Here is a 55,700-nt window from a genome sequence, read left to right as displayed (position 1 = left end):
CGTCTGGGGTGGCGGGCGTGACCGCCCTTGCGTCCATAAGCGTCGCTGCTTTCGGGGCAGCCCTCAGCCTGGGACGGCCGTAACTTTCTACCGTTCGAAAACGCGGCCACGGGCGTTGAACTGCTATTTGTCCGCCGTGGGATCGATGAACGGCGTCATGATGCCGGTCATGATCCTGTCGTTCGGCTACCTGTTTCTTCGCCAGGCACTGCAGTTGATCATCCTGTTCGGCCGTGAGCACGCCGGACCTGGACCAGGCGTTTGTCCAGGGCGGCGGCGCGGCGGCCGGCGGGGGTCTTGGGCGCGCCCTCGACGATCCGGTAGCCGGAGGTGAGCTGGTTCCGCTCCACGGTGAGGGCCCCTTGGTCGAGGTCCGGTTCACCGGAGTCCGCGCATCTCCCCCGGCTGGAGTGAGGAACTGCGCGACCGCAAGGAGCCCTTCGACGGGCGTGACGACCTGCGCGCCTGGCTCGCGGACCGGGCTTTGCCCCACAGGGGTCGATGCCGGCGCCGTCCTCGCCCTCGCCGACTTGGACGACCTGCACACCACGATCGAGCGGCTGGGTGTCTCCCTGGCGGCGGTGAACGCCGGCTTCCGTACTCTGGGCCTGCCGCCGTTACACCACCGCGACGGGCACGTCCGGCAGTTCGCGGCCCACCTTCAGCAGCATCGCGCCGAGATCCAGGACCGCCTCCGCGACCGGTTCGTCGCCGTTGTTCGGCGTGGCGAGCCGCTGACCGAATACCTGCGGCTGCGCGATCTGCCCGGCCTCGACCCAGACCCGGACTGGCTGGACCGCCACTGGGATCTTCCCGAGCCCGTACTCAACAAGCGGATCGGGGATTGGCTCAATGCCGTCTGCCCGGCGGCCTCACCGATTGGACCCGCATCGACCGCGCTGCTGCCCCAGTGAAAGATCTGAGAGAAGGCGGCCATCGTACCGCCGTACGCGCCGCAACGGCCGCCCGAATCGCCGTAGAGGCGTGGCTGCACCGCTTTACCGGCACCAGCACCCGCCGCCCCGGCCAACCCGACGCTGTCGCCGCAGCCGGAGGTGACCGCGAGGGTCGGCCTCGCCGGCGAACTGCTGGTCGGCGAGTGGGTCCACCACCAATTCGGCTACCCACCCGAGACCACGTGGCGATCCGCCTACCGCCGCACACGCTTCCCGGAAGACGGCGACGACCGCCTCGGCTACGACTTCCTGGTCACCACACCGGACAAGCGCCTGCTTATCGAGGTCAAGGCGACGACAGACGCCGTACCCGAAATCGCCCTCGGCGAGTCGGAGGTCCGCCGCGCCCAGGCCCTCGCCGAGGACGAGGAGTACCTGATCGCATTCGTCGTCCACGCCCACGCCCTCGACCCAGCCCGGCGCCGCCTGCACATCCTTCCGAATCCGCTAGCAGCGGGCGGCTTCGAGTACTACCGAGTAGCCGGCTCCAGCATGCGAATACAGTTCCAGCTCACCGCCGGATGACCCATTGACCTTCTGGTACAAGATCAGGCGGTCGTGGTGATCAGGCCAGGTCAGTCGCGCCGGGGGAACCGTGACGTGGCAGCCGAGTTAGTGAAGCTGGCCGATCAGCTTGTACATTCGAGCTCCCTTCGACCATCGAGATCACTTCGGTAGCTGAAAAGTAGGTGGCGAGAGCACGTGCCGTAGCGTCGATGATCGTCGGAACTTCGATTCGGGCGATCATGAGAAGGGTGTCGCCGCAATCTCTGCACGATCTCCGCGACAGCTCTTGCGCAACTAAACGACGGACGCAGTGTGCGGGCCACAAAAATGTCGGGGGTGGAGTGTCTACTGATGCTGCTCCCAGCCGGGAGCACCGATCAAACTCTTACTGCGAGGAACGGCTCCCATGGACGTCCAAGATCAGGCGCCAGTCCCTGACCTACGACATGAAAGGGCGCGGACACCGGACGACGACTACCTGACGGTCATGATGTTGTCCGCCGGCCTGGCCAGCATCATCCAGAGAAGGAGATCGGCAGCAGGAGGATCGGCGAAGGAGACCGGCCTGTTGCCGGCCCCATGGCGGGTGGGGTTCTCACGCCTGTGGTGGCGTTATACCGACCAGGACCTCGATCCGCTCGACAGCGACCTCACGCTGTTGGAGCTGTGTACACAGCCGCTGGCGGCGTGGCCTGTGCGGCTCGACTTGTCGATCACTGACCTTCAGAACAGCCTGCTGGTCGACGGTGATCTGACCGAGTTCGCGGTACAGGGTTCTCGGCTTGCCCGGCACGACGTAGAGGCCGAGTGGATCGAGAACCAGGTGCACGCGGCGCTGCGGGACGCCGCGTCGGCGAACGGCTCCTCGGACGAGGAGATCGAGCATGCATACGCGGCGCTGCGCCGCTATCTGATCGACCACGCTGTGGTCGCTGACCGGGAGGTTCGCAACCTTGAGCGGCGCTTCCCGGAGAAAGACACCAACGCCCAGACGTACGTCCTTCGCCTAATCAATCTTGCCTACCACGCGCGGCCGGCCCGGGAGCCGCAGGAGTACCTGCTGTGCCCTCAGTGCGGGAATGTGCGCTCTGACACCCTAGCCAGCTGCGCGACCGCGGGGTGCCCCAGCGGTACGCCACAACCGTGGACGGCCAAGCCCCTAGCGGTGATCTACGAGCAGCACCGTGCGACACGCAAGTACATCCACGACCCGGGCCTGGTCGAGGCGCGGATCATCGACGCGCTGTCGGTCGACTCGCTGGCGTGGATGGTCAGGGTCACACCGTACCCCCGAGTCGACGCACTGGACGTGCTGATCGAGTTCCTGCTACCGGGCGCCAACGGCGTGCCGCAGGTCGTCGAGACCTGGGGTGTGGACGCAAAGGACCAGGTCAGCGCGCGGCTGCTGGGTCGGGGCTTCACCTGGCCGCAGACACCAGCATGCGACCGGCGGTACCTGGCGCTTCCAGCTCACCGGGCGGTGCAGCCGGGCTACATCAGCGACCTGGAGGCCGAACTCGACGGGCGGGTCGCGGGCGTGCACGCGATCGACGAGAACCAGCTGGTGGCTCGGGTCAAGGAGCGGGTGAAGGAGTTGGCCGCGTGAGAGAGACCTCGTCGTGGCGCGACAGCTTGATGAAGCAGATGCGCCGGGAGCAGTTCCCGGAAGCGGTGATGGCTCGTGACTCGTTCTGCCGGGTCGAGCTGGGGCTGCACTTCCTGACGAAGCACTTCCCGGGCGAGCCGGTGGGGGCACTGCAGCCGCTGCTGTCTGGGTACGTCGACCTGCCGCCCGAGCTGGTGGCGGCCTGCCGGCGGGTGCGACACCGCATGGGTGACGTGGCCCGGCGCGGCTACTGGCGCAGGCTGCTCAACCACTACCTGCGGGTGCCGCAGGAATGGCGGCGCTTCGCCCGCACGGACGCCGCGGACGGGCAGGTCAACGACAACACGGTGTTCACCGTCGCGGGCTCGGCGCTGTGCCAGGACCGCGTGGCGACGTACGACGCGGCGCTGGCTGACCCGCTGCAGTACACGCTGACCCCGCCACGGCCGCCGGCGCCGGCCGGGCGGCGGTACGAGTTCCGCGTCGGAGACGGCGTCGAGGTGGTGCACCTGCCGTCGACGCTGCCGCCGGCCCCGCCCGTCGCGCGGCTTCCCCTCGTGCCCCGCCGCTCCCGGGAGCGCTGGACGGTGTCGTTCGAGAAGGAACTGCTGGAGACGGCTAAGGAGATCGACCGAAGGCTCGTCGGCAAGCCCCACATCACGAACCGGAACTGGCACAAGCGCCTGACGGAGAACATGCGCTTCAGCTCCGTCGACCGCAACGGTCCCGGCCTGGTCGACAGGCCCAAGACTTTCGTCCTCGACGGCGTGTCTCACATCGTCGGGCTCATGAACTCGGGAAAGACCACCCTCACCGACGTGTTGGCGGTCAACCGGGTACTGGAGCACGGCAACCGGGTCGGCATGGTCCTAGGCTCGGTCGGTGACGTCTACGCCAAGGTGTCGTTCCTCCGGTCGATCGGCATCGACGCCGTGCCCCTGATCGGGCGCAGCAACCGAGCCGAGCACGCCGCACGGTACTGGCGTAGCGCGATCGAGGAATCTCCCGTCCTCGTGCCCGACGACGACAACCCTGCCGACCCGGCTGCCGCCTACGCGAACGCCTCCTGCCTGCTGGAACCCTTCCGGCGCTCGGCCAACCCCGACTGGAAGCCGCTGGAGCCAAACGAGTTCCCGTGCCACGGCAAGCTCCGCGACGCCGAGGCAGGCGAACCGGCCACCTACGACTGCCCGCTGCTGTCGATCTGCCCGGCGCAGAAGGCTCACCGCGAGATCGCCAACGCGCAGGTCTGGGTCACCACCGCGCAGTGCCTCGTCGCCAGCCGCGCGGAACCGGCTGACGCGTCCATGCGCTGGTTCGAGGCCTTCCAGCCGCACACCGACCTGCTCGTCATCGACGAGGCGGACGCGGTCCAACAGGTGCTGGACTCCCGGTTCGTGCAGACCGAGCCCTTGGTGGCCGCGGGCAAGGGCTGGACGCACCGGATGGTCCAGTACACCAATGCCGCCTTGGACAACCAGAGCATGGCGCCGGCGGCCGATGACGAGGTCGACCGCTGGCACACGCAGCTACAGATCCACCAGAACGCGGTCTTCGTCCTGAACCGGCTGGCCCTATCGCCGCCTGGACAGCGGCTGAAGGAGTTGCTCGGCGACGCGCCGTTCACAGCGCACTCGCTGTTGCGCCGCGTCGCCCGGACCCTGTTCGGGCTGCCCTCGCGCGGCGAGGGGGACAAGCGCGTCGAGGACCTCGCCGACGACTTCTACCGCCACGAGCTGCAGGAATTCGCGGAGAGCCCCCTGAGCGAACAGCCGCACAGCCTCGACGAGGTCGTCGCCCAGGTGACCCGCCAGCCACGGACAGAGGCCGCGGTAGCGCTGGCCATCGACGACTGGCTCGACCGGTGGCTGGAACCAAACATCAAGGCAGAGCACGTGTGCCGCGAATGGTTCGACCAGCGTCGCGGCCTGCTGCGCTTAGTCGTCGAGGCAGCCATCTGCGCCGGCCGCATCACCACGACGTTCTTCACAATGACGACGATGTACCCATCGGTGCGGGAGCACCTGCAACTGCCCGACGAAGAGACCTTCTGGGCCGACCAGCCGCCGCGCGATTACCGGCCGATCGTCCCAGAGGCTCCGATGGGCAACATCCTCGCCCTGCGGTGGGCCGACAGCCGCAACGGCGGAGCGTCGCTGCAACTGCTGTGGGTCCACGGTGTCGGCCGGTGGCTGCTGCACCACGCGCACGACCTCCTCGCCTGCGAAGGCGTGCAGGGTCCCCACGTGGTGCTCACCTCCGCCACCAGCTGGGCGCCCGGATCGTCGTTCTACCACATCCCCATCGAGCCCACCGCCGTGCTGCGTCCACCCTCCGAGGACGAGACCGCCCTGCGAAAGTCACACATGGCAGTCAAGGCGCAGAGGACCGGCGCCGATCCGATCTTCGTGTCGGGCAAGACCGGCAGCCGGCGCCACGACGCCCTGCGGCTGTTGGTCACCGCGCTGTGCCAGCCCGTCGACGGCCGGCCGCGCAGCGTTGTCGACGAGCTGCGGGCGAAGCTGCCCGAAGACCGGCGCAAGATCCTGTTCGTGGTCCTGTCCGGCGATGAGGCGCGTACCGTCGGCGACCACATCAACGCCCGAGTGCCCCAGTTGAGCGCGCGGATCGTCGTACCCGACGCCGCCGACCCCGGCGTCGGCGGGATCCAACGCCGTCTCGTCGGGCGCTTCGGCACGGGCGAGGAGGACATCCTCGTCGCCGCCGAGATGTCGATCCAGCGCGGCTACAACATCCTCAACGCCAACGACACCGCCGCCCTCGGCGCCGTCATCTACCTGACCCGCTCCCACCCGCCGCCCTTCGACCTGGCCTTCCCCCTGTCACTGGTGAGCCAACTGGCCATGGACCACCTCCAACGGCCGCCCGCCGCCGCCCCCGGCGAAGTCGGCAGCCTCGTGAAGCAACTCCGCTCCACCGCCCGCAAGGTCTGGTTCGACGCCATCGGCCGCCCGATCCAGTTCCGCGCCCTCGACCCCCAGGACCGGCGCGTCTTCGTCGCCAACAACCTCGTCCCCATGAGCCAGACCATCGGACGCAGCATCCGGGGCAACCAGCCGACCACCGTGCTGCTGTGCGACGCGGCCTTCGCCGAACGACTCGCCGACCCCGATGAGAAAACCGCGGACACGGCGCGTACCAGCATCGTCGTGGCCACCGACCAGTACCTTGGACAACTACTGGCCACGCCCGCCGAAGGCGCAAGCCAGCACCGCCTACGAGAGCACGCCGTCAACACCGCCGTGTGGGGCCTGATGGGCCACCTGGTCCGCACCAACGACCCCCTGGGATCGAGGAGGACCCCCCGGTGACCGACACCGAGACCAGCGAGAACACGGCCAAACCGCCCCGCAGGACGACCGGCGACCACCTGCGCCTGCTCGCGTTCGACATCGAGCCAGGCACCCGCTGGGACGTAGAGTGCGACGTCGCAGCGATGCCCGCCACCTGGTTCACCGAACTCGACAAGCAATGGCGCACCCGGCCGTTCGGCCGCCCCGGGCACTCGCTGCCCACCAGCAGCCTCAAAGAGCTCCTCTGCGGCATCGACCCGGCGATCATGTACGTCAACTGGGACCTGAGGTCGGACGACTTCATCGTCGCGTTCCCCGGCATCGACACGTACGTGGTCACCGACGCGATCGCCAGCTGGGCCACCACCGAGATCACGGACCAGGTTGACTGGTACCAGATGCTCAAACCAGCCGACCTCGTCTTCGAACGCCGCTGCTTCAATCTCCTCGAATTCGCCGTCCGCGCCAACGGCACCGCCGCGGTGGCTCCGCACGTCTACCAGATGCTGCCCTCGTTCCTCGCCAAAGAGGTCGTCGACAAGAAACTCGACCTGCTCGGCAAGGCCCGGCGCGACTTCATCCTCGGGCCACCCAGAAGCGACGGCCGGCGCAGCGCCGTCCTCTGGCCGCCCCAGCGAACCGACGACGACCGCGCCGGCCCCGGACTCGTCACCGCCAAGATCGACTTCCACGTGGAGACGGCACCCAACCTGCCCGTACCGCGCATCCACGCCGACGTCAGCATCAGCCGCTTCCCCCTCATGCCCGTGGCCTACGTGCCGTCGCGTGGCAAAGGCCCCACCTCAGCCACCATCTGGCTCCACGGACCACAAGGCTTCCTCGGCCGCGACGACGAACCCCACACCCTGCTGGCCGCGCCGGCACGCCAGATGCGGATCCCCGGCGGCGGCTGGCAGTGGCAGTGGAGCCCCGGCCTGGCCCGCGCCCTCGCGAAGCTCACCCAGCTGTCGTTCCCCGACCCGCACAAGACCCTCGCCGACCCGGCAGCAGCCGCCGACCTGCTCGACGAACGGGCCATCCGCGCCTACGTGCTGTACAGCGAAGGCACCAAGAGTCAAACTGCGGACGCCGACGCCGCACCCAGCGTGGACGCCGACGGCAAGGAAACCAGACGAGCCAAGACACTTGTTCACGCCGCCAACACCGGCCTGGTGCCAGGAGACCACGTCGACGTCCACTACAGGCTGCGTGACCTCCTCGCCACCCGCGGGATCCGGCCGCTGCCCGACCTCGAGCGTGTCGGCTCCCGTGCCACCCGCAAGATCAAGGCCGCGTTCGACCCGAACGCCACGTACACCGTCGAGCTGTGGATGCAGAGCGACATCACTCGCGAGGCCGTACTTGCGACCCTGGAGCACCACTTCGGCCTCGCACGCGAGCCTGACCCGGCCGACATCAGCGTGGTCCGCTTCCACGGCGACCTCAACATCGCCGTCCGCCTGCGCAACGGTGCCGAGGTCGGCGTCGGCGTCCAACCCGACCCGGACAAGAAGAAGACCGACGACGCCATGCTCCAGCTGCACACCAACCGGCTTGCAAGGGAGGCCCTCGGCGGGAGCACCGAACGCCTGGGGGCCATCGTCGAACTGCAGGACGCTGCCTTCTTCCAACGAGCCAGGCTCATCGACCCGAAGCCCGGCCTGAAAAAGGCCTTCGCCCGCACCAACCGGCGCCTGCAGTGCCTGAGGCCAGCCCAGCTGTTCACCGAGCCGAAGACCTGGCCCGAGAACGCCAAACGGAAGAAGCCCGAGCCCTACCCCGGCACACGGTTCGGTGCCGGCACCATCCTGCGCGTGGCGTCCGCGATCAACGACTGCCTGCGCCAGCTCGGCCGTTTCGGTCCCTACCAGATGCCCGTCGGACTGCCCGACATCGAGCAGGTCGGGATCTGGTTACACCACGACGGTCCCACCTGCATCCCGATTGTCATCCGCCAACAACCCGACGGCACCGCAACCGCCTACCTCCCCGGCGCGGACGGCAGCCCCTCTCACACGGTCCCCTACGCCGACCTACCCGCCCTCCTCGCCGACGGCAAAGGACGCATCGGCCCCGGCCGACAACAGAAGCAGATCCTCGCCGGCTTCCTCGTCAACGTCCTCGGCATCGGCGGCGCCGCCGATTCGGCAACCCACGACCGCATCATCATGGTCCGAGCCGCCGGATTCCGGAACTGGGGCTGGGACTGGATGCAGGACAAGCACCTGCGCCCCGACCAGCTGATCCTGCCCGGCGTCGACATCGAAGACGCTGCCGATCTGCCCGAGACCATCAACCCGGACAAGACACCGGGCCTGCGCATCATCCGCGTCCGAGACCGCTCCAGCACCATGGAAGTCCCCCGCGGCTTCGCCAACGACCTCGACAAGCACCACCCCAGGGTCAGCGGACTGTTCCGCGCCAGCGAACGCGTCTACTACTCCGTCAACCCCAAGTCCGACCAAATGCAAACTCCGCACGGCCGCACGAAGCTCGACCCCGACATCCACACAAACTTCTCCGTGCAGGCGTCCAACCCAGTGCCCCTGGAGATCTGCGTCGCCCACCAACAGCCCAACGACGATCCGGCAGCCCTCGCCACTCTGGTGTCACTGCTGCGTAGATCACATGCCCACACCGAGCAGGCCACCAAATATCCGAGCGTTCTACACCTCTGCTCGCTAGCAGACGAGTACCTGTGAGGCGCCCGACCGATCGGCGGATTGCTGGAGCTACGGCTTCTTCATTCGGCATTGGGTGCGGCTCCAGAGTTGGTGCACCGCGCTGCAGCTGAAGGAACCGCCATGGATCAACTGTCGCGGCTCGTATAAGGCGGGCTCGTCCCGCTACGGCAAGTCCATCCCGGTGAGGCACCCATGTTGCACCGACCTCGCCACGCCCACACTCAGGGGTCTGTGGATTTAAGGGTGTTTCCGGCCTGACCTGCCGGGCGTTGTGCCTGGTGAGGAGGGTGCCGTGATGACTGCGACACTGAACGATGTGACCCCGAGGAAGGTCAAGGCCGAGTTGTCGGCGGAGGCGAAGGCCGCCGCCGATCTGGTCCGGTTGGCCAAGGAACAGGGCCTGTCCTTGACCGGCCCGGACGGGCTGCTCAAGCAGTTGACGAAGACGGTCCTGGAGACCGCGCTGAACGAGGAGATGACCGGGCACCTCGGCTACGAGAAACACGAGACCGCCGGCGATGGGCGGTCGGGCAACGTCCGTAACGGGACCCGGTCGAAGACGGTCATGACCGATACCACCGGACCGGTCCAGATCGACGTGCCCAGGGACCGGGCGGGCACGTTCGAGCCACAGATCGTGCGCAAGCGGCAGCGCAGGTTGTCCGGGGTCGACGAGGTCGTGCTGTCGCTGTATGCGAAAGGCCTCACGACCGGGGAGATCTCGGCGCATTTCGCTGAGATTCTTCGCCGGCGGGTTCCCTACCCCGGCTACCCCGGGACACGCGCACTTTCGCAGCCTCCATACGGCCACCCAGGCCGAGCGTGACCAGGCGGAGGCGTTTGGCGAGGTTGCCTGGCGGGTGGTCGAGGTGATCGAACGGCACTTGCGGCTGCCAGAGCTGCGGCTGCCGCACCTGGACCTGGCCGACCCCGCCGGGCCGGACGACGTACGGGCCGCCGCCACCACCGCCCGGGAAGCGTTCAGCCTCGCGCAGGCCCCAGTGCCGCACATGGTGCGGCTGCTGGAGTCGTACGGGGTGATCGTCCTTGCCCTGCCCGACGTCTCCGAACGGGTCGACGCCTTTTCCCACTGGTATGGCCAGCGCCCGTTCGTGTTCCTCAGCCCGGCCAAGGACGACAAGGCCCGCTCCCGCATGGACACCGCGCACGAACTCGGCCACCTACTCATGCACCACGACGCCGAACCCGGCAGCCAGATTCTTGAACGGGAAGCCACCGCGTTCGCCTCCGAGTTCCTCGCACCCACCGTCGTGCTGCGCGACGAACTACCGGCCCGGCTCGACTTCGATCGGCTTCACGAACTCAAACGCCGTTGGGGCATCAGCCTCAAAGCGCTCGTTTCCCGGGCACACGAACTTGGCGTCTACCGGGACCACACCTACCGCCGAGGCATGAGTCTCCTCGCCCAGTGGGGCTACCCCGAACCCGGCGACCTCGGCCCTCGTGAAGCGCCATCCCTGCTCGGCAAGGCCGTTGAACTACTCGACGAACGACAGGTCACGGCCGCGACACTGGCTACTCAGGCGGCGCTACCTGCGACGCTCGCTCTTGCCGTCATCGACGCCGCCACCGAACATGTCCCCGAGTTGCAACTCGCCGCTCTCTGAAGTCTCCACCGCGAGCCGCAGCGGTCTGGGCATCCGAATTAGGAGGCTGGATGATCGCGTTCGCTGCCGGGTCTTAGTTTCACTTTCGCGAAGTAGCTGGCTGGATGAGCCTCTGGGGCCTCCATGATCACGCGCTGTGGGAACTCGTGCCGTACGCCAAAGTCGCCGCAGATCATGTCTCCTGCCTTGACCAAGATATTGAAACCAACGATCCTGCGCGGCCCGGTAGGCTGCTCTCCGTGACGAGCTCCAGCATCCGCGTGCGCTTCGCGCCCTCCCCGACGGGAATGTTTCACGTCGGTAACGCCCGGTCTGTCCTGTTCAACTGGGTGTTGGCCCGACAGTCGGGCGGGACGATGGTGCTGCGGATCGAGGACACGGATGCGGCGCGGAGCCGCCCGGAGTGGGTCCAGGGCATCCTCGACGCGATGGAGTGGCTTGGTATCGGCCCGGACGAGTACGAGGGGCCGCTGTTCCAGTCCGACTACGCCCAGCATCACCGCGAGGCGATCGATCGGCTCCTCGCCGCCGGCCTCGCCTACTACTGCGACTGCACGCGGGATCAGGTCGTCGCCCGCACGGGCAGTGAGCACAAGGGCTACGACGGCTTCTGTCGGGACCGAGGCCTGCCCGCTGGGGAAGGTCGGGCTGTTCGGTTCCGTACGCCGGACGAGGGTTCGACCGTGATCGTCGACCTGGTACGCGGCAAGCCGACCTTCGACAACGCGCTGATCGAGGACTTCGTGATCGCCCGCGGCGACGGGTCGCCGGTGTTCCTGCTGGCGAACGTGGTCGACGACATGGTCATGGGCATCAGCCACGTGATCCGGGCGGAGGAACACCTGCCGAACGCGCCAAAGCAGCAGCTGCTGTGGGAGGCGCTGGGCGCTGAGCCGCCGGTGTGGGTGCACGCGCCGATCCTGGTTAACGAGAAGCGGCAGAAGCTGTCCAAGCGTCGGGACCGGGTGGCCCTGGAGGACTTCCGTGCCGAGGGGTATCTCGCCGAGGCGATGCGTAACTATCTGATGTTGCTCGGATGGGCGCCGTCGGGTGATCGGGAGATCCTGCCCTGGGACGACATCGTGGCGGAGTTTCGGCTGGAGGATGTGAATCCCTCGCCGGCGTTCTTCGACGTGAAGAAGCTTCGAGCCTTCAACGGGGACTACATCCGGGCGATGTCGGTCGAGGCGTTCACCGAGGCGTGCCAGCCGTGGTTGAGCGCTGAGACCGTGCCGTGGCGGCCGGAGGCGTACGACGCTGACGCCTTCGCCGCTGTCGCCGAACTGGCTCAGACCCGGATCGCGGTGCTTTCCGAGATCGTGCCGATGGTCGATTTTCTGTTCCTTGATGAGCCGGCCGCTGACGAGGCAGCGTGGGCAAAGGCCATGAACGTCGACGCCCCAGCCCTACTGGCTGCCGTGGTCGAGGTATACGGGACGTGCGAGTGGCGGGCCGAGGTGCTCAAGGCGGCGCTGGAGGCGATCGGCGCTGAGCGGGGCCTCAAGCTAGGCAAGGCGCAGGCTCCGGTACGGGTCGCGGTGACCGGTCGCACCGTCGGGCTGCCGCTGTTCGAGTCGATCGAGATCCTCGGACGTGAGCGAACCTTGGCTCGCCTGCGAGCCGCACTTGACCGCCTGAGCTGACCACCTTTGCGACCGGCGGATCGATCCGCCGGTCAACCCTGGACGTCGATCGATCCGCTCCCTGATCATTTCCGGAAGATCCGCCTCCCACCCGGGACGGATCGGAGCGAGATTGGCGTACCTGTCATGAATCTTGAGAAGTTGCTGGCCGACCGGCTGGCCCAGGCGTTCTCGGCCGTGGCCGGGGGACCGGTGGATCCGGTCGTGCGGCGGTCGCAGCACGCGGACTTCCAGTCCGACGCCGCGCTGTCCCTGGCGCGTCGGCTCGGCCGCCCGCCACGGGACATTGCCACCGAGGTACTCGACCAGGCGGCGTTGGCGGACCTCTGCTCGGCCGTGGAGGTGTCCGGCCCCGGGTTCATCAACCTGACGGTCGCCGACCCGGCTCTCAGCTCGTTGTTGTCCGACATGGCCGAAGACGCCCGGCTCGGTGTCCCGGCGAGTGCCGCCCCCGAGACGGTGGTCATCGACTACTCGGCGCCGAACGTGGCCAAGGAGATGCACGTCGGGCACCTCCGGTCGACCGTGATCGGCGACGCCGCCGTACGGCTGCTCGAATGGCTCGGGCACAGGGTGACCAAGGCCAATCACCTGGGCGACTGGGGTACACCGTTCGGGATGCTCATCGAGCACCTGCTCGACCTGGGCGAGTCGGAGGCCGCTCACGAACTGTCCGTCGGCGACCTGGACTCGTTCTACAAGGCGGCCAGGGTCAAGTTCGACGCCGACGACGCGTTCAAGGAGCGGGCCAGACGGCGGGTGGTCGCCCTGCAGAGCGGCGACGAGCTGACCCTCCGGCTGTGGCGGCTGCTGGTCGCCGAGTCGGAGAAGTACTTCCTGACCGTCTACGACCAGCTCGGTGTCCTGCTCACGGAGAAGGACTTCTACGGCGAGAGCTACTACAACGACATGCTCACCCCGGTCACCGACGAACTGGACCGGCTCGGGCTGCTGTCCGACAGCGGCGACGCCGCCTGCGTCTTCCCGGAGGGATTCACGGGACGGGACGGGCAGCCGCTGCCGATCATCGTGCGTAAGCGCGACGGCGGCTACGGCTACGGCGCCACCGACCTCGCGGCGATCCGCCACCGGACCCGGGATCTCGGCGCCACCCGGCTGCTCTACGTCGTCGGCCTGCCGCAACGCCAGCACTTCGAGATGGTCTACGCGGTCGCCCGGCAGGCCGGCTGGCTACCGGCACCCGCCCGTGCCGAACACGTCGGCTTCGGCTCGATCCTCGGCTCGGACGGCAAGATGCTGCGCAGCCGGGCCGGTGGGTCGATCAAACTCGTCGGACTGCTCGACGAGGCCGTGACCAGGGCCGCCGAACTGGCCCGGCAGAAGAACCCCGACCTCAGCGAAGCGGACATCGCCGAGGTGGCACGGGCGGTCGGCATCGGCGCGATCAAGTACGCCGACCTGTCCACCGACCGGATCAAGGACTACGTCTTCGACTGGCAACGGATGCTCTCCCTCGACGGCAACACCGCCCCGTATCTGCAGTACGCCCATGCCCGGATCCGGTCCATCTTCCGGCGAGCCGGGATCGACCAGTTCACCGTCACCCCGATCACGATCGGGCACCCGGCCGAACACGCCCTCGCCCTCGAACTGGCCAACTTCGGCGCCGTCGTCACGACCGTCGAGCAGACCCTCGAATTCCACCGGCTCGCCGGCTACCTGCACACCCTCGCCGCCACCTTCAGCGGCTTCTACGAACACTGCCCCGTCCTACGCGCCGAAGGCGAGGTACGGAACAGTCGGTTGGCCCTGTGCGACCTCACCGCCCGCGTCCTGCGCCACGGCCTGTACCTGCTCGGCATCGCCACCCCGGAGCGCATGTAGCCATTGGCGCCCTCAACCACGCCCACTCGCCTGGCTGGTATCAACTGCAGGAACATCCCGTACGGCCTCCACCAACTGCCCGAGCGCCTTCGTGGAATCTCCGTCGTCAGGCTCCTTGGAGCCATCCGCCAACCTACGGCGGACCTCCGGAAGCATTTTCTCCCATTCCTCCACATGCCACCGGATCGAGTTGATCAGAAAGTGCAACGCCCGTTTGGAGGGGCTTGTAGCAAGGGTCCGTCGGCCAATGTCAATGCGCTCGAAGCACCACAACAACGTGAAGTAGGCCGTCATGGCCTGCCGCTTTTGGTCGGGATCGAGGGACCCCTTGCTGCGCACCAGGTTGCCTAGCCGATCGCGGGCCTGCGCCACCTCACCGCTCGTTAGGTCTTCATGCAGGGAACGGGCAAGCTCAAAGTCCTCACGCCTACGTTGCCCTCGAAAGGCCGCGATCGACACGGTTAGTGCCCCAGCCGCCAGCAGCGTCGATACAATCGTGGCAACATCCCGGAACATGCTTCCTCCCCGCGCGCCTTACGCCTTTAGCCTGTTTGTAGTCCATGCGTACCAACCTCGGGCGGCCACGTTTGCAGGCGCTGACGAACGCGGCCGCCCCTGTCGGCAGGTCTACTCCTTTGCGGACTCGGAGCTGAGCCGGGCTACCGGCAGGCGGATGGTGGACCGTGTGTCGAATGGCGGTGCGAGGTTGCCGAAGTTGGTGCCGAGGACCTCGTCGCTGAACCGGAAGACCTCGGGCGCCACGGGTCCGACCCGGCCACCGCTCGGAAGCCGGTCGGTGGCAAGGGTCGCGGTTAGCAGCCAACCACGAGGGGACGGTGTGACAACGAGACCTCCGTCGGATCCCCTCGGATCCAGGACCAGTCGGTCGCCGTCCCAGTGGACCGACGCCTCACGAGGGGCCTTCTCGTCGGCGTGCGTAGCAGCGCCGAAGATCGTGCAGGTGGCGCCAGCGGTAAAGGTCTCCTCCGCTAACTGCTCGACGGCGCTGGTGTCAGGTTCGATTCCGTTGCGCACGAGCAGGTTCACCGTGTGTAGCAAGACTCGCAGGTCAGGGGGCGCGGCTTCCATTGCGGAGGTGAGCCGGGCGTTGAAGTCGGTGGGGAGAAACCCGCGGGCGGTGAGGATGCCATCGACGGAGAAGCCGCCGCGGTAACCGAGGCGTTCGCGTAGACAAGAGCCGAGGCGTTCGGTCTGGGTGACGAGGTTGGCGGCGTGGCCGAGGGTGGGAACAGCGCCAGCGCAGAGAAAGGTCCCTTGCTCAGTGCGGGGAAGTGTCACGAGTTCCATGGGCGGAAACGGGATGACGCCCCTGGTGAGGGCCAGCCCGTGAAGGCGTACCGGGACGCCTTCCAGGAGCGGCATGAGCCGGACTCGCCAGGTCCCGGGTTCGGCGGTCGGGATCGTTGTCGGTGGTAGGCCGTTGCGCCACCACCAGATGCCGTCGCCGCCGGCCGACGGGCCGGCACCAAGTGGCTGGCAAGAGCAGACGACTCCGGTGCCTTGGTCGACGATCGCCCCGAGCATCGCGAGGTCAGCCGTGCCATCGCTGACGATCGACTGTGCTCGGGGCACACTGGCGGCGTCCCAGAGCGCGTCGACCACGGTCTTGTCCTCGAAGAGCCGCCAAGCAGGCTGTCTGACGCCGATTCGTCTCCGGCTGCCGGCGTGTGGCGGATCGAGCGGGTCGGGTAGAACGAGCGTCGCGCTGTTGTCCGGGTCGAAGGCGTCCGCCGGACGGGCGAGCCAGCCGGAGCCGTCGAGCCCGCCGATGGCGTGGTGTTGCCATGCGAGGTGGTCGGACGCGCCGCGCAGCGTCCGGCGGCGGGTCTCGGGCGGGGCATCGTCCAGGGCGAGAGCGAGGCATCGGGCCGGGCCGAGCAGGTCTCTCCAGGCTCGCGCGTCGTCAGCGCGACCGCAGACAACGATCACCCTGCCGGCGGGCAGTAGCTGGTTGATCGGCAGACCGGGCCTGGTCATCGGCGTCGCCGCCACGGCCGGTCGGTTCGGCTCAGAATCAGGTTTGCTGGTGTCTCGTGGACCACTTCATAGGCGCCCGCGCCGAGATGGCGTTGGATGATGTGGCGGTGGCGGTCGGGGTGGTCGTCGTCGAATTCGATGATGACGATGGCTGGCCGGTGCCGGGTGTGGTCGAAGGAGTCCCACACGTCGAGTTCGTTGCCTTCGACATCGATGCTCAGCAGGTCGATCTGGTCGATGCGCCGCTGGTCGAGGAGGTCTTCCAGGGTCCGGCAGGCGACCATGATCTGCCGATAGTCCTTGCCGGTTAGGCCCAAGCCGGACCAGGACGGTTTGTGGGCGTACATGCCGAATGGCCAGAGGCCGGGTATGGCGGATACGGCACAGGTGTCCACGGCGCAGCAGCGGTGGCGGAGTCGCTGGTGGTTACGGGGGTCGGCATCTACGCAGAGTCCGCGCCAGCCGAGGTTTTCGAAGTAGAGGCTGTTGCTGCCGCGTACGCCGTCGCCGGCCCCGATGTCGACGAATACCCCGTGCGTCGGGAGATGGTAGTTCTCTGCGAGCCAGCGGTCCTCGCCCCACTGCGAGTGGTAAGGCGCGGGTTGGGTGTAGGGCAGCACCGCCGTCACCCCCGCCAGCGCTGGAGCAGATCCCGCTCGCGGGCATGATCGAGCCAGCGTTGTGACCAGCCGCGTCGTAGCGTCTGCCAGCCCAGTGCATCGGTGATGCTGTCGCCGAGTGGTCGGAGGGTCAGGCCAGCGCTGGTGGCGCGGCTGTTGATGACCGACATGAGTGCCAGTTCGGGGCTGGTGGCGGGCAACCACAGCGGGATTTCGGTCCACGGTTGTACGCGGTGGGTGAGGGCGAATTCTTCGCCGACCCGGCAGGGAGTGACGGCTCGGCCAGCGCGGGTCAGGACCGTGTCTACCAGGGTTCGGGCGGTCGTTTGAGGGCCAGCGACGTTGACGACGCCGGTCAGTTGCCGGTCGGCGGCGTTGTGCAGAAATTGGGCGACGTCCGTGGCATCGATGAGCTGGATGGACTGACGGTCGTTCATGGGGACCAGTACGTCGCCGCCGCGCAGTGCACGTTCGAGCCAGTAGGCCAGGCGTTCGCTGTCGTCGTACCGGCCGATGACCAGGCCGAGTCGGGCGATGAGCAGGGGCACGTGGATCCGGTCGAGGCGACGCCGGAGGTACCGCTCGCAACGGAGTTTGCGGGTGGCGGAGGCGCGTACCGGGTGGGAGGCGTCGGCCGCGATCGTGGGCGCCCGTTCGGTCAGCCCATAACGGCCGGGTGCTCTTCGGTATACGCCACAAGTGGAGATAAACAGGTATCGGCCGACGCTGCTGAGTAGGGGCAGGACGGGGCGCAGGTCGTCGACGTCGCGGGCGCTGGTGTCGATGACCGCGTCCCATGGTTCGGCGAGAACGGCGGCGGCTTCGACGGTCGGTGCGCGCCGGTCGGTCAGGACGTGTCGGGCGATCCCGGCGAACGGCGATGGTGAGCGGCCCCGGTAGAGCACGGTGACGTCGTCGCCGCGGGTCAGGCATTCCTCGACGATGTGCCGCCCGACGAATCGAGTGCCGCCGAGCATGAGGATCTTCATCGCGGCTCCCCGTTGTCCTGGTGGGCGGGGCTGTAGCCGAGCACGAGCAGTCGACGTGGGTGGCCGGAGGTGTTCGGTCCGCTGGCATGAACCAGGGCCGCGTCCCAGATCAGTACCGCGCCGGGCTCGGCGACCAGGGTCACGGCCGTCGCGTCGGGTGCCGCGGCATCGGGTACGACGGGTCCCTGGTTGTCGGTCGGGATCATCTCGATGGTGTGGCGGTGGCTGCCGGGCCAGACCCGCAGCGCGCCGGCCGTTTCGGTACAGGGGTCGAGGCAGACGGCGACGGTGAGTACGCGTGGGTAGCCGCGGGCGGCGTAGTAGGCGTCGTCGGTGTGCTTGCGGACCTCTTCGCCGAGCACCGGTAGTGCTGCCCATCCGGCGGTGATGTCGACGGTCTGCTTGTACATGAGCTTGTTGTCCATCAGCTTCGGTGGCGCACCGAGCAGGTCGGCGACGACGGCGCGCACCTCGGGACTGTCGGCCACCGCCGTAGCAGTCGAGGACAGGTCGACGACCGGTTTGACCTTGAGGACGTATGGTTCGCCGCTGCTGAGGCGCCACCAGGTGACACGCGGGTCGAGTGTTCTGGTGGCGACCATCCGGGCGAGCCGGTGACCGAGGAGCGTGTCGGCCTCGACGCGGAGTTCCTGGATGGTGGCGGGCGGGATCAGGTCCGGCAGGACGAGGTACCCGTGCGAGGCGAACCGGTCGATCTGCTGCGCGGATACCGCCGGCGCGATCGGTGGGGTCATCAGGCGCCGCCTTTCGTGGCGATCGGGATCAGGAAATCGCGGCTGGGTTTGGTCCAATGCGGCGGGGTTTGTTCGGCCGGCATGGTGTGCGGGTGGGCGGTCCATTCCGCGAAGTGCCGATCGAGGACCTTTCGGCGGGCCGGGCCGATCGAGGTGCCACTGTGGAAGAAACTGAACCGGCCGCCGGGGCGCAGGCAGGGCATCGCGACGCGGGCGACGAACTCGGCGAAGTCGGGATCGGCGTGCCCGTCGGGAGGCCAGGTGTCATACATGATCGCGTCGAAGGCGCCGGCCGGCAGTGTCACGAGCTGCCACGGGTCGGCGTACACCCGTACCGGGACGTCGAAGGTTTCGATCACCCGGGCGCGGGCCATCAGGGCCACACCCGGGTGCGGTTCGATCGCTGTGTACGAGCCGACGTCGCAGCCCGACAGTTGGGTGGCGAACACACCCAAGCCGAGTCCGACCTCCAGCACGTTCGGACGGGCGAAGCCCTCCGTGAGCCGGGCGGCGTGCTCACGCATCAGGTCGGCCTCGGCGAAGAACATCACGTACTGCGAGCCGATGCGCAGGCCTTCGGCGTCGATGACCGCAGACTGGTTGCGCAGGGCGGCGATGTGCCGCTGATGCACCTCGGAGAGCGTCTTCGTCGTCATAGCGGGACTCCGTCACGGAACCGGGCGAGCGGGTCGGCGGCGAGGAAGCGGGCGGCGAAGGTCCGAGCCCCGGCAACGGCGCACCGCACCACCTCTTCGATCTCGGCCACGGTGGCAGCATTGACCTCGCGGTCCACCGAGACGAGGACGTGTGCCGGGTCGTCGAGCTGGCTGCCGTTGCGGGCTGCGATGGTGACCTCGGCGTAGACCGAGGTTTCGGCCAGCACCCGCTCGGCCGCTTCTGCGGCGACAGCGGTGTAGATCTTGCCGGCGTGGTGGACCGGGTTCTTACCTGCAGGCGCCTCGCCGCTCGCCGGGCGCAGCGGCTCGATGGCCCCGCTGTACCGGTTGCCACGCCCGACCGCACCGCAGTCGCCCCTTGCCGAGCGATGTGCCGAACGGCGCCAGGTAGCCGCGACCCGGCACATCCTTCGTGTTGAGATGCAGGGACAGGCCGGTGACCGCGCGCGCTCGGGGATCCTGGTCAAGCAGAGACTTCAGCTCGGCGGATACGGTGCTTTGCGCCTCGGCGAGTGCGGCCCGGTACGCCTGCCATGACTCCACGAGTTCGGGATGGAATGGCACGGCGGCCGTGACTTCCAGCGCTGAGCCGATCCGGACCACCATGACCTTCACGTCGGTCCCGGCAGCGGGAACGATCTGCCGGAATCCCTCGTTGGTGAGCCGGCGTTCCAGGCGAATCGCGAGGTCGGCGGCGAGCCCTTGGCGGGCGGTGCCGACGCAGACCACGGTGTCGTTGGCGACCGACTCGGCCGCGAGTACGGCACTGATGTCCCGCGCCGCGTCCGGACGGTAGAACCTCGGGTCGTGGTCGACAGCGGTGCCCCGCGTGTTGTTGATGTGCAGGCGCAGGTGTTCGAGGATGCGGCTGTCACCGAGCGCGGCCGGGAGGACTTCGAGGACGACTTCCCGGAAGATCTCCTCGATCGGAACCTGCGTCTCGCCGACCTGGTCGGTGATTTTTCCGAAGAGGTAGCAGTCGGCGGGCTTGAGGATGTCGAAGCCACCGAAGCGGACGTCGGCGGCGGCGCCGACGAGGTTGACCTTGTCGACCCAGTGGTTGGGGATGGCGCCGAACTCACGTAGACACCAGGACGAGTAGCGCTGGGAGAACGCGTCGGCGACGAGGTCGGCGAGGCTGTCCGGGTGGCCGATGCCTTTGCGTTCGGCGACGTCGAATGGCTGGTCGTCTGGGTCGATGCAGGCGTGACGGATCGAGATCTGCATGGGGGTGTGCCCTTCGGGGGTCAGATGTCGTCCGGGTCGACGCCCTGTTCGGGGCGGACCGGCGGGTCGACGAGGTAGGAGAGGCACTGCGACAGGACCAGAACCCGTTTGGCGGGGCACGGCTCGTTGACGTCGGCGGGCCGGAAGGTGCCGTCGTAGAGGTTGCCGTAACCGGTCGGTACGGAGGCGCATCGGCGTACATCGCCGGTGACGGTGACCTTGAACGAGGTGACTCCGGCGGTGCACGCCTGGCCGCGGAAGGAGAGCATCCCGTCGAGGTACGGCCGGTTGAAGACGTACTCGCCGGAGTTGGCTAGGACGACTGCCTTCTCCTCGTCGGTGTAGCCCTCTGGGTAGCGCACGCCTTCGTAGACGCCCTTGAACACTTTGGCTCGTACGTGGTCCACGCCCAGTTCGCGCAGCCGGTCAAGGTCGGCGGCGAGCCGGGGCAGCAGCGGCGGGTACAGCACGTACAGGGCGGTCACGTCGAACCCGGCACGCCGCAGGATCAGGTAGTTGCGGGCGTACGCGTCGAGTTCCAGCCCGCGCAGTTCGCGTTCGGGCTGATGGATCGCGGCCACGATCTTCGCCACCCGGTCGGCAGGGACACGCTCGGCGAACTCTTCCATGCCGTCGGAGGCGAGGTTGGTGTTGATGCTGATGAAGTGGTTGCCGGTCAGGCCCTGGCACAACTCGACGAAGCCGGGGAACATGAACGGCTCGCCGCCGGACATGTGGACCAGGCAGACCTTGCCCAGCTCGTCGAAGCGCTGGACCACCAGCTCCGGGGCCGGCTCGTCGAGGTGCTTGCGGTTGAGCACGTAGCGGATCTGCGGGTGGCAGTACTCGCAGAAGAAGTTGCAGCGGTTCGTCAGGTGCCAGTCGAACTCCCAGTCCCATGGAGGCTTGGTCTGGGTCATCGCCGAAGTACGCATCAGGTTCTCCTCTCGGCCGTCGGGGTTTCAGCGACGAAATTCAGCCGAACGATTGCCGTGGCGAGTCGCGGCTGAGGTCCGCACGCCGGGAGGTAGCGGCGCCAGCAGCGCGTCGACAGGTGCGAGCCTGTGAAGCCGGCAGGCCCAGCCACCAGGACCTTGGCGATCACACGTGACCGCCTTTACCGGTCGCTTGCGCGAATAGGCGGCGCCAGGCATGGGTGAGCAGAGGGGGATCAGCCCACACGACCCCCGCCCGCCCGATCGCCGATGATTCTGTGTGAGTGGGCACCACCGGGCGCGGCCTGGAGGCCGTGCCGGCGGTGGCATTTCGGGAGACGTAGAGGGTCATGACCACATCGCCGCCCGCTGAACCCCGCTCAGATCATTTCGAAGCGGGGCCGGTAGAACATTGGTCCATATGTATTCCAACTGGCCACGGCGGATCCACCGGCGTCCCGGTGGATCCGCCGCCATCGTGAGGCGGCGGCAGTGAGCGCCCCGCCGGTCACCCGCCCCCGCAGCCCCGATGGCGGTACGCAGACGAGGAATCAACCTCACGACAAGCGGGCCAGCCGCTACGGTCGGCCGGATCAGCTCACTGGGCGCCTTGAAACGTTTGATCAATCTGTCCATCATGAAGTCCTCGGCGTCGATGACGAGTTGTCGGTGAGCTGGTTCGCCTGACCAGCGGCGGCCGTCGATGCTCGTCAACAGGAAACCGGCAACACGACTGGGGCGGTACCGTCCACTACCCATCCGTTCGCAACCAGGTAGTGACGATCTGTTGCCGCGCTGGCTAGCGTGAACCCATCGACATCCGACCTGCGGAGGTGCCCGGATGACCGGACGGCGCTATCCACCAAACCGTCGGCTAGCGTGGGAGAGGCTCCAGCGGGGCTGGTCCTACGAAGAGGTCGCCGAACGCATCCGTACCGAGATGAGCCATGCCGGAGAGGCCGACAGCGGCCTCAACGCCAACACGGTGCGGCGGTGGGAGACCGGCGAGCGGTGGCCAGACCCCCGCTACCGCAAGCACCTGGTCACCATTCTTGGCATGACGGCCGCCGATCTCGGTCTGCTCACGCCGGACGAGTTGGCCATGCGTCCGCAAGCGGAAACACTGTACGAGTTCAGGAGGTTGTGGGACATGCTTACCGGAGACGAAAACGGCAGCGGCTGGGACCGGGCATCCGTACTACGGGCGCTGTTCGGCGCCAGCATGCTGCCCATGGTCGCGCCACTGCTGTCACTCGACCCGCAAGCCGCCCACGCGCACGGCAAGACCATCGACCCAGATTCGTACACCCAGATCGTGCGGTGCCAGCGCGAGCTGTATTGGACCAGCCCGTCCCGACCCCTCTACGAGGCCGCGTATGCCCACACCCAGCTCGGCATCGGGCTCCTACGCGCGGCCAGCGGCAACAGCCGGCCCACCCTTGCTACCGCGCTTGCGGAATCCGCGCTGCTCACCGCCCGGCTCGCCTTTTTCGACCTCAGCCAACCCGCCATTGCCGAACGCTGCTACGACGTCGCCCTGGCCGCGACCCGCGAAGCCGGCGACCACGCCCTGGCGGCTGCCGTCCTTGGCCACATGGCCTTCATCCCCGCCTTCAGTAACGACCCATCCGGCGCCCGACCCCTGATCGACGCTGGGCTGCAGCACACCTGGCACGGAGTCAACCCGATGGTCCGCTCCTGGCTGCACTGCGTCGCGTCAGAGGTCGATGCGCGTGCGGGGGCGGGCGCGGCCAGTCGCCACCACATCGACCTCGCCACCAACGCGATCGACACCGGCAGCACCCCACCCGAATGGCTCGACTTCTACAACACCGGGCGACTGCACTCCTTCGCCGGCTACTCGGCGCTCGCAGCGGGCGACCACGCTGGGGCTGCGGACCAGCTCACCAGGGCCCTCGCTGGTCTGAGCGGCCACGGTGCAAAGCAACGCAGCGTCGTTCTGGCCGATCTCGCCACCGCGCACCGCACCGACGGTGACCACGCCGCTGACTACCTCAACCGGGCCGTGGACGCGCTGTACACCGACTGGTACGGCACCGGCCTGGATCGGGTCAGAGCCGTACGCCCCGTACTTGGAGACAGTCGACAGGGCGCCCAGCTCGACGAACGAATCGCCGCCCTCACGACCGGCCGGGCAGCCCTGCCAGGAAGTTAGGCGACCGATTCGTTGTGCTTGCGTACCAGTTCGGGAAGGTCGGCCAGCGAGTCGAGTCGGAACAGGCAGCGCTCGCTGATCGTTCCGTCGTCGAGGATGTACCCCCAAGGCCCGCGGCGAATCAGGGCGGTCGCGATCCCGGCCTCCTGCGCCGGCCGGATGTCGTTGTCCAGGCGGTCACCGACATAGAGCACCTGATCGGCCCGGCAGCCCGCTTCAGCTACGACCCGATCGAAGAATGCCACCGACGGCTTCTCCACACCCCAACCGTCCGAGGTGCCGATCACGTCCACCGGCAGGTCCAGGGCACGCAGGATCGTTTCCGCCCTTGCCGTCTGGTTACCTGCCAGGCCAACCTGTACGCCCATCTCCCGCAGTGTGGCCAGGCACGGCCGCGCGTCGGGGTACAGGTCCTTCTCGGAGAAGTGCTCCGGCTGCCCGGCGGCAGTACGACGCTCCCGCTCCTTGGCCAGGTCGAATCCGGGCTGGAACACCTGGAACGTCTCCCGATAGTCCAGGCCACGAGCAATCACCGCCCCGAAGACGGCGGAAAACGTGTGCCGGGGTACGCCCAGCCAGTCCGCCCACGTCCCGTATTCTCGAGACTCGTCGACGATCGTTTCACCCACATCGAAGAAGACGCTAGCGATCATCCGAACAGTCTGCCCTGCCGGCCATGCCTACTCCAGCGGCCCTGCGTCGGTGTCGAGTCCTTCTCCGGCATATGGCGCCATGCTGCTGTGGCCCGACCTCACATCGCTGAGAGGACGTCATGCCCGAGAGAGTCGTCGAGGACAAGGTGCTCTGCTACATCGTGCGCGACGGTCGGCTGCTCGTCTTCCGGCACATCGACTTCAGCTACGAGGAGGTGGGCATCCAGGTTCCAGCGGGCACCATCCGCTACGGCGAGGCACCGGAAGATGCGGCTCTGCGGGAGGCCCGTGAGGAAACCGGCCTCAAACATTTCAAGATCGTTCGCAAGCTCGGGGAGGTCGAGTACGACATCACCCCGTACCGGTTCGAGATTCAACATCGTCACGTCTTCCACCTGCAGTGCGCTCAGCCCACGCCGCCACGGTGGCTGAGCCAGGAAGATCACGACGGTGAGCAGGAGCCGACCCGTTTTGAGTGTTTCTGGCTGCCATTGGAGGCGGCGCACATCCTGCAGTCCGGCCAAGGCGCGCTCCTGGGACGACTGTTCGCCTGACCCGGACGCCACGCGGGGAGGGAGCCGGTTGGGTGGCACGGGACCGCAAGCAACACCGGGCCGCACGCGATCTGTTCGCCCGTGCTCTGCGCATAGCCCGGGAAGCGGACGATGGTCCCCTCTACGCCTGCGTACTCGCATATCAGAGCTACGGCGCGGAAGCAGCGGGGAATCTGCCGCACGCCTGCCAGCTTCTCAATACAGCGCAGGAGTTGGTGCGCGGCGGGCACAATGCCGCCACCCGCGCCTGGCTCGCTGACTCAGCTAATGTCTCGTGATCCTGATTGGTTTACTTGGTGTTGTTCGCGACGAGTTTCTTAACGCTGGTCTGTACGAGTTGGACTTTGGCGAGGATCTCGTCGGCGGTGGCGGTCCAGTGGAATGGTCGGGGGTTGGCGTTCCAGGTGGTGATGTAGTCGCGGATGGACCGGACGAGGACCTGGACCGAGGTGAAGGTGCCGCGGCGGATGGCCTGGCGGGTGATGATCCCGAACCAGATCTCGATCTGGTTGATCCAACTCGACCCGGTCGGGGTGAAGTGGAAGTGCACGTTCGGGTTCGCCGCCAGCCAGGTGAGGACGTCGGGGGTGGTGTGGGTGGACAGGTTGTCCAGGACCACGTGGATCTGGCGTCCCCGGTGTGGGGCCACGGCCTTCCTGAGGAAGGCCAGGAAGGCCGCCGCGTCGCGGGATGGTGCACACTCGCCGACGACTTCGCCGGTGGCGACGTTCAACGCGGCGAACAGGTTCGTGGTCCCGTGTCGGACGTAGTCGTGGGTGCGTTGCTCGGTGGCGTCGAACTCGATGGGCAGCAGTGGTTGGGTGCGGTCCAATGCCTGGATCTGGGTCTTCTCATCGATGCTGAGGACGATCGCTCCGCCGGGTGGGTCCAGGTAGAGACCGACGATGTCGGCGACCTTGGCCGCGAACGCCGGGTCCCGGGACAGTTTGAACGTGCCGGACCGGTGGGGTTTGAGGCCGTGCTCGCGCTAGAGTTTCGCCACCCAGTGATAGGAAACCGCCACACCCTCGGTCCGGGTGACGTAGGCGGCCATCTCCCGGCTCGACCAGTGCGACAGGCCGGTCTCGGTCGGCGGGGTCATCCGGGTCAGGGCCAGGACCCGCGACCGGATCCGGGCCGGGACCTGCTCACGCGGGCCGCTGGGCCGCTGGTTGAACAGACCGGCCGCGCCCTCGTCGGCGTAACGGCCCAACCACAGATCCACCGTCGGTCTCGACACCCCGGCCAACACCGCGATGTCCTTCTTCCTGCGGCCCTCGGCGTGCCACAACACGATCCGGGCTCGTGTACCGACCACCGCCGACACCTCGGTGCCGTTGATCAACGCCCGAAGCTCGGCCCGCTCGTCCGACGTCAACTCCACGAGACACAGCAAACCACAACCAACATCACACCAAGACAACAGGATCACGAGACACTAAGGTCCCGAACCAGCACAACCTACTATCTCCCTTGCGTACACTGATCCGGCTATCAGCGCGCGAGGGGAAACGAATCCATGGTCTCGAAAGCCGTCATCGCCGTCGCCGGATTCGGCAGCCGCTTTTTCCCCGTCGCGAAGACACTCAACAAGTGCATGTTGCCGATCCTCACTAAACCCGTCGTGCAGTACATGATCGAAGACTGCATCAATGCCGGTGTCACTCAGATCGCTATCGTCACCGCCCCTGGTCAGGCGGGCGAGCAGGTCCGCCATTACTTCTCCCCGGACCCCGACACAGAGGCCTACTTTCACGGCCGAGGGTGGGACAAAAAATGGGAACCCGCCGCCCGCCTTCACGAGCTAGCGAACTTCACCTTCCTTGAACAACCCCGTGACGGCCGGTACGGCACCGCCGTGCCGGCCATGATCGCCCGTGATTTCGTCGGCGACGACGACTTCCTCCTCCTCGGCGGGGACGATGTGCTCCTGCGTGCCGACGGCGGATCCGACCTCGCCGACCTGGTCCAACGCCGCGATGGTGCAGGTACACCCGGCGCCATCGCGGCGGTCACCGTCGACGGCCGCGAGGCATATAAGTACGGCATCCTCACCACAACTCGACGAGGCGAACGAGACATCCTCGATGACATCGTCGAAAAGCCCACCGACTACAGTCAGCCAACCGGATATATCAACATCAGTCGCTGCCTTGTGTCCGCTGACTTCTTCGGTTATCTCGACAAGCTCACCCCGAGTGCCACCAACGGCGAATACCAGAACACGGACGCCTTGGTCGCCTACGGGCGCGACCACGACATTCTCGTCTCGTCGGTAACCGGCGCCTACCACGACTGCGGCAATGTCACCGGGTGGCTTGCCGCCAACAACGCCGCGGCTCAGCTTGAGTACAGGCAGACGCACTGATTTTTGTTCGTGGCGTGGCGCAGACAGGACGCCCTCCGGCCGTGCGACGTGCTCGTGTTTCAGCCTGACCAGACGCTAGGGTCGAGGGAGACCGGCGGACGCCTCGATGTTCTGGTTGTGGGCGCCGGCGTCTCCGGTCTCACCACCGCCGTCTGCCTTGCCGAAGCCGGCTTCCGGGTCCAGATGTGGTCGGCCGAGTCACGTCGCCAGACCACATCCTTCGCGGCGGGGGCGATGTGGGGCCCCTACCTGGAGACCGGAGCGGAGTACGCCTCGTCTGCGGTATCGAAGCCTCCCGAGCGCCGGCAGCGCCGCCGGAGTGGAGCGGTCAGCTCGATCAGTTCCACATATGTGATGCCAGCGAGTTGCCGCCTGGTTTCAGCACGGGATGGCGGTACACGGCGCCGATCGTGGACATGCCGATCTACCTCGGCTACCTACAACAGCGTCTGCTGAGCGCCGGAGCCACCATTGAGATCCGCGAGGTCGGTTCGCTCGCCGACGTCGTCGCTCTCGCACCGGTCGTCGTCGTATGCGCGGGGATGGGCGCCCGGGACCTCGTACCAGATCCGGGCCTGAATCCGATCCGTGGTCAGCTCGTCGTGGTCGAGAACCCCGGCATCACAGAGTTCTTCTCCGAAGACACCGGGCTCTCGCCGGACCTGCTGCACTTCTATCCGCACGGGGACACCCTGGTCCTGGGAGGCACGGCCGAGCCAGGTGTCTGGGACCGTACGGCAGACCCAAGCATCGCCGCGTCGATCATCGACCGGTGCGCCGAGGTCGAGCCGCGGATCCGCGGCGCCCAGGTCATCGGCCATCGCGTCGGACTGCTCCCCACCCGCTCCGCCGTCCGCGTCGAGGAACAGCAACTCGACGGCACAAGAGTCATCTACAACTACGGGCACGGCGGCGCGGGTGTCATGCTCTCCTGGGGCTGCGCAGCAGAAGCGACGGCCTTGACCCTGCGCAGTTGGCAGACCAATTGATCAGGGCCATCGCAAGTCTGAGCGGCCACGGGGCGGAGTTATGCAATGCGACCTACCACCGCATTGCACCGCACAGATCGGGCGCCTCCCAGGTCGGCGTCAGCGCACTGAATGCTGCCGGGCAGGGGGTGGAGTCGGAAGGGCGCGGCGAAGACGTTCGTGAAGCCAGTAGGGGCCGCTGCGGGCGTGCCCATTGCTGAGCGCGACTACCGGGGTCTGAGCCTGTCCGACGGATAGCAGAGGTTGGCGGTTACTCCATCCGGAGCGGGCGCTGCGATGGGCGTGTTGAGGCGGGGCGAGGGTCTGGCGAATCAATGCCTGTGGGTCTGTGCCGCCAGCTATTAGCAGGCTGGACAGGTTTCTTCCGAAGCGCGGTGGTCTCGGCCCCAGAGGTAGGTATCGCGCTCCCGGCGGCGTCGGGGTGTGGAGGCGAGTTGGTAGCGGCGGGTACGGGTGAGGTTGGCGGGTAGGGCGGCGAAGCTGGACTCCCGGAGCCGGAAATGGTCGACGATGACGGCGCCGTCGATCATCGTCACGATGGCGCGGTACTCGACGAGGTCTGCCGGTCCGTTGGGCCGGAACAGGTTTTCGTCGGGGCGGCTGGGGCGCAGGATGTGGTTCGCGTCGGGGTGTAGGTGAGACAGCCGCCATTCGTGGTTTTTGCCAGTTGGCTTGTCGAGTGCGAGGGCTTCCCGTTCGAGGCTACGAAGGGTCGAGGTGTCGAGGGCTTTGAACGCTGTGGGGTTCCGGGGGAGCTGCCATCCGCCCCAGCGGAGCGTCGGCCGGAGCGCGGGCGGGGTCGACGGTGGTGGCCAGGGCGCGCTCTGGGCGAGATAGCGGTAGTCGACCCCCGCCTCGTCCAGATGGCGTACCAGCCAGGCACGCTGGTACGCGTTGGTGGTCTGCCACAGGTACACGAACGGGTCGAACCCGTCGCGGCGTACGCCGCCTGTGGTGGGCAGGTTGTGACAGGCGTCGGCGATCAGGCGGATCTGCTCCAGGTGCCCGGTGGGATGATTCGCGGTGTCGGGCAGGTACGCGAGTGTCCTGATCTCGATCAGGGCGGCGCTGAGCAGATGCGCCTTCACGTATTCGCGGGTCCGCCGTCGCCACACACGCGCCATGGCCCGGATTGTTCCTCCCGCCCTCGTTCCATCTCTGGTCACGGTGGTAACCCAATATATGATCTTCACGCGTGTGCGCGCTGTGTGCTCCGTGGGTGGTGACACTTGGTGGATGATGCTGTCTGGTGCTGCGCGCCGGTGTCGGTCGGGCCCGGCCCCCGCCGCGGTGTGCCATCCGTGTGTGATCCGCACGCGGCGCTGCCAGCGTTGATGGTTCCTGAGGGTCCCTGTCGCCCGCCGGCCGCCGCTGCTAGGTACCCTGTAGCCTCGCGCCCTCGTAGCTCAGGGGATAGAGCATCGGTTTCCTAAACCGTGTGTCGCAGGTTCGAATCCTGCCGGGGGCACCTCGAAGATCAGCAAAAACGTCACCTGACCAGCAGGAATGTTTCCCGGTCGATGTGATCTCGTAGGCAGTCGTAGGTCGCCTGTAGCCACCGTTTGTCGCTGGTCGTGCAAAATACGTGCAATGATCTTGAGCCTCTGCGGGGCAGTGTTTGCGCAGCTCAGAGGCCGCAAAACACGAGAGGCCGCAGCGTCAGCCACGGCCTCTCGGATCCTAACGGTGATCATCGCGGGTCCATCAGAAGACGAACCTGGGGAGCGTCCCGGCTCTCACACAGAGACGCCGAACAGTGCTGGCAGGTCTGTGAGACGGGCCGGTTCAGGTTCGTCTTAATGCTGAACTCTCCCGACTCTTCCTGTTGGGGGCAGCGGTAGCCAAGGTAGTGCCGCACCCATGGTGTGCGGGTGAGGACAGCGGCGGCAATGTCTCGCTTGGCATCGTGGAAGGGTGCCCACCAGTAGTCCACCACCACACGCAAGCTGGTCTGATGCCGTTCGTCGGTGTGGTCGAAGGTGGCGATCCGTGCAGCGCTGTAGTGCTGCCCGTCCCTGCCGTCACCCGTGCAGACGGCCCGCTCCGCCCCAACCGTCAGCCACGTTGTCCGGCCCGTCCGCTCACAGGTGAAACAGTCCATACTCAGGGCGAGCTTGGGCTGCCAGTGAAGGTTGTGGACGGGCGAATCGGCCATGGCAAGGACGGTCCTGATCTCAACAGACGCGAGCATCCGACGATCCTGGCACGGAGGACAGAAATCGATCACTGGCTGAGCGCCGCCTCGATGCGCTCGTTCATCCTGCTCCGATCTCCGTCGATGCACTTCGCGTACACCTTGAGCAGCACGTCCACCGAGTGACCGGCCCGTTCGGCGACCTCCGGTGCGGGTAGGCCCGCGTTCAGCCAGAGCGACACCCCGGCGTGCCGCAGGTCGTACGGGCGCCCGGCCAGGGGAGAGGCCGCCCGGTCCGGAGGCAGGCTCAGGATCCGCGCCTCCTCCCAGACTCGGGAGTACGTCGAGGACGCCACCACGTTGCCCCGCTCACTGCGGAACAGCCTCCCGTCCGCATCGACGCCGAACCGGTCGACATGCCCGCGCAGGATCGCCACCAGCTCCGGTGGGATCGGCACCTCCCGCGCTTCCGTCTCGCCCCGGTGCTTGAGCCCGCGATCGTCGTGCACCTCGCCGCTGTCGGTGTACCGCTTGCCCGCCGCCGGTCGGGACTTCTCCACCGTCAACATGCCCCAACCCGACTTGGGCAGGTGACAGTCACGCTCCCGCAGGCCCAACGCCTCACTCGGCCGCAGCGCCGCGAAGTACAGGCAGGCGTAGAACGCCTGTAGCCGCTCACCCCGACGACCGGCCTTCCCACGCTGGCCCACGTACGTCACGGCGGTCAGCAGCTCCCGCGCCTGGCCGACGTTGACCACCACCCGCCGATCCACCTCGGCCACGACCTTCCGCCGAGCGGACCGTACCCGGAGTTTGTCCACCGGGTTGAAGTCCAGCAGTTCCAGTTCGACGGCGTACTGAAGGACGTTGTAGAAGACCGAGCGCCGCCGCCTGGTCGTGCTCGCCGCCGAAGACCGCCCATCCATCCGAAGCCCGAGCACGTCGAGAGCCGGACGGACCACCGCGGCTTCCGCCAGTGCGGTCAGCGGTTGCGACGCCTTGTCGAGCCACCGCAGGGCAGCGGCGATGTCCGCCGGCCGGTCGAGCTTCCGAGCGGCGGGCGGGAACTCGTACTCCCGTAGTGCTCGACGGAGCAGCGCCGGATCCGGCCGGCCGGGTACGTCCCGAACGAGCGCGGCAGTCACGGTCGCCAGCGCATCGGTAGTGCTCTCCCGCGACTTCGCGGCGGCACCCGGCCACTTCATGTCGATGTACCGCCGGACGAAGCCGAACCAGCTCACCGACTCCTCGGGCTTCACCATCGACTCGGGCAGCCCGGAATCCGTGTCGAACGCCTCGCCCCGGTTCGCCGCCTGCATCAGGTCGGAGCGGAAGTTGTCCGCCAGCGCTCGCGTGCCGAAGGTCCGCGACTTCGGCCCGGCCGCGACGACCCACCGGACCGTGTACGACTTCTTCCGACCCCCGAGGGTGTTGACCTGGATGCTGCGAATCCGTACCTCCCGCGACTTCACGCCGCCTCCCGAAGCCGCTCAAGCCAGGCCCGGAAATTGCTCCGCTCGATCCGCAGCTCACCGTTCGGGAGCTTGATGCATTCCGGCGCGATGCCCAGCTCACGCCAGCGGTAGAAGGTTCGCCGCGATACGCCGTTGAGCGCGGTCAACACCTGGGGGACGGTCATCAAATCGTCGTTCATAGGGGTGACTTCCTCCGAGGGGTCAGGCTGCGGGGGAGAGGGGAGACGCGGTTGCCGAAAGGCCGCCCGGCGCGCGTTGTCGGGCGGCGTTGAGGGTGGAGCGCCACCGGATCCGGGCGGAGACGGCGCGCAGGATGCGGTGTTCGAGGGGCAGGACGTCGGGGTCTTCGGGTCGGGCGAGTTCGAACCGGTACCGCTCGGGTTGGTCGGTGGCCGCCTGCTCCTGGTCGTGCTGCTCGGTGTCGGCCATGTCGCCGGCGAGGACGGCGCGGATCCAGGCCCGGTTGTCCGCGCGGTGGTCGGCGAGGGTCTTGCCGGACCACTGCCGAGAGACGAGGACGCGGCGGCCGGTGAAGCCGAGCGTGTTCCGTTGGTGGACCTTGCCGGTGCACCGGCCGGGGGTGAGGCCGGGTTTGGCCCCGTCGGGTTGGACGCCGTAGAGGAGCCAGTTCGCGCAGGTCGGCGAGCAGGGCAGGATCGACAGTTCGGCGTGGAGCCGGTCGAAGTGCGCCTTCTGCGCGTCGGAGCGTGGCTTGGCCTGGTCGGTCAGGTCTTTGGTGACGTACTTGGTGACGTAGCGGATGGATCGCTCAGCGTCTTTGGTGCCCTGCTCGATCCCGCGTGCGTCGATCCGCCCGAGACGGGCCACGTACGCGGGTCGGGCGTCTTCGATTTCCAGGTCGTCCAGGGCGTACGCCCACGAGGTCAACGGCTCACGCGTTTTCGGGTCGACGTATGCCTGCTGGTCGACGTCCCAGACCGGAGGCTTCTCCACCGTGTAGACCGGTTGGTCGAACGACGGCCACCACACCTGGTGGTAGGTCGCGGCGGCGATCTGCTTCAACAGCCGGCGGGGCAGGGTGCCCCGGATGGCGAAGTGCGCGTGTGGCGCGAGGCGTCGTTGTAGCTCGACGGCCCCGGCGTATTGGACGTTCCAACCGGCGGCGCGACGGACGTTCTGCCACCACCGGTCCAGCACTCGGGCGAAGTGGATCGAGTCCAGGGCCGCCTGCCGGTAGTCGTAGCTGGCCGGGTCGACCGGGGTGCTCAGTACGTCGTCGTAGGGGCCGTGCCGGTCGCCGCACTCGCAGGGTGCGACGTAGGCGCCCCGGCGTAGGTGGGAGTGAACGGGGCCGTGTGTGCCGAGGGTGAGGGTGACCAGCATCGACGGCCGGTACGTCTTCCCGGCCCTCCCGGCGTACGCCCGTCCGACGGTGCGGGGTGAGACGGGGAGCCGGGGTAGGTCGGGTGAGTCCTGCCGCCGCTTCGTCGACCGCTTTCGGCGTGGCCGGTCGTCGCGTTCCTTCGGGGTGAGGTGCCCCCGCAGGTTCGTCTCCCCCAGGGCCTCATCCAGTTCGGCGATGCCGGCGTCGAGGTCGGCGAGTTGGGCTGCTCGTTGGTCGGGGTGCATGGGTTCGTACTGGAGTGCTTCGCGTTCGAACTCCATGTGTGCCCGGACCCGGACCAGCGCGAGGACGTCTTCGGTGGGATGGTCGGGGCGGATGGCGGGTTCGTCGGCGAGGTGCCAGCCCTCCCGGATCTGCTGGATCCGCAACCTGCGGTTCCGTTCCGCGCAGGGCTTGCACTTCACCGCGAGGGTCGCCCCGCACGGCACCTCTACGACCTCGGTCAGCCCGGTCACGGTGTCGGTGCGGTGCAGGGGAAGTGGGCGGACGCAGACGCCGTGCTGTTCGGCGAGCTGCTTGAGCGCGTCCTTGGCCAGTGGGCGGCGCATCCGGTCCGCCCGCGACCCCGGCCGGACCTCCGACATGAGGGTTAGGCCGGGCGTTGGCTTGCGTGGGGCGGGGGCGAGTTGCAGTTCGAGTTGGGTCACGGGGTGGCCTCCGAGGGTGCCGAAGGGGTGTACGGGGTGCCGTTGCGGGAGGCGAACGCGGCGGCCGGGACGGGGACCAGGGCGGGACGTTCGGACTCCCGGACCAGGCGCAGGAGTTCGGACGCAGTCCCGTTGGCGACCCGTAGGACGGCGCGGAGTTCGTCGCGGGTGATCTGCCGTCCGGTCGCGGCCCGGTGCTCGGCCGCGTGTTGCCGGGCGACCTGGACCAGGTCGACGGTCACCGCCCGGTCGTCGCCCCCACCGTTGGTGTCGCCGTCCTGGTTGTTGCGCTCGTCCTGGTCGCTGATCTGGACGGGTACGGGTTCGGGACGATCGCCGTCCTGCCCGTCCTCAGCCGCCGACAGCGTTGGGGACGACGCGGACGGGGGTGCGGGTTTGACGGACAGGACGAGTTTGGACAGGCCGAGGAAGGCCAGGGCGGGGACGGCGGAGATCAGCCATCCGGACAGGCCCGGTTTCGCCACCGCGAGTTGCGCCGACAGCGACAAGGCAACCGCGGACACGAGGAGAAACATGGGGTAGCCGATCCGGCCGCCGGTCCGCCGCCTACGTCGGATCGTGAGGAGCGCGGCGAGGGGGATGAGTTCGGAGATGGCGGCGTTGGCCCAGCCGAACCAGTCCCCGGTACCGGCGGGTGAGTTCGTCATGGTCCAGTCGTGGACGTGGGTGAACGACGCCGCCCCGGCCAGGCCGCCGACGACAAGGAGGATGAGGACCAGGACCACGCCCTCCACCCGTTCCGTCCGCGACTTGCCCACGGTGGCGTTCATGCCTGCTCCTGCTCGTCGGTGTGTCGCCGGTAGGTGTGGGCGAGGTCGTTGATGTGCTGGTCGGTGAGGTAGGAGAAGCGGACGCGGACGGGTTCGCGGACGCCGTCGAGGACGACGAACCCGACACCGGGGGTCGCTTCGGGGATCTGGTCGCAGACCGCGCCCCGGTCGCGGGCACCGTCGCCGAGGACCATGTCCGCCTGCTCCGGTTCGGTCATCCGCAACGCGATCCGGGTGGGGAACAGGTCCCGGAACGGCAGCACGTCCTTACGCGGGTCCTGCAACGCCGCCACCACATGCACCCCCACCGCCCGCCCCTGACTGAGGAGCAGGCCGAGGGCTTCGCGGATGCGGTCGCGAACCTTCCGGTCGGTGAGGTAGGCGGTGAGCGCGGCCAGCTCGTCCACCACGATCACCAACAGCGGGTCATCAACGGTCGGGGTGTGCTGACGGGAAACACCCCGCAACCGGGCCGCCCGCAACCGCATGCGCTTCACGGCCTCTTCGAGGACGCCGGCCATGCTGTCCGGGTCGTCGTAGGCGAACCTCGCGAACAACGGCGCCCCGGCGGCGAGTTCCATCCCGCCCTTCGGGTCGAACGCCCACAACTCCACCAGCCCTGAGCGGACGCCGGCGGCGAGGGAGCGGATCAGCGACCAGATCACCGACCCCTTGCCCGAGTTCGTCGCACCGGCAATCAGGACATGCGTGCCGGCCAGCCGCAACGCATACGGGTCACCGTCCTCACGGACACCGAGCGTCAGGCTGGTGAAGTCGGGTACCTGCGGCACTGGTAGTGGTGCGACAGTGCCGGCGAGGGGGTCACGGCGACGGAAGTGCAGCACCACCCGATCCGGCCTGCTGGTCGAGAGCGCCCGACCCTCGCGGAGCCGGAACGCGTAGGCGAGGCGTTCCGCCGCGCGTCCCCAGTCGTCGGGGATCTGACCGGGCAGCATCCGCACCGTCACCCGGTCGCCGTACCGGTCACACCGCACCGACAGCAGCAGCGGCACGTACCGGTCACCCGCGAACGCCGTCGCTAGCCCGCAGGTGGCCATGACCGAGGCCCAGCCACGCCGGTACACCCACAGTCGCCGCCACCGAGCCAGGACCGGGTACCAGCCGAACTGCAACCACGACGCGGGGTGCCACCGCCACCAGGCCGCACAACCGGTCGCGATGCCGAGGACGACGGCGAGGAGGGTCGGCCACCCGTAGGACGCCCACACCCACCACACGAACCCGGTGGGGCCACTGATCCACCAGTACCGGACCGCGAGGACCGTGAGCCGGATCAGGCCCCGTAGCAGCCACCAGACGACGAGGAGCCAGCCGGGGATCCGCCAGGCGGGGAGTCGGACGTTCATCGGGGCGACCGGGATCTTCTCGCCCGGGATGACGTTGATCAGTGGCATCAGTGGTCACACCCGGCTGCCGTCGCGCGAGTGCGGGTTACCACAGCAGGTCACCGCCACGACCGGGACGGGCGAGCGTGGCCCGGCAGGTACGGCAGGCCATGTGGATCAGATCGAACCGGCGCGGCGCGACCCAGCAACGGCAACGCGGACAACGGATCTCGTCCACCAGCAACGGCGCGGCCGGCAGGCCGATCAGTCGGCGGAACACGTTGACGACGGCGCGGGCAGTGTCCCGCGACCAGCGGGCGAGGAGGCGGCGCATCACGACCACCGCCAGGCGAGGGACAGGGGGTGCGGCGACTTTCGGGCAGCACGAACTACGGTGGGCACCAGGCCCTCCTTCAACTTGAGGGGTGGGGTCACACGCGGGGCGGGCCGGGACTCTTGGCGGGGAAACGGCCCGCCCCGCGAACAGAAGTGGGAAGCGGTCAGGCAGCAGCCGCGACGGCGGCAGCACCAGCCGGGACGATCGCCGTCGCGCGCAGCGAGTACGCCATCCGCGCCTTGCACTGCCCCGACGACTTGCACCGCTGCGAGTCGACGTACGGGGTCAGGGTTAGACCCTCGAACTGCACAGCCGGCGGATAACCCGGCACACTCGACGGCGGCGGCACCGGCTGATGCGCGCCGATGACTTTCACCTTGACCTCAGTGGGACGGCCGAACTTCCCGGCCTCCGGGTCCAGGTCCATCACCCGGACCACCCAGACCCGCTCACCGGTCTCCTTGTCCCGAGCCTGGTTGTCCTGCTCACCACGCCGCTCGAAATCAATCTGCGCGTCGACACCGAGGCAGAGCGCCCCGGCGGGGAAGACGTACTCGGACGGGACCGGCACCTTCAACGTCAGCGGAACCACGAACACAGCCTCCTAGCCCAGAAACCGGACTCACTTTGACATCCGGTTGAGCTACCAAGTTACGTCGGCTTGTAAGTACAAGCAAGGCTAGGCGGGAAGAATTCATCAACAGTGGACGGCTGGCGGCGCGATGGGTCCCAGTTGGACACCTGTGAAGCCCTGCGGATTGGTCTCCGGGTTGGGGCCTACCCTGCTTCGATGACCTACGACATCGACTTCGTTCGCCGTCGCCCAGGCCGATCCCTGGTGGAAACGATGGAGGAGATCGTTGCCGAGGAAGCCGTCACGTACGACCCAGAGGCCGACCCGCAGCCCATCAGTCTCACCGCTGAACAGCGGGCCGGTTGGGAGCGGATTGTGCGCAGAGTCGCCGAGGAGTTGGGACCCGTCACCGTGACGGAGTATCCGTCGAACCTTTCCTTGTGGCGGGAAGGCCCCAACAGCTACTACCAGTTCGTCCACCGGGGCGAGTCGGCCTACATCGAGATCCCGTACCGGTATCCCCACGAGGCGGCGCTACCCGTAGCCGTGGAGGCGTACCGCCTCGGTCGGATCGTCGAGGAAGAGACCGATCTCGAAGGCTACGACGCCGAGGTCGAGCAAGACGTCAGAACCGGCGACCCTCAAGTAGCTGCGGCCAGACTCGGCGGGGTCGCCGCCTGGGCTTGGAAGAACCTGTCGTGACGGCAGACGGGCCGTACAGCGAGCGGGGCCGCCACGGTCAGGACAGCGGGTAGGTGTCCTCGATCTCGTGGCGGCTGCCGGGCATGACCAGGAGCGAGGTGAAGATGGGCTCGCCCGAGGACTGGTGGAGTGTGATGACCACGCTGAACACCGACTCGTCGGTCGGTACCTTCAAGGCTTCGGCCTCTTCCGGGCTGACCCGGCGGGCCGTCATCCGCTCGGTCACGTAGTCGGCCCGGAGTCCCTTGAGTCGGGCGATGTGCTCCGACAACCCGCCCGAGATCGGGCCGGGCTTCGTGATCTCCGTACCGACGGCGATCTCGACCGGGACGAACGTGGCGACCAGGTCGACCGGGCCGAACTCCGACACGGTCCGCCGCCGCCGTTCGTAGACCGGGGTGCCTTCCGGGATGTTCAGCTCGGCGGCGATCCGCGCCGTGGCCAGGACCGGGCCGACGTGCAGGATCTCGGTTTCGGCGGTCTCGTCCAGGCCGACCACGTCCCGCGCGTACTGCGGTGACAGGCGCTCTGCCGGGCGTCCGCGTACGAAGCTGCCCTTGCCCTGCTGTGACTCGATCCAGCCGTCCTGCTTCAGGATCCCGAGCGCCTTGAGCACGGTCGGGCGGGACACCCGGAACTCCGTACACAGTTGGCTCTCCGACGGCAGAGCCGCACCCGGCATGTAGACGCCGTCCTCGATGCGCTCCCGCAGCGTGTTCAACACGCGCAGGTATTTCGGCGTCGGAATCTCGTACGCCATCGCGGGCCACCCCACCGAAGTCAATTGATCACGTCATGTCAATACAGGAGCCTAGAGCCTGGCAGCATGACGAGACAAGACAGGTCAGCCGTTCGGCGCGGCAACATCACCCGCAGACTTGAGCCAACCCGACCAAGAACCAGCACCACCGACCAGATCCGGCCGGGACGCACCAGGCCAACGACGAGGCAGGCACCCGTAGCGACCGAACACCCGCAACGCCACCCGCCGCCGCGTACACGGCCCCTCCTCACCACAGCCGGCGCAGTGCCCGTCCGCAGACGACGGGGTGTGCCGGTCAAGCTGCTCCTGCGCCGCCCGGAGCTGGTCCCGCACCATGGCAGTCAGGTACGTACTCATGACTCAGGCCGCTCGGCGGGTAGCAGGCTGGCGCGGACGAGGATCTGTGTCTGGTCGCCGGAACGGCCGTCGTGCATCATTTTCACCCCTTCCAGCCACACCCACTCACCCCGCTCCGGCCGGTTCAACGCCATGCGCACCCCGGTCACCCACAACGCGACCGGCCCGTCCGTCGGGCGGAACCGGTCCGCCGCCTTGATCCGCAGCACCTCGCCGAGCTGCACCCGGATGTCAAACAAGACGCCTCCTCCTCACCGGTTGCTTGGTCGCGCCGACCGGGATCAGTTGAAGCCCCGCCGGCTGGACGAACAGCTCACGCTTCTCCACCGCCTCGCCCTTGGCGTTCAGCACGTAGCCGGTGATCCAGGCCCACCCGTCATAGGTCGCCTTCTCACTCACCGAGATCACCCGAAAGATCAACGGCGGGGCGCCGATGAACTGCACCGACGCCCGCACATCGATCCGGAGCAGGTCACCTGCCTCGGGTACCCACACACGAACCCCCCGCACGTTGGTTGGAGGGGCATCGAGGCGGGCGGGCATTCGGACGGCCACGGTGGGGAAGACCAACGGCCGAGGACCAGCACCCACCCCGATGCCCAGATCAGGAAGCCGCCGACCGACCCGAGCCGCCGCAGTCCACACACGAACGCCGGGACAGCACCCGGCCACGCCCACTCGACTGCGCCACCACACGCAGGCTCGTTCGGCGGGTGGCGTACTTCCAGCCCGCGCCAGCGCAGAAGATGCAGCTCACAGTGATTGTCGATGGCTCGATCATGACCATCACTGTCCGCAATGTTGGGCCGCGTGAGCACCACACCACTGGACGACTGAGGACGTCCAGGCCTAAATTAAGTCGTCCCTAGTTGTCCTTGGGAGGTTGGCATGCCAAACGAGCGCCTGCGCGATGCCATGCATCGAAACCGGCTCACCCCGACCGACCTCGCCGCAGTCGTCGGCGTCGACCCCAAGACAGTCGAGCGATGGATCACCCAGGACCGAGTTCCGTACCCCCGTCATCGGCACACGCTCGCGGCTCGGCTCGGCGAGACTCAGTCGTACCTGTGGCCGGACGCGCTTCCGGCCGCCCGTGCAGCCGAGGTCACCGAGTCGGAACTCATTCAGATCTATTCGCGCCGTGGTTCGATCCCGATCGAACTCTGGCGACGCCTGCTGACCACGGCCACTCAGCAGATCTCGATCCTGGTGTACGCCGGACTGTTCCTACCCGAACAGCATCCGAACCTGATCACCATCCTCCGGGAACGGGCGGAAGCCGGAGCGAGGGTACGCATCCTCCTCGGTGACCCGGACTCACCAGAAGTCGCGCAGCGCGGCGCCGAGGAAGGCATCGGGAATGCGATTTCGGCCAAGATCCGTAACGTCCTTACCTGGTACGAGAAGCTTGACGGCGTCGACGGAGTCAGCCTTGGACTGCACGGGACAACGCTCTACAACTCGATCTACCAGTTTGATGAGGAGATGCTGGTCAACCCGCACGTCTTCGGGTTCCCAGCAGCGCACGCACCAACGCTGCACCTCCGTAGGATTGCCGGTGGAGACCTGTTCAACCTGTACGCCGACAGCTTCGACCGCATCTGGTCCGCATCGCGGCCCACGCGCCAGGACCGAGAGGCGTCCTAGACATGGCACGGACTGAGCACTTCCACGACCCCCACGCCCCGAAGCCCAACAGCATTGTTGTAGCTGTCACGGCATTCGTGCTCGATGGGCAGGGCAGGGTCCTGCTCATCCAACGCACCGACAACGGACTTTGGGCCTTGCCGGGGGGCGCCCAGGACGTCGGCGAATCGATCGCACAAACCGTGGTGCGCGAGACCAGGGAAGAGACCGGGATAGACGTTGAGGTCACCGGCATGGTCGGCATCTACACCGACCCGAACCACGTCATCGCCTACAGTGACGGCGAAGTCCGGCAACAGTTCTCGATCTGCTTCCGCGCCCGCTATCTGACCGGACAGCCAACGGAGAGCGACGAGTCATCAAGCGTCGAGTGGACCGAACAGCAGGCCCTGGACGAGCTGAACATCCACCCCTCGATGCGTCTACGCATCGACCACGGCTACGCCAACCTCCCACAGCCCTATATCGGCTGATCACAGTCCAGCAAGACGCGCCTCAGTCCGCCGTACAGCAGCCACAATCTCCGGCGCGGCCCGATTGATGAACCGGGTGACCAGGTCGTCAGGGCCGTACCGAGTCCGAATCTCGTCAAGCCGGTCAAGCACGTCGAAGTCCTGCCCATCCGGACCGGTCGTCGCGTCGCAGTACCAGAGCGCGTCCCGTGTCGGAGAGTCTTCCTGGCCGAATTCGGCATTCAACTCGTCGGCCAAGCCTCGCTCCTCGGCCTCAATGATCGCGCACGTATGGTGCGCCACCAAGCAGGTAACTCGCTCGTCGAAGCCACGGCGCCGCAGCCAGCGCGCACCGTCAAGCGGGTGGAAGCCCGACTGCGCCACCGGGGAGGCGTATCCGATGTCGTGCAACCAGGCCGCCGCGATCAGCGTCTCCCGGTCCCCACGATCCAACGCCACCGAGACGCGCTCCGCCTTCGCGCCCACCGCCTGCACATGCCCCCACCGCCGCGGCAACGATTCACTCAGCAGGGAGGCGGCCAAGTCACGCGCATCCGTCGTCAGCTCCACGCAGATAGCCTACGGATCATGCGCCGCCGCGCCAGCCGTCGATGCCCGGCAGGGAGATGACGCCGACACCCGGTCCCGGCCCACTGCCCCGCTCGGGATGCACACTGCGGCAACTCGTAGCAGCTACCAGCGCCATTGGGCCAACCTGCGGCACGATCGACCCACGTACTACCTCCGCTTCACCCGGTACAGCTCTAAGATCCCGGACTGAGAGACGACGCATGACCGCGACGACGCCCAGCATCCCGCCGAACGTGCGCGCTGATGTCGAGTGCCTGTGGACCTACCACGACATGCACCACGACATCCGCCCGACCGACGTCGGCATCGGGTTCGGTAGTCATGACCTCGGCGTCGCGATGATCGCTACGGATCTCTTCCGCCGGGGCATGTACCCGCGCCTCGTCTTCACCGGCGCCAACGCTCCCACCACGATCGAACGCTTCCCCCGAGGCGAAGCCGTCCACTACCGCGAATACGCCATCGACCACGGCGTGCCGGCTGCCGCCATCCTCATCGAGACGCAGGCCAGGAACACCGGGCAGAACATCGAACTGACCCGCGAGCTCCTGGCCGAGCACCGCATCGAGGTCAGGTCAGTCAGCCTCATGTCCCGGCCGTACCAGCAGCGACGTGCCTATGCCACCTGCAAGAAGCTCTGGCCCGAGGTCGACGTCATCTGCGCGTCGCACCCATTGTCACTGGACGACTACGTGACCAGCATCGGTGACGTCGACAAGGTCATCAACATGCTCGTCGGCGACACCCAACGCATCACCAAGTACGCCGAACTCGGCTTCGCCATCGCCCAGGACGTACCCGCTGAAGTCGAACTCGCGTACGCCCGACTGGTCGACGCCGGCTACACCAGCAGACTCGTATAGCCGGCGGCTACAGGTCGCAGAGGCTAACGACCAAGAGCCTGCCGGCCAGCCTCGGCAACCTCCGGTGACACGATCACCGCAACCACCTCGCCATCCTTGGGGACAACGGCACGGTCACGCCAGCCCGTACTGCCTCGATGAACTCACCGAGCACCAACTCCAACGCCGTGCCATCTGGTACTCACGCTGCGGATCCGCCTGCCGCACACGGACAGGCTAGCCATCAACGCAGACCCATGCCCGTCGACTGGCTTACCGTCAACAGGTGAGAACATGGCTTCCGCCAGGCCGTCACCAGCGCCGAACTCGCAGGCGACGCCCGCGACCTCATCGACGGCATTGAGCACTTCACCCACACCCCGCCAACGCCCGCCGGCGATAGGGCAGGATCGGAATCATGCACCCCGTCAACCTGACCGGCCATGCCGTCAGGCTGCGCGAATTCCGCGCCGACGATCTGGCCGACACCCTTGCGATCGTCGGCGACGACCGGGTCACCCGCTGGCTCTCCTACGACAGCCGCGATGAAGCCGCAGCCGCCGCGATGATCGACGGGGTAGTCACTCGGGCACACCAAACGCCCCGCACGGAGTATTACCTCGCTATTACCGACACCGACGACCGCATGATCGGCTTCGGACGACTCGGACTCAGCGGCGTCCAGGCCGCCAAGCTCGGGTACGCCATCCGCGCCGACCACTGGGGCCACGGCTACGCCACCGACGCCGCCCGCACCCTCATCACCTTCGGCTTCGACCAGCTCGGCCTACACCGCATCACCGCCGCCATCGGTCCCGAGAACGCCGCCTCCATCGCCGTCGCCAAACGACTCGGCATGCAGTACGAAGGCCACCTCCGCGACCACGTCTACACCAGCGGCACCTGGCGAGACTCCCTGCTCTACTCCATCCTTACGGCCGAGCGGGCCTCCATCCCGGACTTTTCTGGACAGCACATGTGATTCTGGTCGATCGTCGGCGGAAGGTCCTAAAGCCCTTCGACGCAAATTCCAAATACCCAACCCCGTGCCACTCGTTTTGGACTTGTAGTCGCAGTAGAACCCGTGCGTGCCGGTTGAGTGCTTTACCGGGCAGCCCCACTCTGTATATCGCGTCCCGATCGGTTCGACGCGCACCAGGTTCAGCAGTTCGGTGAGCCGAACAGGCCAGGCGTCATCCGTCATGTCGCCTCCGCTGGTTCTCTCCGTCGACAGCCGCAAGGCTGTGGGCTGTCGTAGAGACGACAGCAAGTTGCCCCGAATGACCAGTGTCTAGGTAGGCGGTGTCCGCGAAGACTGCGACAGTGACTATCTGACACTGGCTGGTCACGATAGAGCCATGCTTCTGGGGCCTAGTGGGCAGAGCGAGGGGTAAATGAGCTTTTTTGACGAGAAACAACCAGCGGCCATCCTCAAGCACGCCATCATCAACCAGTACATCGACCCGTTCGTTGGTAAAACGGGCCGGTATTCACTCGACAACCGGGTAGCCGTCATCGACGGCTACGCGGGAGAAGGCCGGTACGACTCGGGAGACGAGGCATCCCCGGCGCTTCTCATACGCAAGGCTCACGAACTGCGTCGGATTAACCGCACGTTGGAGAGCTACTTCGTCGAAAGCGATCCTAAGCCGCGCGCCAAGTTGCAGCAGGTCATCGCCAACGAGGGGCAAGGGCTGCCAGTCCAGCTATTCGCGGGCAGCATCGAGGATCACCTCGAAAACCTGCTGACCCTGGTTAAGGGCATCCCTCTGCTTGCCTTTCTCGACCCGTTCGGGCTCATGATTCCGTTCGAAACGACGGCAAACATCTTCGCTCAGCGTCCTATTCAGCCGCCAGCTACCGAACTGCTAATCAACTTCAATGCGAGCGGGCTACGACGTATGGCCGGCCTGCTGACCAGCACCAAGGAAAACCGGGGTAGAGAGTCTTCGCTGGCCCGAATGGATGCTTCGTGCGGTGGTTCTTGGTGGCAGCAGGTATGGCTTGATCACGGCGACGATCGAGATGCCGCAGAAGAGGCGGTGGTCGCGGGGTATGCCGAGCGACTTGCCGATAGTCAGCGGTGCGGCTGGTGGACGACGCCGGTGCGTAACCGAGCCTCCCACAAACCCGTGTATCACCTGGTGTTCCTCACCCGACACGCTGACGGGTTCAGCGAGTTTGGGGAGGCGCTCTCACGTGGTCTGAGTCGCTGGCGTGAAGCGCTCCACAAGGATGAGAATGCTGACACGCTATTTGGTGACGAGGCGGCATTCAAGTTGAGTGAGCAGGCGCTTGCCGAGGGCTGGGTCAATGAAATCGAGCGCAATCTGCGACGGCTGCTGGCAGAAGGTAAACCATTCAAGATCTACAGCCGGTACGCCGAGGTGTACGGGGGAGTCGCTGGCCAGGCTCGCGAAACTCACCTCCGAGCGGCTTGGAAACGCCTGTACCCCGACGTGACCAAGACCGACTCGAAAGGCGATTTGATTAAAAAAGTGATAGAGCCGGCATAAGTGCCCGCGCTGGCATCTCGTCCCAAGTGCGGCCATCGAGAAGCCGCCCGCCAGCCTTCGGGGTTCGCCCGCCCCACTGCTTAAAGAAGAACGCTGTGCCGGCGTCCGCGCAACGGTCCCGTAGACCCCGCACCCACTCAGGGTCTACGGGACGGGCGCCCTGGCCCGACTCGCCACCCGCAATTAGCCAGTGAATGTCGTTGAGATTGATGTTGTCAAGTTGTCCGAGTAGAGGCTCAGCGGAGATAAATCGGACTGCGGCGGGCACTGTACGAAGATGGTCAACGCGAGACAGTTCGTCTTCCGACTCGACGCTAACGCCCATCCAGACGTTCGTTGGCCATTCAAGCATCGGTGCGAGCTTCGCCAACCGGAACGCCCGCTTCGTCAGGACCTGGTAGGTATGCCTGGGTGTATCGGCCATGACATCAAACACCCGTCGCACGTAGTCCAGGGGCACGCGGGCGTGGAAGAGATCGGACATGCTGTTGACGAACACCGTCCGCGGCTCCCGCCATCGGCGGGGAATGTCAAGAGCGTCCTCGTGGATGGTCACGTCAAAGCCAGGCCCGGACGTGATGGGGTTGCCGTCGTTCTGATACTTCGCCGACCCCATGAACTTGAGTCGTTTGGACAGGGTGAGCGCGTAGCAGTTATCGCAGCCAGCGGAGATCTTGTCGCAGCCGGTGGTTGGGTTCCAGGTAGCTTCAGTCCATTCGATGGCGCTCTTGTCGGCCACAGTGGTTCCTCCTGATCCTGGTTGAGACCATCATGTCGAACATGTGTCCGTACCGCGAGGTTCAACCGATCGTGGGCGTGCCGCCGAACGGCTAGATCTGGGCTAGGGCGCTGGCCAGAGGACTTGGGCCAACATGCCAACTTTCCCATCTACTAACAGCCAAGATGGCAGAACGAGCGCACGGGCTCGCCGTAGCGTGGTTGCTGAAGTCCGCAACTTGTCGGCGTCGCACTGCCGAATACCTCTGTATTGGATCAAGGCGCCGCGCAAGCGCGGCGCGCCCGCTCGCGCTCGGCCTGCTGGCGGCCTCCGGCCGGCATCGGCCGGCGCGGCGGGCTGCTGCCGGGACGGTTGACAGGGGACAGAGGTTCCTTGGTCAGCCAATACAGGCGACGACGGTTGAGGCGTCTGCCGAAAGAAAGACCTTGAAGCGCTTACGTGTGTCAGGCACCTGTACGACTCCGACCCGTACCGCTTGCTCTCCTGCTGCGGTCAGGACTTCAAGACCGGGATGCCAGCCATCGGTGGGGATTCCAGCGTCCTGGACGAGCTGTTCTCGCCACCGCCAGATGTCAGCGAACTGCCGCGCCGGTGCGGGGGAGTCGAAGACCTGGAACGGACTGCCCCTCTGAAGTGCAGCGATACATGCCTGATGTGGCTCCGGTGCTGCGGCCAGTAGAGCGATGAGCACGTCGCGATCCACCACAAGATCGTACGAGCGTTAGACCTCCGGCCAACAGCCAACGGCGTCGACCTGAGCGCCGTGACGATCGCGAGGGGGGTCGGCCGCCGTCGAGGGCAGGGCGATCGGCTGCCGCGCCGCTTCGCGGCTTGCCACCGACGTACACGGTCCGGACGCACGATGACCCGGCGCCACGCAAAGTCGCCCCGGCCCAAGGGCCAGGGCGGGACGCCGTACGACGCCGGAGAGTCGCAGCCCGATCGCCATGCCAGCTACGTGCCATAAGCCGGTGCCGCGAACGGTCGCGGGTGGGCAGGTACGGGCACCACGGCACCGCTGACGACCAGGCACTTCGGGCGAACCAGGTCAGTGGATCACGATCTTTCAAACTGGGGTGTCTATGGTTGCCAGATGAGTGAGGCCGCGTTCGTCTTCCCTGCCAGCTCCCGGTCGGAGTTGGTCGGTGCTCTTGACGGGCTCGCTTCGGCTCAGCCGGATCAGTGGGTCGCTGAGGGTCCGCTCTTCGTGTGGCTGGTCGATGAGGTCGATGGGCTGTACCTGGACTGGGAGCCTGAGGATGTGGCGAACCTGGAGCAGAGTATGGGGTGCCGTCCTGCCTGGGGTGTGCAGATTCAGTACCGGATGTCACGACGGCAGCGCATGGTGACCTTGGTTCTTGCCCTTCTGCGGCCTGGTGGCGTAGCCGTGGACGATTTCTGTACGCATGCCTGGACAGCCGAGGAGATTGAGACAGGCGTGCTGGTCGCTGGCGGCCGGTTCGGCGAACCGCCGGTTCGCTGACGCCCGAAGAATCCGCCGCGCACACGCCGGTTTTCATGGCCGCGCCGGCCGCTCTTACTCGTAGACGCAGGCTGCGCGAAGGATGTCCGCTACCAGGGACCATGTGGGTTGCTCAGGCAGCTCCCGGCCCTGATTGCGTGCCCAGCCATCCATGCTGCCAATCCACGAGGACATAGCTTCCAGGTAGCGCGGCAGGTCGACGTTCTCCCAGTCGTCCGGACGTGCGGCCGACTCCTCGGCGAGTGCCTGGACGTAGGTCGCCAGGTCGTTGCGGGTCCGCACCGCGTTAGTGTCGTCGAGATCCATCAGCAGATCATTGCGCATTACTGAAAGGTCTCGGTGGAGGCGCTGGGCCTTCCCGCGAGGCCGTGACGATCGTGAGGGTGGAGGGCCGCCGTCGGCGGCGGGGCGTTCGGCTGCGCTGCGTTTCGCGGCTTGCCATAGGAATACGGGGACCGGGCAGCGGACCCGGCACCGTGGAAGCCGCTAGGGCCTGGCGGGCGGTGCGGCGGGCTGCGGCACCAAGGGGACGGGTAGGTCAGGAGTTAGTTTCTCGGGCGTATCCGGTGCCCGGCCCGGCGCTGACCCTCGGAGAGCAGGTGATCCACGCCCATTAGGACCTCTTGCCAGGCGTCATCAGTCCCGGCGCTGCCGCGCTGTGCTAGCCGTTCATAGACCGAGAGGCTGCGCCGTACCGCATCTAGGTCTCGATCGAAGACCGAAGGACGGCTCCACCGCAGGTAGCGAGGTGTCACGAACAGGCGAACGTAGCTGGCGTCTCGGTAGCGAGGGTTACGCAGGGATCGCTGCCGGAGGTAGGCCAGCTGGCCGAGTGCGAGCAGGTCCGCCAAGGGCAACTCTCCCGGAACGTCCACCTAGGCATTGTCGCCAAGGGCGGATCATCGAACCAAGCGAGTTCGTGGGCCGCGACGATCACGGGGTGGTTGACGGCTGTCGAGGGCGCGGCGCCGGGCCGCCGCAGCCCGAGCGTCGTGGCATTCACGTGCCATAAGTCGGTGCCGTAGACGGTTATCAGCGGGCAGGTGCGGGCACCACGGCATTGCTGATGACTAGCCACTTCGGGCAGATCAGGTCACTAAATCGCGATCTTCCAAACTGAGGGTGTGGCCAGCTAAAGCAGCGCGATCTGACCGGGCAGTTCAGGCGGACCGGACAGCACCGCGCGGAGCGTATTGATCTGCGGGAACTCGCTCGCTCCCGCCTCGCTCCATTGGCTCCGCCACTCCGAGTCGTCGCTGAGGACTCGGTCAAGTGCCTCGACAGCCAGCTGTGGCAGGTCGTCGTCCAAGTCAAGGGATTCACCAGCAAGCAGGAAGTCCGGCGCGTACGGCGAGGTCATCGGCTCTCCGCCGGGCATCTGAGAGGCCACGATCGCCGCAGCGGCGATGGCTGAGACGGCATCGTCATAGTCGAGGTATCCGGCGTTGAATGCTGCCGTTGTCAGGGCAGCACGAACAATCGCCGCCCGTGCGGACGGGTCGGCATCGTGGAGGTCACCGCACCAGTCGGCGGCGCTGTCGTTGTCAAAGGGACCGTCATCCCAGGTGCCCATGTGCTCCCTTTACGTTCGCGTTGAGCGGATCATGAAGCCAAGCGGGGGCGGACGCAAGGGCGCGAAAGTGCTTGGCTGTACAGCCATCGGTACAGCCAAGCCGGCTGACAGGCGTGGGCGTCGAGCGACGGCAATCGACAAGCCGAGCAGGTCAACTACGCTCACTGACTTCGGCCGACAGCAGTCTTGATCTTTGCAAGCAGGGCGATGCGAGAATCGCGCAATGGTCAGCGTGGTGATCGACGCCTGGGACGAGGGCAGCGCGGCAAGGGTGAAGCTCCAAGCCGACGGGTGGGAACTCAACTTCGAGGCCCCGATCGAGTGCCTGTTGCGGCTGCGGAACGTCCGGGCGGCGGACTGGGTTGCTCGCCGCTCGATCGCCACGGGGAACGCCGCCGGTGTCCCGGTCTTCTGGGCTGCCAGCGGATCCGGGTCCGACGAGGCGGTGATCCTGATCGGGGCCGACGATGAGGCGTGGTCCATCGCGCTCACTGTTTCAGCCACGGTCGCTGACGAGATCGTGCGTACTGTCGAGGCTGAGCGCACGTAGATCAAGTGATCGGGGTTGCCGAAAGCCGGGGCTGTGCAGAGTACGTGCAATGATCTTGCGGTCGATCGGAGCGAGCCCGCCCGTTTCGCCTGGTCAGGGGCAGGTCGAACCGTTGTACTGCGTCCCCTTCCTAAACCGTGTGTCGCAGGTTCGAATCCTGCCGGGGGCACCTCGAAGATCAGCAAAAAGCTTCTCTGACCAGCGGGAATCCTCCCGGGTCGATGTAATCTCGTAGGTCGCCCGTAGCCACCGCTTGTACCGGGTCGCGCACGCTACCTGCGTTGCCCTTGAGGTTCCGTGTGGCAAGGTTTGCGCAGCTCTCATGGGTGCCGGCCGGTTCGCGGACCACTGACGGTCGTCCGGTGTCAGCCGACGTGCAGCTGCAATACCTGGTCGCTGCCGAGTTCGGCGATGGTGTCGTGCAGCAGTCCCAGCCCATCCAAACCGGCCATGCCACTCTCTTCGAAGTCCAGCCCCATCTCCTCGAAGTGTGCGGCCAACTCCTCCGCACGGTGGCCTGCGGGGTCGAGCTGATCCAGAAGGCGCCTGTGCGCTGGTGTGATGAGCACTGTCACGCCGTACACCTTGTTGATGGCCGCTGGATCGGCATCAAACTCCGACTGCTCCAGGTCTACGTCACGCTCCTCCAGGTAGCTGCAGTACCGGACCAGTCGTACTCCTTCTGTGGCTGGCGTCCGTGCTCGGTCAGGTAAGAGTGGAGTGACGACGATGACGTGCGGGCCAACCGGGCCAGCTCGGGAATGCTCCTCCTGGGGACCAGGAGGAGTGACGCGATAGCCGACAACTCATCTCCTTCGTCCGGGCTCTGCCGCTCAGTGCCGAGGACAGGGTTCAGTCAGCCCGCCGGGCAGGCTACTGAAGCCGCCGGGCAGGCTACTGAAAGAGAGTGACAACGTGCGAGCGGATCCTTGCCTGCCAAGCGGCGCGCCAGGGAACGCGCCAAGGAAATGGTTCGCCCTGCTCGCCGCCGGCTCGTACGGTCGGTCGATGACGACCTGGATCCGGCGGTTCCCGCCACCCGATGGCACAGCCGACGACCGGGTGCGGGTCGCGGTGAAGGACGTGATCGACATGGCGGGTGTGGTCACCACGGCCGCTTCCGCGGCCGTACGGGACGCGGCCACCCCGGCGCTCGTCGACGCCGAATGCCTCGCAGGTATCCGGGCGTCCGGCGCGTACCTGGTGGGGAAGACGAACCTGACCGAACTCTGCCTCAGCCCCGTGGGGGACAACGCGGTCTTCGGCACTCCGGTCAATCCGTTGTCGCCTGACCGTATCCCCGGTGGTTCGTCGAGTGGCAGTGCGGTGGCGGTGGCCACCGGCGAGGTTGACGTCGCGCTGGGTACGGATACCGGTGGGTCGGTGCGGCTTCCCGCCGCCTGTTGCGGGGTGGTGGGGCTCAAGACGACATGGGGGCGGGTGCCGACCGCCGGGGTGTGGCCGCTCGCGCAGAGCCTTGACACCGTCGGCCCGATCGCCCGTGACGTGACCGGTGTGGTCACCGGGATGCGGCTGCTCGAACCCGGTTTTGTGGTGGCGGCTGCTCCTGTCCAGCGGATAGGGCGGTTGCGGATAGCGGGGGTGGAATCGGCGATGGAGGAGGCCGTCGATGCGGTGCTCGACGCCGCCGGGTTCACGGTCCGGGAGGTACGTCTGGACGGGTGGGAGGCGAGCATCGATGCTTTCGTGACGATTGTCCTCGGCGAACTGTGGCACAACCATCACCGGCTGGTCGACCTTGAGAGCCTGAGCCCGTTTGTCAGTGGCGGACTGCGTAGTGGTGGCGAGGTGGGCGTCGCGGCGTTGGCCGAGGCGATGTCCGTCCGACAGGTCTGGCGGGCGAAGGTGTCGGCGGCGCTGAGCGAGGTGGAGGCGTTGGCTCTGCCGACCATGGTGGCGCCACCGCCGACGTTGACCGACTTTGTCGGGTTCCCGCTCACCGCGCTGACCGCGCCGTTCAACCTTGCCGGCGTACCGGCGCTCGCGATGCCGATAACGGCGACGGCGACGGCAACGGGATCGGCGACGGCAACGGGATCGGACGCGGTCGTACCGCCGAGCCTTCAGCTTGTCGGGCCGGCGGGCGGTGAGGAACTGCTCTGCGCGACCGGACTGCTGGTCGAGCGGGCGCTGGCCCGGTCGGCGTCGGAATAGCCGAGCGCGGTGGGCGGGTGTGCAGCAACCGAACGGGACGAGCGGGCCTTGGTCGAGGCGCTCGACGAGGGCGGCGGGCACGCCGGGACCGACACGGCGATCACCGGGCGGCTGGCGGCCAGCCGGATGATCGCCGTACAACGGGCGCTGGCCAGGAAGAGACGGGCGGCGGCCGGGGAGAACTGGCTGCGGCTGGTCGACGGGCGCTCCGCTAAACGAGCAGTACGGCGACTCTGTGACCGCCGCCGATCACGGGTACGACCTGCTCGGGCGCGCGTACGCGGACCACTGCGGCTGACCCGATGCCCGGTCGGCGCGGCGGGTAGGTCGGGTCAGACCGAGGGGGTCTCGCGCATCGGTTTGAGTGCGAGCGCCCACCGGGCCAACTCGTCCAGGAGTGTTGTCGCCATCGACTCCATCTGCGCGGTCGGCTCGATCCGGGTGCCGTCCTCGCTGCGTAGCTGCGAGACGAACGGGATCATGACCGACTCGTTCAGCGGCACCATCTTCAGCGAGAGCAGGACCGTCTTGATCGCCTGCTGGGCCCGAATGCCGGCCGCGATCCCGCCGTAGCTGACCAGGCCGACCGGCTTGTACTGCCATTCCTGGTGCAGGTAGTCGAGCGCGTTCTTCAACGGTGCGGTGTAGCTGAAGTTGTACTCCGGCATCACCAGCACGTACGCGTCGCCGGCGTCGATCTTGGAACTCCAGTCCAGCGCGTGCTGGCCCTCGTACTGCCGCATCCGGGGATGGTTCGGCTCGTCCATCATCGGCAGGTCCCACTCGGCCAGGTCGACCACCTCGACGTCGAAGGCGCCGTGCTCGACCGCGCGCTGGTAGAACCACTGGCCGACCGGCAGACCGATCCGGCCGGGTCGGGTGCTGGCGATGATGACGTACAGGGTCGGCATGGGCGCGGCACGTCCCCTCTTCGAAGCGGTCGGAACAGCCTGACCGGATCAGCCTCTCACGACCACCGTGCCCGACCTCCAGGGGAACCGGTCAGTCGAAGAAGCGCGCCATGTGGCTGGCTGCCGGCTCCGGATCGTCAGGCGACATCGGGGTCATGTCCGCGAAGATCGACGCCCCGTCGCAGCCGGCGTGGAGCGGGTACCAGCGCGGGGTGCCCGGCGGGCGGGAACAGATCCCCTTGATCGTCTGTACGTCGAGCAGTCGTACGTGGGTCGGGTCCGCGACCGCGTTCACGTGCCCCCACCACGGGCTCATGATGTGCAGTACGCCGCCCGGCCGGAGCACCCGGTGGCACTCGTCCACCAGGGCCAGGAAGTCGATCAGGTGTTCCAGGATGTGCACTGTGAAGATCACGTCGACCGAGTTGTCGGCGATCGGCAGCGGACCGGAGAGATCCGCCTGGGCGTCCACCCCGTCCGCGCGGCGCAGGTCCAGGCCGAGGTTCTCCGGGTACTGCTTCGCCGCGCCGCAGCCCAGGTCGACCACGATCGGTTCCCGTCCGCCGACCCGGACCCGGGACCAGACAGCCAGCACCCCGTCGAACTGGCCGACCAGGAGCCGGACCAGGCGTAACTGGTCCGGGTCGGCGACCTCACCGGTCAGGTGCGCGACCCCCCGGTCGAAGCGGACCTCGACCGCGACCCCGCGCAGCCGGTCGTCGTGTTTCGCCAGGTCGGCGAATGCCTCGGCGAGGAATCCGTCGACTGCCCGGAGCCGCTCTCCCGAGGACGGCGTGCGTGCCAACGCGACCATGGGCCCACCTCCCGGCGCCGGCTACCCACGATCGCGCCGGATATGCCTCCGACCGGTGCCCGTTCTCCGGCCGACGCCGCCGACGGTGGAACCGGCCGACGCCGCCGACGGTGGAACCGGCCGACGCCGCCGATGGTGGAACCGGCCGACGCCGCCGATGGCGGCTCAGCGGGGCGAGGGGCGACGACCGAGTCGGGTGGCCCGGATCCGTTGCCGGGGCGGGGCCGCGGTCAACACCCGTTTCAGGTGGTAGCGGTGCAGTTCGGCGGTGCCCTCAAGAGAGCTGTCGTCGGTGACCGCGACCAGGTCCCAGCCCTGGAGACCGGCCCGGTTCAGGTGCTCCAGGGCGGTCTCCCCGTAGGCGGAGACGTCGAGCATCGAGCCGTCCGGGCCGTACCAGGTGTAGATCAGTTCCCAACCGGTGTCCTCTAGCCGGGCCTGCCGGCGCCGCACGAGCAAGGCGTACTCGAACTGGACCATGGGCTCATTGTCGTCTATCTTCGCCCGTCGGCAAGGCGACGCGGCGAGGCGAGGCGAGGCGACGCGGCGAGGCGAGGCGACGCGGCAAGGCAACGCGGCGAGGGGGGGCGGCGGGGCGGCATGAGCCTGGTGGCAGGGGTGGTCAGCGTTCGCTGACCCGTCCGCCGTCGACCTCGACGTGCCGGGTGGTCCGGACCGCGTCGAGCATGCGGCGGTCGTGGGTGACCAGCAGGAGCGTGCCCGGGTACGCGTCGAGCGCCGACTCCAGCTGCTCGATCGCCGGCAGGTCGAGGTGGTTCGTCGGTTCGTCCAGGACGAGCAGGTTCACCCCACGCGCCTGGAGCAGGGCGAGCGCCGCACGGGTCCGCTCGCCGGGGGAGAGGGTCGCCGCCGGGCGCAGGACGTGTGCGGCCCGCAGCCCGAACTTCGCCAGCAGAGTCCGTACGTCCGCCGGCGCCAACTCCGGTACGGCGGCGCCGAACGCGTCCAGCAGTGGCTGGTCACCGAGGAAGAGCCCACGGGCCTGGTCGACCTCGCCGACCACCACCCCCGACCCGAGCGAGGCGTGACCGGCGGTCAGCGGCAGCCGCCCCAGCAGGGCGCCGAGGAGGGTGGACTTGCCGGCGCCGTTCGCCCCGGTGATCGCCACCTTCTCGGCCCAGTCGATCTGGAGGTCGACCGGCCCGAGGGTGAAGCCGCCCCGCTGCACCACCGCGCCGCGTAGCGCGGCCACCACCGTTCCGGCCCGGGGAGCGGCGGCGATCTCCATCCGCAGCTCCCACTCCTTGCGGGGTTCCTCGACCACGTCCAGGCGCTCGATCAGCTTCTCGGTCTGCCGGGCCTTGGCCGCCTGCTTCTCGCTCGTCTCGCCCCGGAAGTTTTTGCCGATCTTGTCGTTGTCCGGGGCCTTGCGGCGGGCGTTGCGTACGCCCTTCTCCATCCAGGCCCGCTGGGTACGCGCCCGTGCTTCCAGCCCGGCGCGGGTGTCGGCGTACTCCTCGAACTCCGCTCGTGCCTGGCGGCGGGCCACCTCCCGTTCCTCCAGGTAGGCGGCGTAACCACCGCCGTAGAGCCGCACCTGCTGCTGGGCCAGGTCCAGCTCCAGCACCTTGGTCACGGTCCGGGTGAGGAACTCCCGGTCGTGGCTGACCAGCACGGTGCCGGCCCGCAGGCCGGTGACGAAGCGCTCCAGCCGGTCCAGCCCGGCCAGGTCCAGGTCGTTGGTCGGCTCGTCGAGCAGGAAGATGTCGTACCGGCTGAGCAGCAGCGAGGCCATCCCGGCGCGGGCCGCCTGGCCGCCGGAGAGGGTGGTCATCGGTGCGCCCAGGTCGACCCCGAGGCCCAGTTCGGCGGCGATCTGTCCGGCCCGTTCGTCGAGGTCAGCGCCGCCGAGCGCGAGCCAGCGTTCGAGCGCGTCCGCGTACGCGTCGTCGGCGCCCGGGGTGCCGGCGGTGAGCGCCTCGGTGGCCTGGTCCAACGCGGCCTGCGCGGCGGTGACCCCGGTCCGGCGGGCCAGGAAGTCCCGGACGGCCTCGTCCGGCCGGCGTTCCGGCTCCTGCGGCAGGTGTCCCACGTTCGCGCCGGGCGGGTTGAGCTGCACCGAGCCCTGTTCCGCCGGCTGGAGCCCGGCGAGGGTACGTAGCAGGGTCGACTTGCCGGCGCCGTTGACACCGACCAGCCCGATCACGTCACCGGGGGCGACAACGAGATCCAGCCCGGTGAACAGGACACGGTCTCCGTGTCCGGCGGCGAGGTCCTTGGCGATCAACGTGGCACTCATGAGACGCCGATGGTATCCGGCCGCCCCCCTGCCGGGTCGAGGAGTTTCCGCCGGGCCGGCGATTGTCCGGGGAGTTGGCGGGGCACACTGGGCCGGTGGCGACCACTCTCGCGATCGACTGCGGCGGCGGCGGGTTGAAGGCGTCGGTGCTGGACGAGGCGGGGACGATGCGGGCCCGCCCGATTCGGGTGCCGACCCCGTACCCGTTGCCGCCCTCACTTTTCGTCAAGACCCTGGTGGATCTCGGCGGCCAACTGCCGAGCGCCGACCGGGTGACCGTGGGAATGCCGGGCATGCTGCGTCACGGCGTGGTGGTGGCGACTCCGCACTACGTCACCCGGGCTGGCCCCCGGACCAAACCCGATCCCGAGCTGACCGCCGAATGGTCCGGTTTCGACGCCCGGACGGCGCTTGCGGACGCGTTCGGCCTGCCCGTCCTGGTGCTCAACGACGCCGAGGTGCACGGTGCGGGCGTGGTCGCCGGGACCGGGTCGGAGCTGGTCCTCACCCTCGGCACCGGGCTGGGCTGCG

Annotated in this window: 58 protein-coding genes, 1 tRNA gene and 1 pseudogene (1 of these 60 running past the window's edge); 25 read left to right on the top strand and 35 right to left on the bottom strand. The window is 67.3% G+C overall.

The genetic code is table 11. The features are described from left to right. The first annotated feature begins 233 nt into the window (after positions 1-233). From ACIBF5_RS06850 to argS, 9 genes and pseudogenes are all read left to right on the top strand, one after another. A complete protein-coding gene (locus tag ACIBF5_RS06850) occupies positions 234-914 on the top strand; it encodes a hypothetical protein (protein ID WP_396808816.1) in 681 nt (226 codons plus the stop codon). 141 nt (positions 915-1,055) lie between these two features. Further along, on the top strand, positions 1,056-1,481 hold the full coding sequence (locus ACIBF5_RS06845) for a protein NO VEIN domain-containing protein (protein ID WP_396808814.1): 426 nt from the start codon (positions 1,056-1,058) through the stop codon (positions 1,479-1,481). A gap of 475 nt (positions 1,482-1,956) precedes the next feature. After that, on the top strand, positions 1,957-3,069 hold the full coding sequence (locus ACIBF5_RS06840; protein ID WP_396808812.1) for a hypothetical protein: 1,113 nt from the start codon (positions 1,957-1,959) through the stop codon (positions 3,067-3,069). A gap of 29 nt (positions 3,070-3,098) precedes the next feature. After that, complete coding sequence (locus ACIBF5_RS06835) at positions 3,099-6,401, top strand: hypothetical protein (RefSeq protein ID WP_396808874.1); 3,303 nt, start codon at positions 3,099-3,101, stop codon at positions 6,399-6,401. Next, positions 6,398-9,085: an RNaseH domain-containing protein gene (locus tag ACIBF5_RS06830; protein ID WP_396808810.1), complete on the top strand. Its 2,688-nt coding sequence runs from the start codon at positions 6,398-6,400 to the stop codon at positions 9,083-9,085. Before ACIBF5_RS06835 ends, ACIBF5_RS06830 begins: the two co-directional genes overlap by 4 nt. Positions 9,086-9,362: 277 nt before the next feature. Next, a pseudogene (locus ACIBF5_RS06825) lies at positions 9,363-9,809 on the top strand (transposase); the annotation flags it as partial. Positions 9,810-9,936: 127 nt separating this feature from the next. Then, complete coding sequence (locus ACIBF5_RS06820) at positions 9,937-10,695, top strand: ImmA/IrrE family metallo-endopeptidase (RefSeq protein ID WP_396808808.1); 759 nt, start codon at positions 9,937-9,939, stop codon at positions 10,693-10,695. 239 nt (positions 10,696-10,934) lie between these two features. Continuing rightward, entirely contained in the window at positions 10,935-12,338 is a 1,404-nt protein-coding gene (gltX, locus tag ACIBF5_RS06815) for a glutamate--tRNA ligase (protein WP_396808806.1), read from the top strand. 126 nt (positions 12,339-12,464) lie between these two features. Then, positions 12,465-14,183, top strand: coding sequence for an arginine--tRNA ligase (gene argS / locus ACIBF5_RS06810; RefSeq protein WP_396808804.1), 1,719 nt, complete (start codon positions 12,465-12,467; stop codon positions 14,181-14,183). Between the two features lie 12 nt (positions 14,184-14,195). Here argS and ACIBF5_RS06805 read toward each other — a convergent pair whose 3' ends face one another. The 10 genes from ACIBF5_RS06805 to amcA form a co-directional block, all read right to left on the bottom strand. Next, entirely contained in the window at positions 14,196-14,699 is a 504-nt protein-coding gene (locus ACIBF5_RS06805) for a hypothetical protein (RefSeq protein ID WP_396808802.1), read from the bottom strand. Positions 14,700-14,810: 111 nt separating this feature from the next. Beyond that, entirely contained in the window at positions 14,811-16,181 is a 1,371-nt protein-coding gene (locus ACIBF5_RS06800) for a hypothetical protein (RefSeq protein WP_396808800.1), read from the bottom strand. Next, entirely contained in the window at positions 16,178-16,801 is a 624-nt protein-coding gene (locus ACIBF5_RS06795) for an FkbM family methyltransferase (protein WP_396808798.1), read from the bottom strand. The genes ACIBF5_RS06800 and ACIBF5_RS06795 overlap by 4 nt, the downstream gene beginning before the upstream one ends. 5 nt (positions 16,802-16,806) lie before the next feature. Then, positions 16,807-17,778 (bottom strand): NAD-dependent epimerase/dehydratase family protein, encoded by a 972-nt coding sequence (locus ACIBF5_RS06790; RefSeq protein WP_396808872.1) that lies wholly within the window; start codon positions 17,776-17,778, stop codon positions 16,807-16,809. 8 nt (positions 17,779-17,786) lie between these two features. Beyond that, entirely contained in the window at positions 17,787-18,545 is a 759-nt protein-coding gene (locus ACIBF5_RS06785) for a phytanoyl-CoA dioxygenase family protein (protein WP_396808796.1), read from the bottom strand. Then, entirely contained in the window at positions 18,545-19,201 is a 657-nt protein-coding gene (locus tag ACIBF5_RS06780) for a class I SAM-dependent methyltransferase (RefSeq protein WP_396808794.1), read from the bottom strand. Before ACIBF5_RS06780 ends, ACIBF5_RS06785 begins: the two co-directional genes overlap by 1 nt. After that, positions 19,198-19,524 (bottom strand): methionine adenosyltransferase, encoded by a 327-nt coding sequence (locus ACIBF5_RS06775; protein WP_396808870.1) that lies wholly within the window; start codon positions 19,522-19,524, stop codon positions 19,198-19,200. The genes ACIBF5_RS06780 and ACIBF5_RS06775 overlap by 4 nt, the downstream gene beginning before the upstream one ends. Continuing rightward, on the bottom strand, positions 19,490-20,449 hold the full coding sequence (locus tag ACIBF5_RS06770) for a methionine adenosyltransferase (RefSeq protein ID WP_396808792.1): 960 nt from the start codon (positions 20,447-20,449) through the stop codon (positions 19,490-19,492). Before ACIBF5_RS06770 ends, ACIBF5_RS06775 begins: the two co-directional genes overlap by 35 nt. A gap of 20 nt (positions 20,450-20,469) precedes the next feature. Further along, positions 20,470-21,369 (bottom strand): radical SAM protein, encoded by a 900-nt coding sequence (locus ACIBF5_RS06765; protein WP_396808868.1) that lies wholly within the window; start codon positions 21,367-21,369, stop codon positions 20,470-20,472. Between the two features lie 181 nt (positions 21,370-21,550). Next, the gene (gene amcA, locus ACIBF5_RS06760) at positions 21,551-21,736 is read right to left on the bottom strand and encodes a multiple cyclophane-containing RiPP AmcA (RefSeq protein ID WP_396808790.1); all 186 of its coding nucleotides are present in this window, start codon (positions 21,734-21,736) and stop codon (positions 21,551-21,553) included. A gap of 489 nt (positions 21,737-22,225) precedes the next feature. Here amcA and ACIBF5_RS06755 point away from each other — a divergent pair, with 489 nt between their 5' ends. After that, positions 22,226-23,560: a multiprotein-bridging factor 1 family protein gene (locus tag ACIBF5_RS06755; RefSeq protein ID WP_396808788.1), complete on the top strand. Its 1,335-nt coding sequence runs from the start codon at positions 22,226-22,228 to the stop codon at positions 23,558-23,560. Here ACIBF5_RS06755 and ACIBF5_RS06750 read toward each other — a convergent pair. Beyond that, entirely contained in the window at positions 23,557-24,213 is a 657-nt protein-coding gene (locus ACIBF5_RS06750) for an HAD family hydrolase (RefSeq protein ID WP_396808786.1), read from the bottom strand. The two genes, ACIBF5_RS06755 and ACIBF5_RS06750, sit on opposite strands and share 4 nt — an antisense overlap. Positions 24,214-24,332: 119 nt before the next feature. On the opposite strand from ACIBF5_RS06750, the gene ACIBF5_RS06745 reads away from it, so the two are divergent. Next, positions 24,333-24,767, top strand: coding sequence for an NUDIX domain-containing protein (locus tag ACIBF5_RS06745; protein WP_396808784.1), 435 nt, complete (start codon positions 24,333-24,335; stop codon positions 24,765-24,767). Positions 24,768-25,056: 289 nt separating this feature from the next. On the opposite strand, the gene ACIBF5_RS06740 is transcribed toward ACIBF5_RS06745, so the two are convergent. Both ACIBF5_RS06740 and ACIBF5_RS06735 read right to left on the bottom strand, forming a co-directional pair. Next, positions 25,057-25,713 (bottom strand): IS630 family transposase, encoded by a 657-nt coding sequence (locus ACIBF5_RS06740; protein ID WP_396808866.1) that lies wholly within the window; start codon positions 25,711-25,713, stop codon positions 25,057-25,059. Between the two features lie 42 nt (positions 25,714-25,755). Continuing rightward, on the bottom strand, positions 25,756-26,151 hold the full coding sequence (locus ACIBF5_RS06735) for a transposase (RefSeq protein WP_396808782.1): 396 nt from the start codon (positions 26,149-26,151) through the stop codon (positions 25,756-25,758). Between the two features lie 135 nt (positions 26,152-26,286). On the opposite strand from ACIBF5_RS06735, the gene ACIBF5_RS06730 reads away from it, so the two are divergent. From ACIBF5_RS06730 to ACIBF5_RS06720, 3 genes are read left to right on the top strand one after another with little or no spacing between them, the layout of a single operon-like run. Then, positions 26,287-27,135 (top strand): sugar phosphate nucleotidyltransferase, encoded by an 849-nt coding sequence (locus ACIBF5_RS06730; RefSeq protein WP_396808780.1) that lies wholly within the window; start codon positions 26,287-26,289, stop codon positions 27,133-27,135. Positions 27,136-27,144: 9 nt separating this feature from the next. Next, positions 27,145-27,591, top strand: a complete 447-nt coding sequence (locus ACIBF5_RS06725) for an FAD-dependent oxidoreductase (protein WP_396808864.1) — start codon at positions 27,145-27,147, stop codon at positions 27,589-27,591. Further along, the gene (locus ACIBF5_RS06720; RefSeq protein ID WP_396808778.1) at positions 27,501-28,124 is read left to right on the top strand and encodes an FAD-dependent oxidoreductase; all 624 of its coding nucleotides are present in this window, start codon (positions 27,501-27,503) and stop codon (positions 28,122-28,124) included. The genes ACIBF5_RS06725 and ACIBF5_RS06720 overlap by 91 nt, the downstream gene beginning before the upstream one ends. A 341-nt stretch (positions 28,125-28,465) precedes the next feature. Here the strand turns inward: ACIBF5_RS06720 and ACIBF5_RS06715 are convergent, their stop codons facing one another. Then, positions 28,466-29,248, bottom strand: a complete 783-nt coding sequence (locus ACIBF5_RS06715) for a hypothetical protein (RefSeq protein WP_396808776.1) — start codon at positions 29,246-29,248, stop codon at positions 28,466-28,468. Positions 29,249-29,519: 271 nt separating this feature from the next. On the opposite strand from ACIBF5_RS06715, the gene ACIBF5_RS06710 reads away from it, so the two are divergent. Beyond that, a tRNA-Arg gene (locus ACIBF5_RS06710) sits at positions 29,520-29,592 on the top strand. A gap of 222 nt (positions 29,593-29,814) precedes the next feature. On the opposite strand, the gene ACIBF5_RS06705 is transcribed toward ACIBF5_RS06710, so the two are convergent. The 8 genes from ACIBF5_RS06705 to ACIBF5_RS06670 all read right to left on the bottom strand — a co-directional run bounded on the left by ACIBF5_RS06705 (position 29,815) and on the right by ACIBF5_RS06670 (position 36,812). Beyond that, positions 29,815-30,315 carry a hypothetical protein gene (locus ACIBF5_RS06705; RefSeq protein ID WP_396808774.1) on the bottom strand — a complete coding sequence of 167 codons (501 nt, stop codon included), beginning with the start codon at positions 30,313-30,315 and terminating at the stop codon, positions 29,815-29,817. Between the two features lie 32 nt (positions 30,316-30,347). Beyond that, a complete protein-coding gene (locus tag ACIBF5_RS06700; RefSeq protein WP_396808772.1) occupies positions 30,348-31,730 on the bottom strand; it encodes a tyrosine-type recombinase/integrase in 1,383 nt (460 codons plus the stop codon). Continuing rightward, positions 31,727-31,912 carry a helix-turn-helix transcriptional regulator gene (locus ACIBF5_RS06695; RefSeq protein ID WP_396808770.1) on the bottom strand — a complete coding sequence of 62 codons (186 nt, stop codon included), beginning with the start codon at positions 31,910-31,912 and terminating at the stop codon, positions 31,727-31,729. The genes ACIBF5_RS06700 and ACIBF5_RS06695 overlap by 4 nt, the downstream gene beginning before the upstream one ends. A 22-nt stretch (positions 31,913-31,934) precedes the next feature. Beyond that, on the bottom strand, positions 31,935-33,683 hold the full coding sequence (locus tag ACIBF5_RS06690; protein ID WP_396808862.1) for a replication initiator: 1,749 nt from the start codon (positions 33,681-33,683) through the stop codon (positions 31,935-31,937). A 59-nt stretch (positions 33,684-33,742) separates the two neighbouring features. Then, positions 33,743-34,537 carry a DUF2637 domain-containing protein gene (locus tag ACIBF5_RS06685; protein ID WP_396808768.1) on the bottom strand — a complete coding sequence of 265 codons (795 nt, stop codon included), beginning with the start codon at positions 34,535-34,537 and terminating at the stop codon, positions 33,743-33,745. Next, the gene (locus ACIBF5_RS06680; protein ID WP_396808766.1) at positions 34,534-35,952 is read right to left on the bottom strand and encodes an FtsK/SpoIIIE domain-containing protein; all 1,419 of its coding nucleotides are present in this window, start codon (positions 35,950-35,952) and stop codon (positions 34,534-34,536) included. The genes ACIBF5_RS06685 and ACIBF5_RS06680 overlap by 4 nt, the downstream gene beginning before the upstream one ends. A 37-nt stretch (positions 35,953-35,989) precedes the next feature. Then, positions 35,990-36,217, bottom strand: a complete 228-nt coding sequence (locus tag ACIBF5_RS06675; RefSeq protein WP_396808764.1) for a hypothetical protein — start codon at positions 36,215-36,217, stop codon at positions 35,990-35,992. A 166-nt stretch (positions 36,218-36,383) separates the two neighbouring features. After that, on the bottom strand, positions 36,384-36,812 hold the full coding sequence (locus ACIBF5_RS06670) for a hypothetical protein (RefSeq protein ID WP_396808762.1): 429 nt from the start codon (positions 36,810-36,812) through the stop codon (positions 36,384-36,386). 198 nt (positions 36,813-37,010) lie between these two features. Between ACIBF5_RS06670 and ACIBF5_RS06665 the strand changes: the two genes are divergently transcribed. Then, positions 37,011-37,496 carry a hypothetical protein gene (locus tag ACIBF5_RS06665; protein ID WP_396808760.1) on the top strand — a complete coding sequence of 162 codons (486 nt, stop codon included), beginning with the start codon at positions 37,011-37,013 and terminating at the stop codon, positions 37,494-37,496. Positions 37,497-37,533: 37 nt separating this feature from the next. Here the strand turns inward: ACIBF5_RS06665 and ACIBF5_RS06660 are convergent, their stop codons facing one another. The 3 genes from ACIBF5_RS06660 to ACIBF5_RS06650 form a co-directional block, all read right to left on the bottom strand. Beyond that, a complete protein-coding gene (locus ACIBF5_RS06660; protein WP_396808759.1) occupies positions 37,534-38,256 on the bottom strand; it encodes a GntR family transcriptional regulator in 723 nt (240 codons plus the stop codon). Between the two features lie 356 nt (positions 38,257-38,612). Beyond that, positions 38,613-38,855 carry a hypothetical protein gene (locus tag ACIBF5_RS06655; RefSeq protein ID WP_396808757.1) on the bottom strand — a complete coding sequence of 81 codons (243 nt, stop codon included), beginning with the start codon at positions 38,853-38,855 and terminating at the stop codon, positions 38,613-38,615. Next, positions 38,848-39,159, bottom strand: a complete 312-nt coding sequence (locus ACIBF5_RS06650; protein ID WP_396808755.1) for a hypothetical protein — start codon at positions 39,157-39,159, stop codon at positions 38,848-38,850. Before ACIBF5_RS06650 ends, ACIBF5_RS06655 begins: the two co-directional genes overlap by 8 nt. 345 nt (positions 39,160-39,504) lie before the next feature. On the opposite strand from ACIBF5_RS06650, the gene ACIBF5_RS06645 reads away from it, so the two are divergent. Beyond that, positions 39,505-40,263, top strand: coding sequence for a helix-turn-helix domain-containing protein (locus ACIBF5_RS06645; protein ID WP_396808753.1), 759 nt, complete (start codon positions 39,505-39,507; stop codon positions 40,261-40,263). Between the two features lie 2 nt (positions 40,264-40,265). Next, positions 40,266-40,736, top strand: a complete 471-nt coding sequence (locus ACIBF5_RS06640) for an NUDIX hydrolase (protein ID WP_396808751.1) — start codon at positions 40,266-40,268, stop codon at positions 40,734-40,736. Here the strand turns inward: ACIBF5_RS06640 and ACIBF5_RS06635 are convergent, their stop codons facing one another. Then, positions 40,737-41,285 carry an HD domain-containing protein gene (locus tag ACIBF5_RS06635; RefSeq protein ID WP_396808750.1) on the bottom strand — a complete coding sequence of 183 codons (549 nt, stop codon included), beginning with the start codon at positions 41,283-41,285 and terminating at the stop codon, positions 40,737-40,739. Positions 41,286-41,506: 221 nt separating this feature from the next. Between ACIBF5_RS06635 and ACIBF5_RS06630 the strand changes: the two genes are divergently transcribed. The 3 genes from ACIBF5_RS06630 (at position 41,507) to tcmP (ending at position 44,664) form a co-directional block, all read left to right on the top strand. Next, on the top strand, positions 41,507-42,169 hold the full coding sequence (locus ACIBF5_RS06630) for a YdcF family protein (RefSeq protein ID WP_396808748.1): 663 nt from the start codon (positions 41,507-41,509) through the stop codon (positions 42,167-42,169). Positions 42,170-42,566: 397 nt separating this feature from the next. Then, positions 42,567-43,130, top strand: a complete 564-nt coding sequence (locus tag ACIBF5_RS06625; protein WP_396808746.1) for a GNAT family N-acetyltransferase — start codon at positions 42,567-42,569, stop codon at positions 43,128-43,130. Between the two features lie 412 nt (positions 43,131-43,542). Further along, positions 43,543-44,664 carry a three-Cys-motif partner protein TcmP gene (gene tcmP, locus ACIBF5_RS06620; protein ID WP_396808744.1) on the top strand — a complete coding sequence of 374 codons (1,122 nt, stop codon included), beginning with the start codon at positions 43,543-43,545 and terminating at the stop codon, positions 44,662-44,664. Here the strand turns inward: tcmP and ACIBF5_RS06615 are convergent. Together ACIBF5_RS06615 and ACIBF5_RS06610 are read right to left on the bottom strand one after the other, a co-directional pair. Then, the gene (locus tag ACIBF5_RS06615) at positions 44,639-45,403 is read right to left on the bottom strand and encodes a DUF5131 family protein (protein WP_396808742.1); all 765 of its coding nucleotides are present in this window, start codon (positions 45,401-45,403) and stop codon (positions 44,639-44,641) included. The genes tcmP and ACIBF5_RS06615 overlap by 26 nt on opposite strands. Before the next feature lie 376 nt (positions 45,404-45,779). Continuing rightward, positions 45,780-46,106, bottom strand: a complete 327-nt coding sequence (locus tag ACIBF5_RS06610) for a hypothetical protein (protein ID WP_396808740.1) — start codon at positions 46,104-46,106, stop codon at positions 45,780-45,782. 390 nt (positions 46,107-46,496) lie between these two features. Between ACIBF5_RS06610 and ACIBF5_RS06605 the strand changes: the two genes are divergently transcribed. Beyond that, complete coding sequence (locus ACIBF5_RS06605) at positions 46,497-46,886, top strand: hypothetical protein (protein WP_396808739.1); 390 nt, start codon at positions 46,497-46,499, stop codon at positions 46,884-46,886. Positions 46,887-46,940: 54 nt separating this feature from the next. Here ACIBF5_RS06605 and ACIBF5_RS06600 read toward each other — a convergent pair whose 3' ends face one another. Next, on the bottom strand, positions 46,941-47,192 hold the full coding sequence (locus tag ACIBF5_RS06600) for a hypothetical protein (protein ID WP_396808737.1): 252 nt from the start codon (positions 47,190-47,192) through the stop codon (positions 46,941-46,943). A gap of 826 nt (positions 47,193-48,018) precedes the next feature. Beyond that, positions 48,019-48,459: a DUF4259 domain-containing protein gene (locus tag ACIBF5_RS06595; protein WP_396808736.1), complete on the bottom strand. Its 441-nt coding sequence runs from the start codon at positions 48,457-48,459 to the stop codon at positions 48,019-48,021. A gap of 223 nt (positions 48,460-48,682) precedes the next feature. Here ACIBF5_RS06595 and ACIBF5_RS06590 point away from each other — a divergent pair, with 223 nt between their 5' ends. Beyond that, a complete protein-coding gene (locus ACIBF5_RS06590; protein WP_396808735.1) occupies positions 48,683-49,009 on the top strand; it encodes a hypothetical protein in 327 nt (108 codons plus the stop codon). A 365-nt stretch (positions 49,010-49,374) separates the two neighbouring features. Here the strand turns inward: ACIBF5_RS06590 and ACIBF5_RS06585 are convergent, their stop codons facing one another. Next, positions 49,375-49,584 (bottom strand): hypothetical protein, encoded by a 210-nt coding sequence (locus tag ACIBF5_RS06585; RefSeq protein WP_396808734.1) that lies wholly within the window; start codon positions 49,582-49,584, stop codon positions 49,375-49,377. A 433-nt stretch (positions 49,585-50,017) separates the two neighbouring features. Here ACIBF5_RS06585 and ACIBF5_RS06580 point away from each other — a divergent pair, with 433 nt between their 5' ends. Beyond that, positions 50,018-51,184 (top strand): amidase, encoded by a 1,167-nt coding sequence (locus tag ACIBF5_RS06580; protein ID WP_396808733.1) that lies wholly within the window; start codon positions 50,018-50,020, stop codon positions 51,182-51,184. A gap of 332 nt (positions 51,185-51,516) precedes the next feature. Here ACIBF5_RS06580 and ACIBF5_RS06575 read toward each other — a convergent pair whose 3' ends face one another. The 4 genes from ACIBF5_RS06575 to ACIBF5_RS06560 all read right to left on the bottom strand — a co-directional run bounded on the left by ACIBF5_RS06575 (position 51,517) and on the right by ACIBF5_RS06560 (position 55,169). Next, positions 51,517-52,095 carry an NADPH-dependent FMN reductase gene (locus ACIBF5_RS06575; protein WP_396808731.1) on the bottom strand — a complete coding sequence of 193 codons (579 nt, stop codon included), beginning with the start codon at positions 52,093-52,095 and terminating at the stop codon, positions 51,517-51,519. A gap of 91 nt (positions 52,096-52,186) precedes the next feature. Beyond that, the gene (locus ACIBF5_RS06570; protein ID WP_396808729.1) at positions 52,187-52,909 is read right to left on the bottom strand and encodes a methyltransferase domain-containing protein; all 723 of its coding nucleotides are present in this window, start codon (positions 52,907-52,909) and stop codon (positions 52,187-52,189) included. A 165-nt stretch (positions 52,910-53,074) separates the two neighbouring features. Beyond that, complete coding sequence (locus ACIBF5_RS06565) at positions 53,075-53,389, bottom strand: hypothetical protein (protein WP_396808727.1); 315 nt, start codon at positions 53,387-53,389, stop codon at positions 53,075-53,077. 142 nt (positions 53,390-53,531) lie between these two features. Beyond that, positions 53,532-55,169, bottom strand: a complete 1,638-nt coding sequence (locus ACIBF5_RS06560) for an ABC-F family ATP-binding cassette domain-containing protein (RefSeq protein ID WP_396808726.1) — start codon at positions 55,167-55,169, stop codon at positions 53,532-53,534. Positions 55,170-55,264: 95 nt separating this feature from the next. Here ACIBF5_RS06560 and ACIBF5_RS06555 point away from each other — a divergent pair, with 95 nt between their 5' ends. After that, positions 55,265-55,700 carry the 5' portion of an ROK family protein gene (locus tag ACIBF5_RS06555; protein WP_396808724.1) on the top strand. It continues 317 nt past the right edge of the window, so the window shows 436 of its 753 coding nt (coding positions 1-436); its start codon is at positions 55,265-55,267; its stop codon lies beyond the right edge, outside the window.

This window comes from Micromonospora sp. NPDC050417, from assembly GCF_044458865.1.
In the GTDB taxonomy this organism is placed as follows: Bacteria; Actinomycetota; Actinomycetes; order Mycobacteriales; family Micromonosporaceae; genus Micromonospora_G.
This window is presented reverse-complemented; position numbering and strand designations above follow the sequence as displayed.

Coding starts and splice junctions, on each gene's coding strand:
- ACIBF5_RS06835 (WP_396808874.1), top strand. CDS start 3,099: ATGAAGCAGATGCGCCGGGAGCAGTTCCCGGAAGCGGTGATGGCTCGT.
- argS (WP_396808804.1), top strand. CDS start 12,465: ATGAATCTTGAGAAGTTGCTGGCCGACCGGCTGGCCCAGGCGTTCTCG.
- ACIBF5_RS06805 (WP_396808802.1), bottom strand. CDS start 14,699: ATGTTCCGGGATGTTGCCACGATTGTATCGACGCTGCTGGCGGCTGGG.
- ACIBF5_RS06800 (WP_396808800.1), bottom strand. CDS start 16,181: ATGACCAGGCCCGGTCTGCCGATCAACCAGCTACTGCCCGCCGGCAGG.
- ACIBF5_RS06790 (WP_396808872.1), bottom strand. CDS start 17,778: ATGCTCGGCGGCACTCGATTCGTCGGGCGGCACATCGTCGAGGAATGC.
- ACIBF5_RS06785 (WP_396808796.1), bottom strand. CDS start 18,545: ATGACCCCACCGATCGCGCCGGCGGTATCCGCGCAGCAGATCGACCGG.
- ACIBF5_RS06780 (WP_396808794.1), bottom strand. CDS start 19,201: ATGACGACGAAGACGCTCTCCGAGGTGCATCAGCGGCACATCGCCGCC.
- ACIBF5_RS06770 (WP_396808792.1), bottom strand. CDS start 20,449: ATGCAGATCTCGATCCGTCACGCCTGCATCGACCCAGACGACCAGCCA.
- ACIBF5_RS06765 (WP_396808868.1), bottom strand. CDS start 21,369: ATGACCCAGACCAAGCCTCCATGGGACTGGGAGTTCGACTGGCACCTG.
- amcA (WP_396808790.1), bottom strand. CDS start 21,736: ATGACCCTCTACGTCTCCCGAAATGCCACCGCCGGCACGGCCTCCAGG.
- ACIBF5_RS06755 (WP_396808788.1), top strand. CDS start 22,226: ATGACCGGACGGCGCTATCCACCAAACCGTCGGCTAGCGTGGGAGAGG.
- ACIBF5_RS06750 (WP_396808786.1), bottom strand. CDS start 24,213: ATGATCGCTAGCGTCTTCTTCGATGTGGGTGAAACGATCGTCGACGAG.
- ACIBF5_RS06745 (WP_396808784.1), top strand. CDS start 24,333: ATGCCCGAGAGAGTCGTCGAGGACAAGGTGCTCTGCTACATCGTGCGC.
- ACIBF5_RS06730 (WP_396808780.1), top strand. CDS start 26,287: ATGGTCTCGAAAGCCGTCATCGCCGTCGCCGGATTCGGCAGCCGCTTT.
- ACIBF5_RS06715 (WP_396808776.1), bottom strand. CDS start 29,248: ATGGCGCGTGTGTGGCGACGGCGGACCCGCGAATACGTGAAGGCGCAT.
- ACIBF5_RS06705 (WP_396808774.1), bottom strand. CDS start 30,315: ATGCTCGCGTCTGTTGAGATCAGGACCGTCCTTGCCATGGCCGATTCG.
- ACIBF5_RS06695 (WP_396808770.1), bottom strand. CDS start 31,912: ATGAACGACGATTTGATGACCGTCCCCCAGGTGTTGACCGCGCTCAAC.
- ACIBF5_RS06690 (WP_396808862.1), bottom strand. CDS start 33,683: ATGTCGGAGGTCCGGCCGGGGTCGCGGGCGGACCGGATGCGCCGCCCA.
- ACIBF5_RS06685 (WP_396808768.1), bottom strand. CDS start 34,537: ATGAACGCCACCGTGGGCAAGTCGCGGACGGAACGGGTGGAGGGCGTG.
- ACIBF5_RS06680 (WP_396808766.1), bottom strand. CDS start 35,952: ATGCCACTGATCAACGTCATCCCGGGCGAGAAGATCCCGGTCGCCCCG.
- ACIBF5_RS06675 (WP_396808764.1), bottom strand. CDS start 36,217: ATGCGCCGCCTCCTCGCCCGCTGGTCGCGGGACACTGCCCGCGCCGTC.
- ACIBF5_RS06665 (WP_396808760.1), top strand. CDS start 37,011: ATGACCTACGACATCGACTTCGTTCGCCGTCGCCCAGGCCGATCCCTG.
- ACIBF5_RS06660 (WP_396808759.1), bottom strand. CDS start 38,256: ATGGCGTACGAGATTCCGACGCCGAAATACCTGCGCGTGTTGAACACG.
- ACIBF5_RS06650 (WP_396808755.1), bottom strand. CDS start 39,159: ATGCCCGCCCGCCTCGATGCCCCTCCAACCAACGTGCGGGGGGTTCGT.
- ACIBF5_RS06645 (WP_396808753.1), top strand. CDS start 39,505: ATGCCAAACGAGCGCCTGCGCGATGCCATGCATCGAAACCGGCTCACC.
- ACIBF5_RS06640 (WP_396808751.1), top strand. CDS start 40,266: ATGGCACGGACTGAGCACTTCCACGACCCCCACGCCCCGAAGCCCAAC.
- ACIBF5_RS06630 (WP_396808748.1), top strand. CDS start 41,507: ATGACCGCGACGACGCCCAGCATCCCGCCGAACGTGCGCGCTGATGTC.
- ACIBF5_RS06625 (WP_396808746.1), top strand. CDS start 42,567: ATGCACCCCGTCAACCTGACCGGCCATGCCGTCAGGCTGCGCGAATTC.
- tcmP (WP_396808744.1), top strand. CDS start 43,543: ATGAGCTTTTTTGACGAGAAACAACCAGCGGCCATCCTCAAGCACGCC.
- ACIBF5_RS06605 (WP_396808739.1), top strand. CDS start 46,497: ATGAGTGAGGCCGCGTTCGTCTTCCCTGCCAGCTCCCGGTCGGAGTTG.
- ACIBF5_RS06600 (WP_396808737.1), bottom strand. CDS start 47,192: ATGGATCTCGACGACACTAACGCGGTGCGGACCCGCAACGACCTGGCG.
- ACIBF5_RS06595 (WP_396808736.1), bottom strand. CDS start 48,459: ATGGGCACCTGGGATGACGGTCCCTTTGACAACGACAGCGCCGCCGAC.
- ACIBF5_RS06590 (WP_396808735.1), top strand. CDS start 48,683: ATGGTCAGCGTGGTGATCGACGCCTGGGACGAGGGCAGCGCGGCAAGG.
- ACIBF5_RS06580 (WP_396808733.1), top strand. CDS start 50,018: ATGACGACCTGGATCCGGCGGTTCCCGCCACCCGATGGCACAGCCGAC.
- ACIBF5_RS06575 (WP_396808731.1), bottom strand. CDS start 52,095: ATGCCGACCCTGTACGTCATCATCGCCAGCACCCGACCCGGCCGGATC.
- ACIBF5_RS06570 (WP_396808729.1), bottom strand. CDS start 52,909: ATGGTCGCGTTGGCACGCACGCCGTCCTCGGGAGAGCGGCTCCGGGCA.
- ACIBF5_RS06565 (WP_396808727.1), bottom strand. CDS start 53,389: ATGGTCCAGTTCGAGTACGCCTTGCTCGTGCGGCGCCGGCAGGCCCGG.
- ACIBF5_RS06560 (WP_396808726.1), bottom strand. CDS start 55,169: ATGAGTGCCACGTTGATCGCCAAGGACCTCGCCGCCGGACACGGAGAC.